Origin of the sequence: Microcoleus sp. MON1_C1 (genome assembly GCF_036701945.1) — a bacterium.
Classification (GTDB): domain Bacteria; phylum Cyanobacteriota; class Cyanobacteriia; order Cyanobacteriales; family Microcoleaceae; genus Microcoleus.
Genome location: NZ_JAUBRO010000032.1, coordinates 1 through 57,671, shown reverse-complemented (window position 1 = coordinate 57,671; position 57,671 = coordinate 1). Strand labels below are relative to the sequence as shown.

Below are 57,671 nucleotides of genomic sequence, written 5' to 3'. Positions count from 1 at the left end.
TTACGGTGAATTATACAGAGCATACAGAACACTATTCCCCGAAGTGAGAAATTGTGAGGCGTTTAATTACTTTCATGTGGGATTTTTCTGATATGAAGCGTAAAACACTACCAGCAATATCTCGTGTAGTGGGATTAAGCAATCAACAAAAACTATGGGATTTTCTCAGCGAATTACTTGAAAATTAGAAGGCTTGAGAGAGCTAGATTAAACCTTATTCTACAAGAACTACCAGCAGAATAATTTTTTATAATTATTGTTGATAAAGTAGGACATTAAAAGAAAGGGAATATAACCGATTCTCTAAAAGGAGGTCAACACTCAAATAGAGTTTTAGTAAGTAGGCGTGAGAAAATAAAACTCTGTTAAAGATATAAGTGACTAGAGAGAATGTTTCTACTGAGTAAACCAAATATATGGGGGCTATATTAAGGGTATTTTTGACTCAAAAACCAGACAAAAATCTCTGATAATTGAGAACGGCGGATGGAACACAAAAACTTAAGTACGCCCGCCCTTTTAGTTAGATTAAATGCACATGGCTGGTACGTTGGAAAAATAGCTGCTCCGGATTAATTGGACTCCACAAACAGGGAAATAGGTTTTACATAAATGGCACCAACTATGAACGAAAAAGGTTTGGTAATTTCGTGACCGGTTTTTAAAATCGAAGTTAAAAGAAAAAGACATAGAGTTTTTATAAAAAGGCCTCAAAAAAACTCCCTACCTACAACCGGATTATATTATAAATTACAAAAAGAGCGTTCTATTCTATTAAGTCGCAAGGGATTAAAAAATACTAAATAAAAGGGTTTATTTGCCAAGGAGCGAGGAATAGTCATAAAGGAAACCTGGAAGCTGTATTACACCAAATTAAACCAGACCTAGATATGTTGGAATGGGCTGGATGGGTGGAAGAAATTGAGTGAAAATATTTGTTTCTATGAGGGTTTTGTGCAGGGAGTGAACCTGGTTACACTTATTACCAACGAGGGGAGTAAAAACTGCTGAAATAAACGAAACGGCGGGATCGTAAATTATTGTAGGAATTTTATAACATTAAATTAGCTGGGTTTGCGGTTTGGTAAGTTGGTTTATTTATCGAAAATTTTATATCAAGCTCATGGAACAATAAGCCCAAAAATCTGCTAAAATTAGACGCTCCAGAATAATCATGCAAAACAACTAATAATACACTGATGTCAAGAATTACAACGAATAATAAAAAATAGGTAAAACCTATTTTTTATTATCCAAATATTGGGTCAAAATGATCCCAAGTGAATTGGAGTTGCCACCCAGGAAAAAAAATGAATTAGCGGCAGAGATATTTGACTCGGAGTTAGAAGTTGCCACGCCGTAATTCATGGATTAGAAGTTAGAGGAGAAAGAGGAAACTACCGTACACAATCTGTTAAATTTCACTTTAATCACGCTACTTAATATTTAGTTACATAAAGATTATTTTTCCGGCCTACCTACTTAAGCTACAGCTTATTAGTCTACCGAACCGCAGGCTGGCTTATTTGCATCTACCTACTTATTTATTCGGTGATTTATTCCCTCGCGAGTGGAGCCATACTTTTTTATTAAGAATAAAATATCACATGAAGTATCCAGAAACCTGGTTTCTTAAGGTCAGTGCCTCCTGGAAGCTCCGAAAGCGGCAACGAGAAACCGGGTTTCTTAGGCAAGGTAAGAGCATCCTAAGTTACAAAAATTATCACATTAAATATCAATGCGGTACTCTCAAATCCGCCGCGAGTTAAGGTAGACTGAATTGTCAGTGCGTGAATTATTCACAGGTTAGCATCTATGCAGCTCAAACATCTGAATCAGCCTTCACAAGAACTCTCTACCTCTTGCGAGCATAACATCAAAGAGACCCAGCCACCAAAGCCCAATTATTTCGCTCACATAGCCCGTTCCTTGGGCAACCTCAGTATTCATGACAAAATCTGCCGTGGGTACGCACTGGCTCTTTGTGTTGCGATTGGGGGAACGACTGTCGGGATGTTGGTGGGCACTCATTACTATCGCAGAATTAACAATCAAGTACACCTCGATCGAGAAACTCAGCTTTTACATAAGTTGCAGGTGGCTTTAGTGCGAACGCAAAACAGCCAAGAGTGGCTGATTTACGGCATCGACAAGCCCCAAATATTTGACAGCAAATACCAACAGCTACAAAAGAATATTTACAGCTTAAAAGAGTTACTATCTGAAGTTAAGAAACCTAAATACCTGAAACAAATAAAAGGGATAAGTAAATTTAGAAATACTTGCGATTCGTTACTGTCTAATTATATTTATCAACTAGAAATAGTTAATAAAAAAATTAGTCAGTTGCCCAATAACCCCGCTCAACAAAGCGTAAAACGTAAGTTGCTGTCGAATGTCGCTCGAAATAAAACAGGGTTGCAACTAGATACGGCTGTCAATGATATAGCAGCAATTATCGATCGCGCCCAAGAGCAAGAAGATGCAGGGCGGGAGGATCTGCTGCGAGCCCAGGCGCTGCGGGTGCAAATAATTTTGGGTAGCATGGCACTGTCGATCGTCGTTGCAGCAGTGCTGGCGGGCTTCACCAGTCGGGCGATCGCCAAACCCCTCGCCGCTGTAACTAAAATTGCTCAGCGAGTGACTGAAGAATCTAATTTTCAGTTGCAAGTACCAGTTACCAGCACCGATGAAGTGGGAGTATTAGCAGCTTCGCTGAATCAACTGATTCAGAAAGTAAATCAGTTGCTACAAGAATTGAAATCGGAACAACAAATCCAGATACTTCAAAATGAAAAAATGGCAACTTTGGGTCGGATGTTAGCCGGTGTTGCTCACGAAGTTAACAACCCAATCAATTTTATCTATGCCAATATCGACCCAGCCCGAAATTATGTTGAAGATATTTTAGATTTGCTCAAAACTTACGAAACAGAAATTGCCAACCCGCCTGCCGCAGTGCTGGCGAAAGGCGAAGAAATAGACATCGATTTCCTCAAAGAAGATTTGATCAAAATATTTGACTCGATGCAAGTAGGCGCTGAAAGAGCCAAAGCTATTATCTTAAGTTTGAAAGATTTTTCTCGCCTCGATGAGGCAGCCCCTCATCCCGTCGATTTGCACGCCTGCATAGACAGCAGTTTGCTGATTCTCAACAGCCGAATAAAACAAGGCATTGAAGTGGTATGCAATTACGGGAACATCCCGAGTATTGAAGGCTATATGGGTTTGCTTTACCAGGTATTTGTGAATCTTCTGAACAATGCACTAGATGCTGTGGAAGAGAAAGCAAAAATTGAGAAAACTAGCTCTGAGGAGGCGAAAAAACAATCGGCTTCGGACTCAAGCAAACAAGAAGCACCGAGTTTTTCGCCGAGAATTGTGATTGCTACAGAATACTTGGACGACGACTCCGTGCTAGTGCGAATTTCTGATAACGGTATGGGAATAGCGCCCGAGAGTCAAGAAAAAATGTTTGAAACATTCTTTACTACTAAACCGAGAGGTGTAGGTACTGGTTTGGGATTGGCAATTGGTCGCGAAATTATCGTCAAGAAACACGGGGGGACGATTAACTTTTGGTCGGAGGTGGGAACGGGGACAGAATTTTCGATCGCCCTGCCGATTAAGCATGAGGATTCAAGGCCAAATCCGCTCTTACCACCTCCAATTGCTCGGGAATCAAATTCCATAGCCAACGAGAAAGTGCCAACCCAGGCCGAAAAAAGAGGAACTGTAAAAACTTAAAAATCATCCGTTTTTATCCCTGTTGGGAAAAAGAATGCAACTGCAAGCAAGCTCCCCAATCTGATGTCATAATTCATTCCATCTCTAAAATCTAAAATCTAAAATCTAAAATTGTATGAGATTGCTTACTGACTGGCTCTCGCTACCCCACTGGGTGAGTGATAATACCAAAATAAAAACTATTTTCCATAATCTTGAAAAACAGGATTTGCTATAATTTAAAGTTGAGCAATCACTGTACGGAGCGAAAATTATGGGACTATTTGACCAAATTTTGAGCGCGATCGACAATCCCAACCAACAAGCAAGCCCCAATCAGTTGGGCAACATTCTCGGTGCGGTAGAGCAGTTGAGCGGCAACCAGGGCATCGATGCGGGTACGACTCAGCTAGCAATGTCGGTTTTGGGCGGACACGTGCGATCGGCATTGCAAAACGTGCGATCGCAGTCAGGAGACGCACAAGCTCAACAACTTGTCAACCAATTTAGCGGTACAAATCCTAATTCCCAAGCGGTACAGAGTTTGTTCGGAGCCGGCCAACTGACGCAAATAATAGCCGATATCGCCCAAAGAACCGGTTTAAATAACGCCACAGTGCAAGCGATGATACCTGTTTTGGTGCCGCTGGTACTGAATTTGCTACAAACCGGCGGCAACGCCCAAAATCCAGCCCAGGGCGGAAATCCCGTTTTGAATACGTTTTTAGATGGAGATGGAGACGGCGATGTAGATATTACTGACGCCATGTCGATGGCTAGCCGCTTTTTGAATCAGCGCCGTTAATTTGGGATTTTTGTAACTGCAGATATCAGCGGATGGACACAGATGAACGCAGATAGGATTTTATCTGCGTTTATCTGCCTTCATCTGCGGTTAAAAAATTTCCAACTTTAACCCAAACCCAAATCAGTCACAGCACCGACACTGCTAGAAGAAACCAACTTAGCGTATTTAGCCAAAACGCCCCTAGTATAGCGAGGTTTAGGAGGCTGCCAAAGAGCCCGCCGCTGCTCCAATTCTGCATCAGAAACATTGAGCTGCAACAAGCGATTTTGAGCATCAATCGTAATTGAATCGCCCTCTTGTACCAAAGCAATTGTCCCGCCAACTTGCGCTTCGGGTGCCACGTGCCCGACAACCATGCCGTAAGTTCCGCCAGAGAAGCGGCCGTCAGTAATTAACCCTACAGAATCCCCCAAACCAGCGCCAATAATTGCCGAAGTTGGTGCTAACATTTCGCGCATTCCCGGCCCGCCTTTGGGCCCTTCGTAGCGGACGACAATCACATCTCCGGCTTGAATTTTGCCCGCTAAAATTGCCTCCAAACAATTTTCTTCAGATTCAAATACCCGCGCCGGGCCAGTTATTTGCGCTTTTTTAACCCCAGTAATTTTAGCAACGGCTCCTTCTGTTGCCAGATTTCCCCTGAGAATTGCTAAATGTCCTTGGGCGTAAATCGGGTTGTTCCAAGGGCGGATGACATCTTGGTCGGTGCGGGGTTCGGCTGGAATATCTGCTAACACTTCCGCAAGAGTTTGACCGGTAATTGTCAGCGCGTCTCCGTGCAGCAAACCCTGTTCTAGCAGGATTTTCATTACTTGGGGAATGCCGCCGGCCTTGTGCAAATCGGTTGCTACGTATTTGCCGCTGGGTTTGAGGTCGCACAGCACCGGCACTTTCGCTCGAATAGTTTCAAAATCGTCGAGGGACAACTCAACGCCGATCGCATTGGAAATGGCTAATAAATGCAGCACAGCATTGGTTGAACCGCCGACTGCCATGATTACCGCGATCGCATTTTCAAAGGCCTTGCGAGTCAAAATTTGGCTCGGTAACAACTGTTTGCGGATCGCTTCCACCACCACTTTTGCAGATTCGGCAGCGCTGTCAGCTTTTTCGGCATCCTCAGCAGCCATTGTCGAAGAATAAGGCAAACTCATGCCCATCGCTTCAAAAGCACTCGACATCGTATTTGCTGTGAACATTCCGCCGCAAGAACCCGCACCCGGACAAGCATTCTGTTCCACTGCATTGAGTTCTGTTTGGTCAATTTTGCCCGCGCTGAATTGACCGACTGCTTCAAAAGCGCTGACAACGGTTAAATCCTTTCCGTTGTGGTGTCCTGGTTTGATCGTGCCGCCGTAAACAAAAATAGCAGGAATGTTCATGCGGGCGATCGCAATCATCGCCCCCGGCATATTCTTATCGCAACCGCCGACAGCCAGCACCCCGTCCATACTTTGGCCGTTGCAAACAGTTTCTATCGAATCCGCAATCACATCTCTCGACACCAGAGAATATTTCATCCCTTGAGTTCCCATCGAGATCCCGTCGCTGATAGTAATCGTACCGAACATCTGCGGCATCGCCCCAGCTTCCTTTGCACCCGCAGTGGCCCGCAAAGCGAGCTCGTTCAATCCCATATTGCAGGGTGTAATCGTGCTGTACCCGTTGGCAATCCCCACAATAGGCTTAGTGAAATCGCCGTCACCAAAACCGACTGCCCGCAGCATTGCTCGGTTGGGCGCGCGCTGCACGCCCCCAGTCACAGCTTGGCTTCTCAAATTTTCAGGCATTTTAAAATTTCCTTTGTCTGTTGACAGTTGACAGTTGACAGTTGACAGTTGACCGTTGTCAGTTGTCAACTGCCAGCTCGCCCAAAAACGAATACAAGTTTCCGATAATCGTCGTGGTGAGCCCATAATTTTAGACCAAAGTTCCGGCTCCCAGATGAATCTGTGGAGCAAATCTAAAATCTAAAATCTCAAATCGACTGACTCAGTGCCGAGCGCCGAGAGTTTTACCCTATTGTTGATTTTCTCAGAAGCTTTGATATTTGTCAGACCTTTTAGGAGGCAGTGGCACAGCAGTGCCCGGAAAGCCGTGCAAAGATTCTACAGATACTACAGCGTGCAGAGTGAATACCGTGGTTATCTGGGATGATGTGGTAACACCCATCACTCTAACGTTTAAAAAAATTGCGAGGCGAATGACATGGAGGCCGATCGAATTCTGAGGCAATATGCGGCCGGAGAAAGAAATTTTCGAGAGATTAACCTCGTCGGGGCCGACTTAAAAGGGGTAAACCTCAGCGAGGCTAACTTTACCAGATCGAATTTCCAAGACGCAAACCTCAAAGGCGCTAACCTGACGGGAGCGAACTTGCGCGAGGTGAAATTGGCAGGGGTGGACTTGACGGAAGCCAACCTCAGCGAAGCAAATCTCATCGGTACCGATTTGAGCCGCGCCAATCTCAGCGGGGCTAACCTGATGGGAGCCAACCTGCGCGGCTCAATGGCCAGAGAAGTCAACATGACCAAGGCTAATTTGACCGAAGCTAATTTGACCGAAGCCAACTTTACCGAAGCGAATTTGTTTGCGGCCAACTTAACCGACGCTAGCATGATTCGCATTAATTTGATGAAGGCAAATTTGAGTTGGTCAACTCTCAAAGCGGTAAACCTGACAAATGCCATTCTTAGCCAGTCGCTTTTAGAAAGAGCTAACCTGAATCAGGCAATTCTCAGCGGGGCGATGCTCAGCGGGGCTAACCTGACTGGTGCAGACTTGCGCCAAGTAACGATGGTGGGAGCTAATCTGAGCGAAGCTAATCTGAGCAATGCTAATTTGAGAGTTGCTAATGTGAGTTGGTCAACGCTAGCAAAAGCTAATTTGAGCGGTGCTAATTTGTACCGTGCCAAGCTGTGCTGGTCTAATTTTAGCGGGGCTGTTTTGTTGGAAGCGGTTTTGATTGACGCTAATCTCAATCGAACTAACTTCCGCGATGCAGATTTGAGGCGGGCAATTATGCCGGACGGCACGACTAATGATTCTTAAAATTTGATTGTTAACTGTTAACTGTTGACTGTTGACTGTTGACTGTTGACTGTTAACTGTTAACTGTTGATTAATAACTAATGACTATCACTGAATTATTGATTCTCGGTGCTGCAGGAATTTTTGCCGGAATTCTAGCTGGATTTTTGGGTATCGGCGGCGGTACGGTGCTCGTACCTTTGTTGGTTGCTCTCAAGTACGCCCCGGTACAAGCGGTTGCTACTAGCGGTTTGTCGATCGTCATTACAGCTATTTCTGGCAGTATCCAGAATTGGCGCATGGGCTACCTCAGCTTGAGCCAAGTCGCAGGCATCGGATTTCCAGCCGTCATTACCGCACAAATCGGTGCTTATTTGGCGGGGATATTTCCGCCTTACTTGCTGTTACTTACTTTTGGGCTGTTGCTGTGGCTCAATATTTATTTGATTGAAGTTCGCAAGAGGCTGACAGCTAAGAAGAAAGCGGAAGCAGAACAAGAGGAACTAAGAGGAGAAGCAGGACAAGGAGACAAGGCTCAATTACCAATTACCAATCACGAATTACCCAATAATTCAAATATTTTATTCAATCCAACTTTTGCTAAAATTGCTACCGGCAGTGCTGCGGGTTTATTAGCGGGTTTGTTCGGCGTAGGCGGCGGCGTAATTATGGTTCCCCTGCAAATTTTGCTGTTAGGAGAAAGCATTAAAACCGCAATTCAAACCAGCTTGGGCGTCATCGTCATCACGGCTATTTCGGCGACGGCGGGACACGCGGCGCGCGGGAATGTTTTGTGGGTTGTGGGGTTAATTCTTGGCTGCGGCGGTTTGTTGGGCGCGCAGGTGAGCACGCGGTTTTTGCCGAGATTGCCCGATCGCATTGTTAGTTTAGCTTTTCGATCGCTCTTGGCAATCTTATCGATTTATGTTTTCTGGCAAGCTTGGCAAAAATTTAGTAACGGGTAATTGGTAATTGGTAAGGTGCGCGGCAGAAGAGCCCCCTACAAAAAAATCCCGGAAGGTACCCGCGCAGCACCCTACGAAAAATGAATAAGTAAGACTAATTTGCTGATAGTTTCTTCACGGCACGAGTCAGACGCTGCAAATAAGGCTTGACAATTTCTTGATTTTGCCTCTGCAACTCGGAAACTTGCTGCTGCAAATGCTGAATCTCGGTTTGCAACATCCCTGTGTCTATTGTGGGTCGATCGAGCAAATCCTGCAATTGCTTCAGAGAACCTTGGATTTGATCCAAGTCTACTTCGTTCGATCGCTCCTGCAACTGAGCCGTAATAGTTTTAACTTCAGTTAACTTTTCGCCCATCAATAAAAATCGGACGTTGACATTTTCCCAATCATGCTCTCTGAGGGCGCTATTTTCCAAAAGGCGGACTTTCTGCTGCAAATCCGACAGTTGCGTGTTGAAATCCTCAGAATCGGCCGGAAGCGCCTGCGCTTGGCGTTCGAGGGAGGCTACGGCAGCTTGTACCTCGGCGATGACGCCGGATTCCAAGCCGAGGAGTTTCTGCTGCAAGTCGGAGACGGCGGTGTAGAGTTCTGCAGGTTCTCCAGGTAGTATCTGAACTTGCTGCGATCGAGGTTCTACTGCGGCCTGTACGTCCGCGATGGCAGAATTTGCCTTTTGTTGCATTTGTTGCTCGAAACGCTGGCGATTGGCGAGATTTAGCGAGAGTGCTGCGGTTAAGGGGGCGGCAGCGTAGAGAATTTGGCCCGACAATACAGCAGTAATCGTGCCAATTGCTGAACCAGCCACAGAGGCGTATTCTGCCAATTCTAGCCAGTCCGGCTGGTTCGGGGCACTTCTCAAAGCTGGGAATGATGCTTTTTCAATCTTCTGCATAGCCTTTTAGTCGTAGTCGGATAGATGGCGATAGGGACATGATAAAAGCGATCGGCAAATAAATCAGGGCTATTTGTCAAAATTTCCGGATTGTGGTATTCTCATTGACCGAAAGCCTCCAGGATACAAGCCCCCGGATTCATCCGTGGAGAAATAAAAAACCTGTATCCGACAAACAACGCCCCGAATTTATCCGTGGGGTCAATGCTTCAATTCTTTAATCTAAAATTTAAAATCTAAAATCTAAAATCGATTGACCTCCTGCCGAATACCTTCTGACTTCAAAACGGTCAGTCTCAGGTAAAATTCAGGATTAAGTCGATCGCTTAAGAGTTAACCATTAACCGCCGTCTGTCAGGAGTCTACAGAAAATGGGTCTCAAGATTATTGAAAGCTACGATAGCAGTTTTGTCCTCGAACCCGATGCTAAAACGGCACTGTTCGGTTTGTTAACCGGTGAAAGCTTTGTCAAACAAGTAGCGCTACAATTGCAATGCTCGCGCATTGAGTTTGCCGAGTTACTTTTTCAGCCAGTCCCTTACAGCAGCGAGACGCCGAAGGGAATGCCTGCTGAATTTGAAAAGTATCATCAATCGAGCGATTTTGCGATCGTCAACGTCCCGCCTAATTTCATGTTCCAAGCCAAAATATTTAAACCCAGCCGCCTCTGTGCCGTTTATCGAGTTTTTAAGAGTTAGGTAAAGGCTGGTTAATCTGTGGTTAAATCTAAAATCTAAAATCTAAAATCTAAAATCGGATGACAGAAGACATTCAATCTCTCGCCAGCTTAGAATTCATTCCATACATAGACTCCGAGGGGAAATTGCCCGATTTTGTTCAGGGAAAAATCGGCGTTTACGCGATTTTTGACAGCGAGAAAGTCCTGCAATTTGTCGGCTATTCTCGGGACATTTACCTCAGCCTCAAACAGCATTTGGTACGCCAAACCCAATATTGCTACTGGCTGAAAGTCCAAACTATTGACAAGCCCAGCCGCACTATCCTAGAAAGCATTAGAGAAAGTTGGATTGCCGAAAACGGTTCCCAACCCCAGGGGAACGGTGCCGATGCTGCCAAGTGGAACGATCCCATCGACACCAAAACTGTGATGACTACCGAAGAAGTTGCAAATTATGAAGGGATCTTTGCCGATGAAATTGCCAAAGATAAATTGTTGAAAAATGTAGCGCGGCGCGTGGAAAATGAAATTTTCTCGCTGTTGAAAGCTCGCGGCGTAACTGAAGAAATCCGGTTTAATCCCAAGCTAAAAACTAGCGGATTGCTGGATTTAAAGTAAATACCGCTCACCCGGCACTCCGCCTGGGAATGAATTCCCTGTCTAATAGCGAAAGTCCTCGCTTCCGAGGACTGAATAATTTATTAGTCCTCGGAAGCGAGGACTTTCGCTTTGAGGCAGGGGTTTCAACCCCTGACGGACTGACGGAATATCGGTTTTACCTTAAGGGAACACCAATAGCCATTGCCGTGTCCATAATTTCCGTGCCGCGACAGCTTAATGCCGTTTCCCTACAGATGCTCGCGTACAATCTATGTGATATATTCTCTGCGTCTGATTAAATTTTAAAAGGTTAAAATTTATTAAGATTTAACACATATCGGAATCTGCAAAATTAACTCTGTTCCTCGGCCCGGAGCAGAAATACAACTGATTTTACCTCGATGTTTTTCCACTACAATATCGTGACTAATGGCCAACCCTAATCCAGTACCGCGACCTACAGGCTTCGTAGTAAAAAATGGGTCAAATATCTGGTGGCGCACTTCCTCACTCATCCCACAACCGTTATCGGCAATGTGAATAACAACGGATTTATAGTTTTGAGCGGCTAATTTGGAGTCTTGATTGTCCAGGGCGGATTCTGACTCAGAACTTACTGAAGTGCTGATGGTAATTTTTCGGGGAGACGGTTGAGTTTCCAGGGCATCAATAGCATTAGTTAGCAGGTTCATGAACACCTGATTTAACTCACTGGCGTAACAGGTGACTCTTGGCAGTTGGCTGTAGTGTTTAATGACCTCTATCTCACCAGCTTTGTTCGCTCCCTTCAACCGGTGCTGCAAAATAACTAAAGTATTGTCAATGCCTTCATGAATATCCACTGGCTTGTACTTTTGTTCCCCAAGGCGGGAGAATTTCCGCAAAGACATCACAATTTCGCTAATCCGAGAAGCACCCTCTGTCATCGACTTCAGCAGTTTTGGATAATCCTCTGCGATGAATTCGGGTTGAATCTCGTCCAGTTCGCCGATAATTTCTGCAACGGGGTGGGGGTAGTAATGTCGGTACAATTCGACGAGGCGAAGCAAATCTCGCGCATAGTCCGCCGCTAGAGCAATATTACCGTAGATAAAGCTGACGGGATTGTTGATTTCGTGAGCAATTCCTGCCGCTAGCTGACCTAAAGAAGCCATTTTTTCCTTCTGTATTAACTGAGCTTGAGTTTTCTTTAGTTCAGTTACGGTTTGTTCGAGTTCCTTGGCATAGGATTGTGTTTGTTGGAACAACTGGCGCTGCACGAGTTGATTTGAAACGCGGGCGAGAACTTCTTGTTCGTGAAACGGTTTTGTGATATAATCTATACCACCAACTTCAAAAGCTGTGACTTTATCAAACACTTCATTTAAAGCACTGATAAAAATAACCGGAATGTCCTTGGTTGTGGGAGAAGCTTTCAATGCTTGGCAGACTTTGTAGCCGTCCATACCGGGCATCATGATGTCGAGCAAAATCAAGTCAGGAGGAGTTAACTCGATCGACCGCAGCGCTAGTTTGCCGTCGGGTGCGGTGCGTGTTTTGTACCCTTGCTGCGAGAGTATTTGAGCTAAAAGTTGCAAATTAGCCGGAATATCATCAACAATTAAAATATTCCCTTTTAAGGCGGGAGTTGGTTCGGAATTCATATTTAGTTCCGTAAAATAACCTTTATAGGTTTGTAGTGAGTACGATCGCCCTCATAAAACCCCCTCGGACGATCGTACTCACTACAAACCTATCTCATATCCTTATTATTTTGGTTCGGGATTGATGAGAGCTAGTATTTGATTGAACTGAAACTCGTTAGCCAATGCGGCTAGAGCGCTTGCTAAAGCGTCATTGCGATCGCGAATTTGCTCAATTTGGATCAGAATTAACTCTAAATCGCACTCAATTGTGGCTTTCTCTAAAGCTGCCAGCCAATCTGCGGGTAAAGCTGCCAGAGTCTCTGGAGTCGGAGCCTCGATTTGAGTTGACTCGGGCACACTCTCCGGTTCACCGTAAATGTAACGCACTCCCAGATGTTTGTGCAGGGTGGCAAAAATTTCTGTATCTCGAAAGGGTTTGTGGATAAAGTCATCGCAATCATCTGATACAGTAACGGTTTGCGCTTCCTCGGCGTTACCGGCACTCACGGCAATAATTGCCGTAGCTTGACCTTTAACGGTGGCTTTAATGCGTTTGGTCGCTTCATGTCCATCCATCACGGGCATCCACATATCCATAAAAATTAAGTGTGGCTCAAAACTCGACCACATTTCAATAGCTTCTATGCCGTTGGTGGCTTCTTGGAGTTCAAAGTTAAAGGCAGCGAGGAGTTTGATCAGCAGTTGGCGGTTATCAGATCGATCGTCCACAATCAAAATACGATAGCGCGGCTGGTTGCGTTCCAGCGCTATCACCCGACGCGGTGGCTCTACGGGTTGAGTCGCCGGGGCATCAACGGCGCTGACGGGAATATCAAACGCGAAGGTGGTGCCGCGTCCTACTTCACTGCGTACAGTAATCAGGCCGCCCATCAGCTTGACAAACTGTTGGCTGATAGCCAGTCCCAAGCCTGTTCCTTGCTGAGATTTGGTTCCTGTTTTGGTTTGCACAAAGGTTTGAAAAAGTTTATCTAACTCATCAGCAGCTATGCCGGCACCCGTGTCTTCTATTTCAAAATGTAATTGGTAATTACTGATTGGTAATTGCTGAGCTTCCCCCTCCCTAACCGCACTTACTCTTACCCTAATTTCTCCTTCTTTCGTAAACTTAATGGCGTTAGAGAGGAGATTGATTAAGACTTGGCGCAACTTAAGTTGATCGGTTTGTACGTATTCGGGAGTTTCGCTAGAGCAGTCAAATATTAACTGCAATTGTTGCTCCCTTGCCTGGAGTTGAAACATCTCTTGCACATCGTTCAACAGGCTCCTTAATTGAAAGTCTGTTGGGTTGATTGTCATGCGTCCCGCCTCTATTTTGGCTAAATCTAATATTTGATTGATTAGAGCGAGCAAGTGTTCTCCGCTGCGGTTGATAATGCGGATATTTTCCTGTTGTTCGCGATTCAGGTTGGTCGAACGCTGCATCAATTGCGAGAATCCCAGAATTGCGTTTAGCGGGGTGCGAAGTTCGTGGCTCATATTCGCCAGGAAAGTGCTTTTGGCAAGGTTGGCAGCTTCTGCAGCCCACGCGGCTTGTTGAAGCTGTACTGCTTGCTGTTGAGTCGCTTCGAGCAATTGAGCTTGTTGTAAGGCCACTCCCAGTTGAGTGCTAATTTGCAGCCCAATATTGATTTCAGCTTCGCGCCAAGTGCGGGGTCCAGAATTTTGATAGCTGGCGAGCAAACCCCAAAGTTGACTGCCGCAAAATATGGGAAAAATAACGTAGGCTGTAGCTTGAAATTGTTTTAACAGTTCTAGGTAACAAGGACTCAACCCAGCGGTGTATATGTCTTCAATTATGCGGTAAGGAACGCCTCTAGCGTACATACCGCCTTGATTTTTTTGTAGATAGGTATCCAGCACTGGTGTATCGCTGGCTTGCATAGTTTTCACGGTACAGCGAGAGTGTTCGACGAGAGTGTTTGGCACATTACAATCGTCGGTTTCTTGGATCAGAGATATCCAGCCGGGAGCCATTGATTCGGCAACAAATTCCCCGCTCCAATCAGGATTAAAGCGATAGATACCGACACGATCGCATTTTAGGGTTTGTCGCAGTTCAGAGGTTGTGGTTTTGAATATTGTGTCAATATCTAAGGATTGACGGATGCGCTCGATCGATCGGGCGATGGCTTGTTCTCCCTGGGCGCTTTCTCGCAAAGCTGACTCGGCTTGTTTGCGATCGCTAATATCCAAAACAGTGCCGAACAAACGGATCAACTGCCCTTTTTCATCATAAATCGGTTTTCCTCGAACTTCTATGTAACTGAGCGAGCCATCTCTTCGCATCAGCCGCAAATCAATTTCAAAGCTTTGTCCCGACATAGCTTGCTCGCGCACCATTGTCAGATAGCGCGATCGATCTTCTGGATGAAAACGCTCGATTAATTGTTCGGTTGGCAGCGGTTTTTGAGTAGGATCGAGCTCGTAAATGCGATAGAGTTCTTCACTCCAAGTGGTTGTTGCTGTGGCGATATCGTGTTCCCAACTGCCAATACGGGCAATTTTTTGGGCTTCCAGCAGCCGAGATTCGGCAAACTGGCGATCGCTAATGTCGCGCGCTACCCAAACCGCAGAGCTATCCGACAGCGGCGAAATTTTAGCAGCAAACCAAACTTCTTGGTTATTAATCTGCAGACTGTAATCAAAACTAATAGTTTGTTTGGTTTCCAATGCCTGTCGAACTTGAGCGAAATAAATCTCCTCGCTTTCCTCATCAAAAAATTGTTCCATGATGGAGTCGATCTGATTCGTGTGATAGTTGTATTGAAAAATTCCCTTAGTGGGTATAATTTGGATGGTTTTTTCTTTGAAATCAAAAATAAATACAATATCTGTAATCGACTCAAATATTTTTACAAATTGCTCAGTCGAAGAGTAAAGTTTTTGCTCGAGCAATTTGCGATCGGCAATTTCATGTTGTAATAGTTCGTTAGCACCAGCTAAGGCGCAGCTACGTTCGGAAACTTCGGCTGCTAAAGTGCGATTGTAGTCAGTTAATATTTTTTCAGAGTGTTTGCGCTGTGCGATGTTATAAAAAGCATTGATGGCATAAATAATGTTTCCGCCTTCGTCAAAAATTGGTGTGGCGCGCACCTCAAAAGGAATAAATTTCCCATCTCGATAAAGTTCTACATCTTCAAGGAATACCGTTTCACCGCGCAGTGCTCGGAATGCGGGCAGTTCTTCAGTGGGATAAAGCTGGTTTTGGCGGTAGATTTGATAAACTTCTACTGCTTCTTCTAAAGTCGCATCGGGAATAGTTTCTACGCCGAGCCAATGCTTGGCAGTTTGGTTGAAGTACACGACTTTACCCGAAGCATCGTGGATAGATACTCCCGCAGGTATGGCTTCGATAAATTGCTTGAGTTGGCTCTCGCTGTGCGCTAAAGCTTCATGTAAAGAGTTTTTGTCTGCAAAAGCCTGTTGCAGTTGCGCTGCCATAAAATTGAAGGAATTGGCGAGATCTCCGACTTCATCCAAGCGTTTAATTTCTAAAGGTCGATCCCATTCTCCTTTTGCAACATTTTTGGCAGCGGTATTCAAGCGCATAATTGGCTTTGTCACCCAACGGGAAGTCAACAATCCGATCGCGATCGCCAGCGGCAGTGTACCGGCCAATAACCACAATGTGTTGCGCGTATTTGCTTGAATCGGAGCCATAAAATCAGACTCTGGCACCACCACCACAATTAACGACTCCAAACCACGGACATCTCGATAGGGAGTAACGCGGACAAACTGCCTATCGCCCTTGCTCGCCAGGGTAAATTTCTCGGTTGTTTGCAACGTGCGGAAGTTGCCAAATCGGTTGGCGAGTTGTCGAGCAATATCTCGCGTTCGGGCATCCTTGCTGTTGGTGGCTAGCAATGGCGTCGGTTGCTTTTTTGCTGGCGTCACCAAGGGTGTTTCTACTGTGGATGTGGCAATCAGATTGCCCGATCGATCCATAATAAAAGTTTGTCCTGAAGCCGAGAATTGCAGCCCAGCCAGAAAGGTATTGATTGCCGACAGTCCATTATTATCGGTGAGGCGATCGCTAATTCGCTCTCCTACTTGTTCGATTAACTGATGCGCTACATCTTCGACTGATTCCTGACCACTTTGGAAAGAAAGATAGCCCACTAGCCCAACTACACTTACCGTTTGCAAAACCAGCGGAACAATCAGAACCGTTCGCAGCGGCAGCTTGCTGAAAAATTTGGCGGCTAGGCGGTTGAAGTGATAAATGGGCATGGGTGTAAACCAATTGCGCTGATAATCATATTTTAACTGCTGTAGCGTGTCTTTCCCGCCAATTGGCGCGCCCTAAAAAATGTGAAATTTTCCGCCTAGTTCAATATAGCCAACTACTAGCGGAGATTGGACGCGGATGCGAAAATTTGCTTCTATTATATAAATTTCGGTTGCACTACTTATGATAGGCAATGTCGGACACGCCAATGCCGTTTCCCTACCCCATAATTATCAATTATCCTCGATGAAATATGTAACAATTGCCGGATTAATTGTAGCGAAACTGCATTGCCCATTGGTTTCAATGTAAGCTGATAATCTACCCGTCAGCCCGTCCGCCAGGGAATGAATTCCACAGGGATTTTAGCTAAAGTCTTCATAGCGATAACTAATGAGTTTAAAATGAGTTTAAAAATTTAATTTTCATATCATTTATGGGTGTTTGGGAAGGATTAAACCGCAGAGGACGCAGAGAACACGGAGGAAGAGAACAGAGAAATGAATAATTCTGATACCAACGGATTTGATATCAGTCTTCGCTAGGAGGACTTTAGCTTTGAGGCAGGGGTTAAAACCCCTGCCGAACTAGAGTTTTACAACGTTAAGTTGACACCAATGCCCTCGAAGGAAACCAAATATCCAATTAATGAGTGTTGGGTTTGGTTCCTCAACCCAACACTCATATCATTTCCGGTTACACCGGAATGATGTTGACGGTTGACGGTTGACGGTTGACTGTTGACAGTGAACAGTGAACAGTCAACAGTCAACAGTGAACTCGAATTTACTATTCCGATGCTAACGGATTTGATATCATTACTAACTAAGCTGTCGCGCATTTAAATTGCATATTCAGGGCGGGCGGGACGCCCACCCCACTCATTGTTGGATTGTTTTTTGACAGACAATTTAAATACCACAACAGCTTACAAACATTTTTTATTAGGGTAATTGACCGGATAGGAGATCGAAGTTTGCAGTAATGCCCGATCGCCCTAATGCAAATTTGTTAACTTGGCTAAAACGGTGGCGAAGTGAGCGGGTTCGATCGGCTTTGTTAAGTGTTCGTTGTAACCAGTGGCGATCGCCTGATCGCGGTCTTCTTCGCTAGCATAAGCTGTCAGCGCCACCGCCGGCAAACGCTTGATTTTGTCTGATTCCGACGATCGCACTTTGCCGATCAGCCAGTAGCCGTCCTCAATGGGCATACCGATATCACTAACTAAAATATCCGGCGGCGACTGCTGTAAAATGTCGATCGCCTCCGCAGCCGTTGCAACCGCAGTCGCAGTCGCCCCCAACTGTTCGAGGGCCCCAATCAAAAACTCGCGGTTGTCGGGTTCGTCATCAACTACCAACACCTTTAAACCTGCCAAAATACCCGGACGAATTTGAGGGAATTTGCTTTCCTCCCTCAACTGCGGCTGCTGACTCCGACGCTGTTTGAGCGGCAGTTTCACCGTAAATGTCGCACCCTTGTCTTTACCGGGACTTTCCGCCGTCACAGTGCCGCCGTGGAGTTCCACCAAGTGCCGGACGATCGCTAATCCCAGTCCCAAACCGTTTTGATGCCTCGTAAGCGAACTGTCTGCTTGTCGGAAGCGATCGAATACGTAGGGCAGAAACTCAGCAGAAATGCCCTTTCCGGTATCGCTGACAGTAATTTGCACGTAATTAGGTGATGAGGAATTGGTAACAGCTACCGCAGATAAGCGCATTTTTACAGTTCCTCCAGAGGGCGTAAACTTGACGGCATTAGTCAGCAAATTCGACATTACCTGCTGCAACCTCTGGGCGTCGCCCCACATCAAGTTGACTGCGGGGTCCAATTCTGACGAAACGGTGACAGACTTGGCCTGGGCTGCAAAACGAACAGAATTCAGAGCAACCTCGATCGTCGGTTTCATGATGAACCAGCCGGGTTTCAGAGCCAGCTTACCTTGAATAATCCGGGAAACATCGAGCAAATCTTCCACTACCTGCACCTGCACCTTCGACTGACGCTCGATCGCTTCCAAACCGCAAGCTAAATCATCTTCCGTATAGGGGAGGGCGCGCAGCCTCTGCGCCCAGCCCATAATCACATTTATAGGCGTGCGGAGTTCGTGGGAAAGAGTGTCTAGAAACTCGTCTTTCCGGCGGCTGATAGCTTCTGCTTCCGCCCGCGCGGCCTGTTCGCGCTCGAGCAACTGAGCGCGTTGGGCCTCGACTTGCTTGCGCTCGCTGATGTCGGCGACGATCGACATACAGTTGATATTGCCGTTGCTGTCGCGGACTGGAGTTGCCCACAAACTGATGTCGATCGAGCTGCCGTCTTTCCTTTGGCGCTGGGTTTCCATGCCGGCGATCGCGTTTCCTTCGCGAATTCCTTTCAAATTAGCCGTGAATTCCTCCCGCTTGTCTGCAGGAACGCTGGGTATAAATTGACCTACCGCCTCTGATTCGGGCCAGCCAAAAATCCTCTCGGCGGCTGGGTTCCACATTTTCACAGTCCCGTCCTCGCAGTCCAAAACGGTAACTGCTAGGGGACAAGCCTGAATCAAGGCTTCTAAAGTTTGATGGATGTGCGATCGCGCTGCTTCTGCTTGTTTGCGAGCGCTGATATCGACGTTCACCCCGATCATCCGCAAAGGCAAACCCCCATCGCCCTGAAACACCCTAGCCCTGCAAGCAATCCAGCCCACGCTTTTGTCCGGGCGGCAGATGCGGAACTCTATGTTTAATTCCTCCCCGGACGCCCCCGCAGCTTTTACCTGCTGTTCGGTAACAGCGCGATCGTCTGGATGCACCATTTGGGCCCAACTTTGATAGCTGTCGATAGCGCCGGCCGGCAGCCCGTACAAAGCCTCTAACTCCGGCGTACAGGCGATATCGCCGGTTTGGACGTTCCATTCAAAAGTTCCGATTTTGCCTGCTTGCTGAGCGATTTGCAGCCGTTCTTGATTGTTTTTGAGTTCTGCTTCCACGCGGGATATCTCGGTCAAGTCGATGAAGAATGCGACGATCGTCTCGGGTTCGCGATCGTCCGGGGACAGAGTGGTTCCGCCCATCAGAATCGGCACGCGGCTGCCATCTTTGCGGATGTACTCTTTCTTGAAAGGAGTTGCGACTCCCTTAGCCCGCAGTTCTTGGGCCGCTAAGGCGTCGAGGTGCAGGTATTCGGGGGGGGTCATCCTGTCCCACCGCATTTTACCCGAGAGCAAGTCTGAGCGGGTGTAGCCGACCATGTTGAGCAGGGATTGGTTGGCGTAGGCGATGCGGCCGGTAAAATCGCCGATCGCGACTCCGAAAATATTTGACTCGAACAGCCGCCGGAATATGGCTTCGCTTTGCTGCATTACCCGTTTTGCTTCTTTGCGATCGGTGATTTCGGCAACCACCGTGCTAACTCCCAGCAGTGTTCCTGATTCATCGTTCACGGGGTAAAAGCTGATTTGCCAATCCCGCAAAACTCCCGGCTGTTGCTTGGTTTCGGCCTTAATTTCCAAGTCGAGCACGGGGGTTTGCGTCGCCAGCACTTGGCGGTAAATCCGCTCTACCATATCGGCCATTTCGGGAATTACTTCCCTAACGGTGCGCCCGAGGTGCTCTGCGATCGATCTGCCGTTGATCGCAGCGAGGCATTCGTTCAGGCGGATGTAGCGCAAATTGGTATCGACAAAGCACAGCCCGACTGGTGTGGTTTTGTAAACTAAGTCGAGTTCTGCTAGTTGGCGGCGAATGCGTATTTCGTTTTCTCGAAGTTGATTTTGGGCTTGTTTGCGATCGGTGATATCGAGTACGAAGAATGCTCCTTTGTCTTTGCATCCTTGGAAGTTTCCGCCGCCGACTAAAACTGGGAAGCGCGTGCCGTCTTTGCGGAGATATTCTTTTTCAAAAGGCGCGCAACTTCCTTCTGCTTCGACTTGCGCGAGGGCGACGCGATCGAGTTCTAGATATTCCGGCGCCGTAAGTTCGAGCCAGCGGATCTGTCTCGAAGCTAAGTCTTCCCTTGTATATCCGATCATTTCCAGTAAGGCGTCGTTAGCGTCCGTAACTTCCCCGCTGGCATCCCAGAAACCAATGCCGATTATGTTAGATTCTACCACGCTGCGGAAGCGCATTTCGCTTTCCCGCAAAGCTAATTCGGTTTGTTTTGCTGCGGTAATATCTGTGATAATTAGGCCTACTCCGATTATTTCTCCCCTTTCATTTTTCACTGGGTAGTAGTTGGCGAGCCAGTAGCCGAAATATCCTGGTTTTCCCGGAGGTTCGCCGCTAATTTCTAGGTTTAAAAGAGGCTGACCGGTTTCTAAAACTTGTTGAATTATTGGTGCCCATTTGGCGGCGCTTTCTGGAAACAATTGGCGGAAGTCTTTACCAATATGCTGTTCGGCGGGCAAACCGTGGAGCTCGGCTAAAACTTGATTGATACGGATGAAGTGCATTTCGCGATCCAGAAAGCAAATCGCTAGGGGAGATGCTTCTAATAGCGAGTCAATTAAGGCGAAGGATTGCGATGTTTGAGATAGTGCTTGCTGCGCTTCTGTGTAAAGTCTGGCGTTGTCTAGGGCGATCGCCACGCGGTATGCTAAATCTTCTAGCATTGCCATGTCTTCTGCACTGTAGCGGCGGCCCAACTTCGAGGTAAAGCAAGTGATGGAACCCATTACCCGCCCGCGGGCTTTCAGCGGTACGCAAGCGTGAGATCCGATATTGAGCGATCGCAATATTTCCAATTCTGCTGCATTGTCGGCTCCTGCTGCTAAAATTTCCTCATCCACTTCGGCAATTAGTTCGGATGTTCCGGTGCGGATTACCAGGGGATAGCCGTTAACAGCATTCTCGGCGATCGAACTGCGGATTCTCAAGTTATTAATAGTATCAATCGTGGAGGGCTCTGCGTGAGCCACAGCCACTAGCCGCACTTTTGAGTCGGTTTCGGTCAAATGAATGCAGCACCCGTCGGCGATCGAATTTATTGCTAATTCTGCTACCTTTTGCAGCGCCGTTTCCCCGTCAAACGCATCAGCCAGCATTTTGCTGACTTCTGCTAAAAATGCCGAGCGCTGCTGTTCAATTTCCGCTTTTTCCCTCGCTGTTTGCTCGATTGTTAACTGCAATCTTTGAGTTTCCGCAAGTTTTATTTCTGTGATATCGCGAGCGACAATTAAGGCTGATTCTGGTACGCCATTTTTGTCCAATTCTGGAACTACGTGGGATTGATAACTTCGGATACCGTTGATTGAGAAAGCCTCAAATTCGATAATTTCTTTTTGACCTGTTTCTAACACTTTGTGCAGGGTTTCATCCCACATCTGGCACTGTTCCGGCGGCATTCCTATTTCTTGACTGGTTTTACCCAGGAAGAATGAAATTGGTTTTCCTTGGCTTCTTTCTACTGCTTGATTGACATAAATATAACGCATATCTTTGTCAGCGCGAATAATGATATCTGGCGTATTTTCTAGCAGCGTTCTCAGTTGCTGTTCGCTGCTTTTCAAAGCTGCTTGCGCTTGTTGTCTTTCGGTCACATCTCTCACCGTGCCCACGTATCCGATGAGTTCGCCGGAGTCCGAGAACATCCGCGAGGAACAAACGTTAATCCAGCGCACAATGCCCTCTGGTGTTTGCAGGCGATACTCGATCGCATATTCTCCACCTTGCCGAGTATAATCCAGCCATCGGCTCAATACGCGATCGCTGTCTTCCGGGTGAATGCACTTCTCCCAACCGTCTCCTAAAAGTTCTGTCACACTTAAGCCGCAAATAGCCTGACAGCGTGGGTTTGCATAGGTGTAGCGCCCCTGGGAATCGGCCATAAAAATGCCGACTGGCGAACACGAACTTAAACAGCGAAATCGTTCTTCTTGAGCTTGCAGCGCTTCTTTAGCTACTGTTAGTTCTGCTGTGCGTTGTTTGACGTGGCTTTCTAGGTTAGTGTAGGATAAAGCTAGGGCTATTTCTGCTTGTTTGCGGTCAGTAATATCGATGCCTGTTCCTATCACATATTCCACCAAACCCTCGCCATCTAAGGTCACAGTATTAGACCAAGAAATTAAGCGCTGCTCCCCATTTTTAGTGCGCCAATAATTTTGATATTCGCTGTGAAAATTTTCGGCTTTGAGCTTGGTAAAAACTGTTTTAACGGGTTCTATTTCTTCGGAAATCAAAAATAAATCCCAAACATATTTATTGATTACTTCTGCTGCCGAGTAGCCTGTAGTTTTTTCGCAAGCTTGGTTAAACCGGACAATCCGTCCTTGGCTGTCGAGAACTACAATCAAGCAAGCTGTGGTGTCAACTATTTGGGAAATAATCTTACGTTCTATTTCTACTTTTTGTTCTGCGGAATTTAAGCCAGCATACCAAGCGATAACCATTGCAGCGGCCAAAAGTAAGATTGCAGGAGCTGCCTGGAAGGAAAACAGTAACAGAGTTGTCAGCAGTAAAGCGGTGCTGGCACTAAATAGAGCAATTTTGTAGGATGTAATGGGTGAGGCCAAGACCTGAAACCAACTCATTTTTGTTGACCTGTAGCGATGGCGCGATCGCACTATTGCTTATGTCGATGAAACAACCTCGTTAAAACTTAGTTAAAACTAAGTATTTATTTTTTCTCTACAAAACCACATTTGTGGGTCGCGTGCCATCTTCCCAGAGACAGATTGGCAGCGGGATTGGTGCTGAATCAACTGCTATCATAGATCCAGGGACAAATTAGATTATCTAATTTTTGGGAGCAATAAGCGAGTGAATGACAAGCTGGCAAAAATTATCGGGTTATTTTTCGCAGCCGCCACCCTCTTTGGATTCGTCGGTTACGCGCTTCAATATCCCAACGCAGGTAGCAGCTCAGCGATATCGATCGGCTTCCCCAATCTTACCACCCTGGCCGTCGGGGCGATCGACAACAAACGATCCCAAATCTATCTCAACGGAACTTGGCAATTTGTCCCCGCAGTTGGCAACCCCCAAAACCCCCCCGTCTCTCCAAATTGGGGTTCCATTTCGGTGCCTGGAGACTGGCAAAAAGAAAACAACGAATCCGTACCCGGAATCATCACTCGCGGCAGCGGCAAAGATTGGGAAAACTTCAACAGTAAACAACTATCAAAAGCTTGGTATCAGAGAAATATAGACATTCCCGGCGACTGGACAAACCGCCGAATTTTTCTCGACTTAGCCAGAGTCAGCACAGATGCAGTCATCTTTGTCAACGGCATTAACTGCGGTCAAATCCCATGGCCCTACGGCACTATTGAAATTACCAAAGTAGCAAAACCAGGTCAAAACACCATATCTATTTTCGTCGTGGCAGTATCCGACGAAAAAGAAAAAGCCGTCATCATGGACTCCACAGAAATTTACACAGAAAAATCCAAGTTGCAATCGCGGGGAATCATCGGCGAAGTGCGGGTTTTCAGCGTTCCCCCAGGCCCGCTAATTAGCGACCTATTCGTCCAAACTTCCACCAGAAAAAAGCAAATTAAATTAGATGTAGAACTCAAAGACGTTGCCCAAAACGGTCAAGTTGAACTAATCGCGCAAATGCTCGACCAAAAAGGCAAAGTAGAACAAAAATTTACCGGAACAGCTCAGGTTCAAGCTAAACCAATTCAAACCGTACAAGTCCAGTGGAATTGGCCAAATCCCCGTCTTTGGGATGTCGGCAAACCAAACCTTTACACCCTGAAATTAGAAGTAAAAGGCAGCGGCGTTAACACGCAATACGACCAACCTTTTGGCTTCCGCGAATTTTGGATAGAAGGGCGCAAATTTTTCTTAAACGGAACCGAATTGCGGCTGCGACCAAACATGCACTCCGATTCTTGGGAAGGCGGGACAGTAGAAGTTTCTGACAGGCTAATTGACAGCTATGTAAAAGCCGGTTTTAACATAACAGAAATGTGGCCTTGGAATCACGACGAACGGGGTAAGTGGAACTTCCGAGAGTTATTTTCCGAAAGAGCAGACCTCAAAGGTTTTCCAATTATAGCTCCCGCTTTAGACATGACTCCTCTGGCTTGGAGCGGCAAGTGGAATAACCCCCAGTGGAAGAACCGCTGGAAAGCCCTAATGGTGGCAGAAATGCGCCGCTACCGCAATCATCCATCAGTATTAATGTGGGCGACAAGTCCTAATTTTTTCGCCAACGCTGACGACCAAAATCCCCGTCGCATCGGCAAAAGAAAAGTAGAAGGAACTATCAGTCAGTCGGAAAACGAGCGTTTGCGGGCCAACACTCCCCTAGGAAATGAGGCTTTAGGTGCGATTAAATCGGCAGACCCAACCAGACCTGTCATGATACACCACGGCGCCAACTTCGGCGATGTTTATGGGGTGAATACTTATTTAAATATGATTCCCTTGCAAGAACGGGAAGAGTGGATTTCGGAGTGGAGCAAAACCGGGGAAATGCCCTACATGGCAGTCGAGTTTGGGACTCCTCTGCACGCAACGATGATGCGGAACCGCAAAGGTTTTGGTCAGGTAATTGTCAGCGAACCTTGGATGACAGAGTTTGCTGCAATTTATTTGGGCAAGCAGGCTTACGAGTTGGAAACTGCCGCTTATAAAGCTAAAATTCGCGAGCAATTTGTCAAGGGTCAGGAGTATCAAAGCTGGCATGGTAAAAAAGAGTTAGATTTTGCACCAGCTTTTCAAAAGTTGCAGCAGTTATTCAGTACAAATACTTGGCGGAGTTGGCGGACTTTTGGAATGTCTGGGGGGATGATTCCTTGGAATGACGGACACGGTTGGGAAATTTCCGAGGCTGGCAGAAAAAAGGTCGATATGGGGGGATTTCAACCTGGTCGCCGCGGAGTTTATTTGAAGCAAGTCTCGAATCATCGTTTGAATTATTTGCAGCCCGAAGCTTACACTGTTCATCCTGGGGGCGAGGCAATTATGAAGAATAATAGCTCGACTTTGGCTTGGATTGCTGGTGCTAGCCCGGTTTTTACTGCGAAAGATCACAATTTGTTGGTGGGCGGAAAACTGGCAAAGCAAGTAGTGTTAATTAACGATACGCGGGCGCCACAAGAATTTTCGTTTAATTGGCGGGTTTTGGAGGGGGGGAAAGAAGTAAAAAAAGGCGAGCAAAAAGGGAGAATTGAGTCGGCAGGCACGCTGTTTTTCCCAATAGACGTAAATTTGCCAAATACCATTTCTAGCAAGGCTGACGGCGAAATTCGCTTGAGTGCACGGGTGGGCGATCGATCGCATTCTGATACATTTGCTTTCCGGGTTTTTCCCAATCAAGCCAAAAGCAAGGATACCCTGACAATCTTCGATCCAGCGGGCAAAACCTCGGCAATGTTAAAACAGTTAGGTCATCCGCTTGTACCGTGGAATGGTTCGCAAGTTTCATCGCTATTAATTATCGGTAGGGAAGCGTTTTCGAGCGGGCAACAATTGCCGGGAAGTGTAGAAAATTTTGTCCGAAACGGTGGCAAAGCAATTGTGTTTCCTCAGCGCAGGGATTGGCTGAAAAATACGGGTTTCCGGGTTGCTGTCCACGTCAGCCGCCGCGCTTATCCAGTTGACAGCAACCATCCCGCAATTAGCGGTTTAGACAGTGAAGATTTGCGGGATTGGGTTGGGGAAAGCACGCTGCTTGAAGCTTATCCAGATACGATCAAAACTGGCCCTAATTTGAGTCCGGCAAATAAACCTTGGTACGGCTGGCGTTGGGGAAATCGCGGCGGTGTCAGTAGCGCTTCAATTGAGAAACCGCACCGCAGCGGTTGGCGCCCCATTTTGGAATCTGAGTTTGATTTAGCTTATTCGCCGCTGATGGAATTGGATTACGGAAAAGGGCGGCTGATTTTAAACGAGTTGGATTTGGAAGACCATTATTCTGTAGATGCTGCGGCGGCGCAGTTAGTGCAACAAATTGTGAGTTACGGGATGAATTCTCCGGTGGTTGGAAAGCCGGATAAAGTGGTTTTAATAGGGGGAGATGGAGATGCCCAAAAGTTGGACAGTTTGGGGGTAATTTATCAGCGCGCTAGTTCGCTTTCTAATGATGTTGGTATGGTCATTGTGGGGAGAGAAGCGAATCTGAAAGATGCAGATTTGCGCGGTTATTTGAATGCTGGCGGGAAGGCGTTTTTCTTGCCGCGTCAAGTGCCTGTTGCGGGTTTGGGCGTGGGTTTGCAGCAAGCGCAGGATTTTGGGGGTTCGCTGGCGGTTCCGAGTTGGGATGAGGTGAAGGGGGTTAGCGCCTCAGATTTGCGATCGCGCTCTTTTTATGATACTTGGTTGATTAAGTCTGGGGGAGAAATCGGCGCTGACGGTTTGTTAAGTCGGGTAAAAGTTGGCAAGGGTGTGGCGATTTTCTCTCAGATTGAACCGGACAGTTTGAATGCTGATACTAAGACTTATTTGCGTTTTACTCGCTGGCGGCAAACCAGGGCAAATGCTCAGATTTTGGCTAATTTAGGGGCGAGTTTTAAAGCGGATGGTTCTGTGTTTAACGGTTCGAGTCGGGAGTTTTATCACTGGGATTACAAGACGGATTTTGAGAATGGGGACGATCCTTATCGGTATTATAGATGGTAGACTTACCACTCTATTTTTACGGGATAGTTCGCTAGTATGGAATCGCCACTCACCAGCACAGCGTCTTCTACAATCGCTTGAGAAATTAACAGGCGATCGAACGGATCTTTGTGATGGTTGGGTAGGCTATCCAAGGTAAAAAGATGAGTTAAATTAATAGGTAAGACTTGTATATTATTAGTCTGTTGCTGACTTTCTATAAGTTCTGGTAAAGGCAGATTGAGACTCAGCTTCCCCAGTTGGAGCTTGATTTGCATTTCCCAAATGCTGCCCAGGCTTAAAAGCAAAATATTTTCTGGGTTTTGGCACAATGCCAAAGCCTTTGGTGAAAGCTTTTGGGGAGAACTATCCCACCAAATGAATGTATGAGTATCCAGCAGTAATTTCATAGATTCCCTGTCCAAAATTCGTCTGGTAACGGTTCATCAAAATCATTACTTGTCCAGATTGCTCCTGCGTGCAATCCCGCTGTACGCTGCTTAGTGGGGGATGCAATGGGCGCTAAACGGACAAGGGGAATGCCGCCTTCTGTGAGAACAACCTCTATGCCTTTAAGTGCTAGAGATAATAACTCTTTTAAATTTGTCTGTGCTTCTTGCACGTCAACTGTTTTTGTCACCATTGCAGTTATCCAAGCTAGGGATTAAAAGTGCGATCGAACAGAGATTAGCAATTTCAAGCTTAAATTGCTGATTTTATTATACTGTTAAATATCAAAGGTCAAAGTGTCGCCTGAAGCGCGGGTCTAGTTTGTCGGTTTTCTTTTGGTTGCAGGTGCCGCAGAGGGTTTGCAAGTTGCTGATGTCGTTGCTGCCGCCGCGGGCTAGGGGGATGATATGATCGATCGTCAGTTGGGTTTCTAGTTTGGTTTGACCGCAGCTTTGGCATTGGTATTTATTGCGGGTGAATACATATTTTCTGACTTCTGGGGGAATGGGAATTCTTGGGGTTTTAGACATGATGATTTTTAACCGCAGATGAACGCGAATTAACGCAGATGTTTGATGGATTAGCTGGGTGAGTTTTCTTGAGGGAGAAGTTGGCGACGCAAATCATCGAGGGGGGATTCTGGTTTGCTAGTTTCTGATTCGTTGTTTTCTGGTGTTTCTTCTACTTCAGGTTCGTCGGGGCAAAACTCTATAGTGACATTGAGTTTGAGTTTAATCTTTCCTTTCTTCCAGCCATTAGCACCCACTCTGAGAATTTCACAATCTATACCTTCACCAAACCAGTTCTCATATAAACGACGTGTTTGATCGGTAGTTAAAGGTACATCAATATTTAGGGCTTGCTGGCTTAAGAACTGATTGAGTGTTTGTCCTAACCCATTTTCAGGCAAAACTCTATTTACTGTTTCCTTGAGTTTTTCTACTTTAAGCATTGCGTTACCGAAAGATAAAGCATCCTCATTACCGCAGTTGTGAAAATCAAATTTATCTTCCATATTGATCTAACCTCATAGGTTTTTTAGCCATGAATTTTAACTGCAGATGAACGCGAATGAACGCGGATGTTTGATGGCTCAGTCGGCAAATATTTCGTCAAAAATGTCATTTTCCGCACTCAGCCAATCTTGATAAGCTTGGGATACAAGCATCGGTTGAACAGATTCTTTCCCACTTTTCAAGAATAGGGCTATGTTCAGAAGTGTTGCTAACTTATCCTCTGGAAGTTGTTCGATGATTGTTAAAAGTTTTTGGCGAATATTCATAGGATTAAAGTCGCTCTTTGTTAGCTATTATAGCACAATAAACAGAATCAAGAGAGCGGCGAATTCTATTCGCCAAAATAGCACTCATTCACCATCCACCGCAACGCTATCATTTTGCCCGATTACCGGCAACAAATGCTCGTGCAACTTCATCGCCTGCAAACAACTATTAATCCCAGAAACCGCCCGATCGTACTCTTGAATCTTCTGCTCATTCTCAGCTTGCCGCCGCAGATTCCCAGCAATCTTTTCCTCCGCCTCCTGTGCCAAAGTTTGTTCCAAATAATCGCGGGCTTGACTGTATTTCTGCAAAATATCATCAGCTTGCTTTTGGGCCAGCGGCAACAAATGCTCTTTCAGCGTTTGGTTGACAGTTTGGCGGAAAGTTTGCCGAATAGTTCTAGATACTTTCGGCTCAAAATCCAGCCGCAATAATTGCCGAATTGCCGGTTGGGCGTCAACCATGTTTTCGCAGTCGTAACCTTGAGAAGTTTGCTGCAATGTTTCCCGGAATTGATAAATCGAAAATGTACCTTCGTCGTAAAAACGGGGACTTTCTCGCACGTAGCGATCGCACTCAACGCCCGCCGCATTTACCAAAGCCTCAGAAACCCGCTTTGATAACTCCTCTAACTGCTGTTCAATTCCCCCGTCATTCCCCAACAACCGATAAAGTAATCGATAGTATTCAGACTTGCGAACGCTATCTTTCAAATACTGGAAATAATTATCAACCAGTGACTTAGTAGCCTCTACTAAAATATCTTCCAACTGATTCGCTAAATAGTAAAGTGCCTCAACTAAAACAGCAATTAAAGGTGCTGTGGCATTGCGGGGATGATTCCGCAAAGTGCGTCCGTAAGCCGCCTCAACAGAAAATCCGTCTAACAATTCATCCAAGCGCCGGATCATCCGAGATTGCAATTGCCGAAAGTCTGTATCGAAAATATCGCATTTATTCATAATCATTTCATTGACTTCTTCGGCGATATGTTCCCTAAAATCCTGTCCGACTTGCTGCAATTCTTGATTTAGCCGCAAAAGTTCTTGTGCTTTCATTGCTTCAATTTCGCGGGGCTGGCTGTCCAAATTCCGCTGAATTGTTTGGTAATGTTTCCGCAGTTGAATGCACAAGTCTTCTAAGTCGTCAGCTAAATTTTTGAACAGTTGCGGGCGTTTTTCTTCGGTGAGATAACGGGTGATGGCTGTGCGAAAATCTTCGATCCCGCTATCTTGAATTAATTGACCAATTAATGGTTGTCCTTGCTCTGCCAGAATCCGCACGTAGTTTTCATTGGGTGTTTCGTAGCTGTTAACTGAAATGCGAAATTTGCTCGGAGATAGCTTGCCGGAGTTCGCACAGTAGCGATTAAATTCACTAACAAATTGCGGAGTTTCTTCACTATTACCGAGCAATTCTGAATCTAATTTATCATCTCCAGAAACTCGCCCTTGACTGCTGGCAAAGATGGTATTTAAACCAAAGCGATCGCGCCCTGTTGTCCCTCGAATCAAACTTCCGTAAAATCCCAACAATCCGCTAGTTTTGTAAACTCTCGCAGTATCGCGAAAGTCGGAATTAATCAGATTTTCTAAGCGCTGTCGCAGTTGCGTGTTGTACCAAGTTTCGTCGATGCGGTTGAAAATGTAAAACAGTCGATCGCGAATTCCCGGATTTCCCCGTGTTTTTTCCATCAACTCGGTTTCCTCCGTCGTCATTTCCCCAGACGAAGCCGCTTTCAACACGCAGACAACCGCCGAAGTATCCGGGCTTTCAATCTTATCATAAGTCAATTCTGCATCCCGCTGCACGGGCGCATCAATCCCCGGCGTATCGATAATAATATTGCCATCTTGTAGCAAGGGATGATAACAGTAATATTCAACTCGCTTGAGTACAGCACTGTTGCTACCGCGACGGGCATAACTAGCAGCTTCCTTGAGATTGGAAAAGTTAAACTGTTCCATCGAGTAGGTAGCGTTTTCGAGAGTTTGGATGCGATCGCGATTTGCCTCAAAACCTTCTAAAAGCAGCATCAAAGCCTTAGCTTTTTTGGCTAGCTCGGATTTATTTTCGCCGCCTTCCGTTTCAATAATTATGTTACAGCCCTGAGACAACAGCGACACTACATCTGTTTGATTAATATTAAGTTCAGTAGTTAAACCTAACTGATGGCAAAGCACAGAAGCTTGCTGGCGAATCTCAAACTCGCTCAAAAAAGTTAGAACAACGCGCTCTTTTTCCGGCTCAGCAAAGGCGATATAACATTCCGTACCTGTCGCGTGTCCTTCTGCACTGTAGAGCAATTCTCGCTCCAGCAAAGCATTAATTAACATAGATTTTCCCGCACTGAAAGCGCCAGCAAACACAATTTCAAACTCAGGAGAAATTGCCTTTTTCAGAGAAGCTTGTACCGCCGTGATATCTTGTTGTCGCAAAGACGATTCCTGACGCAGCAGTTGCACTAAAGAATCAACTTGCTCTTGCAGACTGGTGCATTGAGGGGGCATTTGAGTCATGGCGGCAGACTGCTCCTGATTGGGGGAAAATTACCTTATTGTTAATTCTCTGCTAGTTCAGGAATAATCACAACAGTAATTTTACTTATGCGATTCAGGATTGCTGAAAGTGCGATCGGCTATTCTGGCGACAAATCCTATCGTTTACGGTTGTTTCGGAATTATTAAACCGCAGAGGCCGCAGAGGGCGCTGAGTTAGAGAAGAGAGAGATGAATAATTGGTATACCCACGGACTTGATATCATCTATTTACAGCCAAGTGGCTAAATCTGATATGTCAGTAAAATTTAGCCCAGCATCTCCTAATTTTTCGTACACGATTAGTAGTAAGGCGCGCATTATTGCGCCCCTACAAAATTAAGCGGGCGCATTGCGTACTCTACATTAAACCGATAAATCCTGACGCGGTTTAAAAGACTCAACCTGCCGCAACTTTTCGTATAATTCCCGTTCCTCCTCACTAATTTCTTTGGGAATTAACACCTGAATTTCTACCAATTGATCGCCCCGATCGCCATTTCCCGTCGGATAGCCCTTGTTAGCCAGCCGCAACCGCTTTCCAGACGTTACTCCCGGTGGCAATTTCATCTTTACCAAGCCATCCAGCGTCGGTACTTCAATATCTCCGCCTAACACCGCTTCGCTGGGAGTCAGAGGCAATTCGCAGCAAATATCTGACATTTCCAATCGAAAAAATTGATGGGGAGAAACCGTGATTTTCAAATATAAATCTCCGCCACCAATACCTTGATTTCGCAAGCGAATCCGCTGGCCTGATACCATAGCAGGAGGCAGATTCACCTCGATCGCTCGCCCATCTTCCAGACGAATTCGCTCGGTACCGCCCGAATAAGCCCTTTCTAAAGGCAGAGTTAGCCTGGCCTCAATGTCTCTTCTCGTTTCGCGATCGACTGTTTCCCTAATTTCCCGTCGCATTTCGCGATCGGCTATATCCCTTCTGATTTCGCGATCGACTATCTCCCGTCGCATTTCTCGATCGACTGTTTCTCGTCGCATTTCGCGATCGACTGTTTCTCGTCGCATTTCGCGATCGTCGAAATCCCGTCGCATTTCGCGATCGTCGAAATCCCTTCTAGGTGGGCGAGAATTAGCAACATAACTCGTTTTCTTAGAAGCCGTACTCCACGGTTCAGAGGAGGCTACTCCCGGTGCATCATTCGCTGTCGCCATCCTCACTTCCCGGCGTCTTCCGAGCACTTGGTCGAGAAATTTATTAAAATCCGAGTAATCACTAAAATCGACCTCTTCGGCCGGTTTTTTGCGGGTTGTTTTACTGTTTCCCCAAGTTTTGAAATTGGGAAGTCGTACCCCTTGCTTTCCTTGAAATCCCTTTTGTTTCCAGAATTTACTAAACTGATCGTATTGAGCGCGCTTGTCGAGATCGGAAAGAATATCATAAGCTTCATTAATATCCTTAAACCTATCTTCAGCAGATTTATCACCTGGATTTACATCAGGGTGCAACTGTCTGGCTAGCCGTCGATAGGCTTTTTTTATCTCATCAGCCGTGGCATCTTTGGGTACTCCCAAAATTAGATAGTAATTGCGAAAATTCTGCATAGTTGGAGAAGGAAGAAGGAAGAAGGAAGAAGGAAGAAGGAAGAGGGAAGAAGGAAGAAGGAAGAAGGAAGAGGGATGAGGGATGAAGGAAGAAGGATAAGGGATGAAGGAGGAGGGATGAGGGATGAAGGATGATGTTTTATCCTTCTAGTTTGTTGATTGTACTGACAATTAATCGGGTGAGTTCATCTGCTTCTTTGATAACTGGTGAGATTTTTTCTGGTGCGGCTAACCCTACTCTTTCAGAAATCACTAGATGAGTATCCAGTTCTCTGAGCGAACCGAGAGCTATTCGCAAATATCGAATATACTCTTGTCTAGTAACACGCCCATATCCCTCCGCAATGTTAGCTGGTACTGATACAGATGCACGGCGAATTGGACTGGTAATACCATAAATTTCCGAGGAATGAAAAAAATTAGTTAATTCATAGCAAAGTTGACAAAGATAAATACCCCGCTGCCAGATGTATTGTTCTCTATGGGTCATACAACATAATTTTCTCCTTACTTATCATAGTAATCTTTATCTAATTCAAAGAAGTCTAGTGTAGGAGAGAAGAAAGAAAGGATCTGAGAAGAATTAGGAAAAGAGCTGTCACAAATTCTCTGCTGAAAATCCGTTATTTTCCTTCTTCCTTCTTCCCTCTTCCTTCTTCCTTCTTCCTTCAATTACAGCCAATCGTCGTCATCATCCCAATCGTCGCTTTGATTTTGATAAGGGCGAGTGGGGCGATTAGCACTGCTTCTACGATCGCCCATACGATCGCCCATACGATCGCCCATACGATCGCCCATACGATCGCCCATGCGATCGCCCATGCGATCGTTCATACGATCGCCGGTGCGATCATAGGGGCGATCGGGAATTGGATCGACAGTCGATCGCCTGTACGGCTTAGCATTGGTATAATAGCTGCTGTCATCGCTGCGCCGCTTGGTACCGTCGCCCGTAAAAGTCCGCTTCACAGACTCAAAGAAATCGTCATCATCGTCATCCATCGCAAACGCGGAAACTTCCCGGCTCAAATCGTAAAGAGCATCCTGCAAATCCGAACCAACTTGGTCAACTCCGCGCTCATCATTGCGTTCCAAACTGTCTCGCAATTCGCGAATTAAAGTTTCAATTCGCTGGCGGCTTCTTTGAGCAAACTGCATTCCGCGATCGAGCGCAACTTCCCGCAACTGCCGCTCGGCTTGATAAGCTAAAGCTTCAGCGCGATTGCGTTTTTCCACCTTTTCCCGCTGCAACTTATCAGCTTGAGCAAACTGTTCTGCATCGCGAATCATTTGATTCACTTCCTGCTGAGTCAGCGTCGAAGCACCTTGCACAGTAATGCTTTGTTCCCTGCCGGTAGTTTTGTCCAAAGCAGTCACCAACAGCATCCCGTTAGCGTCAATATCAAAAGCTACTTGCACCTGCGGAATCCCTCGCGGTGCCGGCGGAATTCCAGTTAGTTTAAACCGTCCCAAAGACTTATTATCTCTGCCTAATTCCCGTTCCCCTTGGATCACGTGAATTTCTACCACAGTTTGGTTGTTTTCAGCAGTCGAAAAAATGTCCGATCGCCTGACGGGAATAGTAGTATTGCGAGGAATCAATTTTTTCATCACCCCGCCGATAGTTTCCAAACCCAGCGACAGCGGCGTCACATCCAACAGCAGCACATCGCGGACATCCCCACCCAAAATACCCGCTTGAATTGCCGCACCCACCGCCACAACTTCATCGGGATTCACATTTTGATTGGGTTCTCGATCGATCAAACTGCGAACCACTTCCTGCACCAAAGGAATCCGAGTCGAACCGCCGACCAACACAACTTCATCAATGCGAGAAGGACTCAAACTTGCATCAGCCAAAGCTTGTTTGACTGGCCGCCGCAGCCGCTGCACCAAATCTGTGCACAGCCCCTCAAATTGACCGCGAGTCAGCCGCGTTTCTAGATGCAAAGGCCCATCTTCATTCGCATCGATAAACGGCAAATTAATCTCCGTGACACCGACTCCCGACAGCTCAATCTTGGCTTTTTCTGCCGCTTCGATCAAGCGCTGCAAAGCTTGGCGGTTGCGACGCAAATCAATTCCTTCTTTTTCTAAGAATTGTTCTGCCAACCAGTCAACAATTTTAGAGTCAAAATCATTGCCACCTAATTGAGTGTCGCCGCTAGTTGCTTTAACTTCAAATACTCCGTCTCCCACGTCTAAAATCGACACATCAAAAGTACCGCCGCCCAAATCAAACACTAAAATAGTTTGACTTTCTCGCCTCTCCAAACCGTAAGCCAAAGAAGCCGCCGTCGGCTCATTTAAAATGCGCTTGACATCAAGTCCGGCAATTCGTCCCGCATCTCGCGTCGCCTGTCGCTGCGAGTCGTTGAAATAAGCGGGAACAGTAATTACAGCCCCCGTTACCTCTTGTCCCAGATAGCGGCTGGCTTCATCAGCCAGTTTCCGCAAAACCATCGCCGAAATTTCCTCTGGGGCAAAATCTTTTTTCAGGCGGGGACACTTGATTTTGATGTTCCCGTTTTCGTCGCGGCGAGTTGTGTACGGGACGCGCTTTGATTCTGGAGTCAGTTCGGTATATTTGCGTCCGATGTACCGCTTGACGGCGTAAAAGGTGTTTTGCGGGTTGAGAACAGTCTGGCGTCTGGCCATCTGTCCCACCAGGCGTTCTCCTTCCTTTGTGAAAGCGACTACCGAGGGAGTTGTCCGCATCCCTTCTGCATTGGCAATCACAACCGGTTTGCCGCCTTCCATGACGGCTACTACTGAGTTTGTTGTTCCGAGGTCAATGCCAACTACTTTACCCATGCGTCAGTTGTCTCCTGTGGCGTTGTGTGTAGCCTTTTCAATATAAGCGTTAAGTATGATTGCATTTATTGTACCGCGTCGAGAAGCGGGGGCTGCGGGGGGATTGCCTCACTTTGGTCAAGCGGCTGCGGTTGGCTGGCTGCGATCGCTCCCCTGGTGGATGTGCGAGATCCTGCGAGGAGTAGGAGTGTCAACTTGGGAAAGCCGTGTATGTCCATCTTTTGAGAGCCAAAAAAAGTTGAGAATTGATTAACTACTGCCTTTTGCTAAACTAAAAACAGCTAGCAGGATTGTTGAGCAAACAGGAACATAAAAATATGACTGTCAACTCTGTTCAAAATTCAGAAGCCTGTCAAGAACACTGGATCGTTGACGTGCAGCATACCAACTGCTGCATTGTGGGAGGTGGGCCGGCTGGTGCTGTTTTAGCATTACTTTTAGCGCGGCAAAACATTCCAGTCATGCTGCTAGAAGTTCACAAAGATTTCGATCGAGAATTTCGCGGGGATACGCTGCATCCCTCAGTAATGGAAATTATGGAGCAATTGGGTTTAGCAGCACAATTGCTGGAATTGCCTCATACAAAAATGCGCCAACTCACCATCCAAGCTGCTGGAAATACCGCCACACTCGTAGATTTAGCCTGTCTTAAAACCAAGTATCCTTACATCACTATCCTTCCCCAAGTCAAGTTTCTCGAATTCATCATTGCCGAAGCGCAGCGCTACCCCAGTTTTCAGCTAGTAATGGGAGCTAACGTACAAGAAACGATCGTAGAAAATGGGGTTGTGTGCGGAATTCGATACCGGGGACGCGGGGGATGGCATGAAGTGCGATCGACCCTCACTGTCGCTGCAGACGGTCGCTTTTCCCGCCTTCGCCAATTAGCAGGTTTTGAACCGATTAAAACTTCCCCGCCGATGGATGTCCTTTGGTTTCGTTTGCCGCGCAGTCCCCATGATGTCCAAGAGTTCGGCGTGGGAGGGCGAGCTGTTGGAGGTCATTTATTAGCCATAATTGACCGCTTGGATTATTGGCAACTCGGTTATATTATTCTCAAAGGCAGCTATCAGAAATTGCGCGACTCAGGAATAGAAGCTTTGCAAAAATCTGTTGCTGAATTAGCACCAGAATTTGCAGATAGGGTCGAGCAACTGAAAGATTGGTCGCAAATTTCTTTTCTGTCCGTTGAATCGAGTCGCCTTCCCCGCTGGTATCGTCCCGGTTTGGTCTTAATTGGGGATGCCGCTCACGTCATGTCGCCCGTAGGCGGTGTGGGAATTAACTATGCTATTCAAGATGCTGTCGTGGCGGCTAATGTACTCAGCGCGTCCCTGAAAAATAATCACTTGCATCTGTGGGATTTGGCAGAGGTGCAGCGACAGCGGGAGTTGCCTACACGCATCATTCAAGCATTTCAGTCGTTTGTACAGGAGCGAATTATTAAGGGGGCATTAGATACAAATCGACCGTTTACACCGCCACTTTTGTTGCAGTTACCAATTTTGCGAAATATTCCAGCGCGATTAATTGGTTTTGGATTAAACCGGGTTCAGGTGCGAAATCAATGAGATACACCTATACTTAAGTTATACCTATCATCAACATAGAGGTAGCCTGAAGGGCCGGATTAGAAGTATTGCAGTCACTTGGGCAATGGTGCAGAAGAACGGGACAGAACGCCTTTGTTGCGATCGGGTGAACAGGAAACTAAGCCGGGTAAATTCTGGATTTATGAAAATGTCATCCGTCCGGCATTTTACGGGATTTATGAAGTAACTAAGGCTAGCGTTGAAGTCTATCACCCGATCGAAGATAGGTATCAATTAGTTGCTGCAAATGAGCGCGGTCATTATCCCATTGAACCGTTAGGAGTGGAATTGGGAATTTGGCAAGGAAGGTATCAAAATGTTGAGTTACCTTGGCTGCGTTGGTGGGAGAGTGCAGGAAATTTGCTGTTATCGGGAGTAGAAAGAGCTCAACAAGAGCGGGAAAGAGCCGATCGCGAACAAGAAAGAGCTCAACAAGCCGAAGACCAATTAGAGCAATTGCGGGCTCAGTTGCGATCGGCCGGAATAGAACCGGAATTGTGAATTGCCTGCAAGGGCGATCGCCCCCATCCCCAGCGATCGCACGTAAAAACTTTACAAGGGCGATCGGGAACATCGATCGCTCCTATTGAAGCTAAAATCGAACAACAACCCAAAATAAATCTATGGGACTCTTTGACAAGATTCGCGGCGAATTTGTCGATATCATCGAATGGTTGGACAATACCAGCGATACCATTGCCTATCGATTCGAGCGCCACCAAAACGAAATTACACAAGGTGCTAAACTAACTGTACGGCCAGGACAAATAGCAGTCTTTGTCAGCGAAGGCCAAGTTGCCGATATCTTCGATCCGGGAATGCACGAACTGTACACCCGCAACTTACCCGTTCTGGGCACCTTAAAAGGTTGGCCCTACGGTTTCAACTCTCCCTTTAAAGCAGAAGTCTACTTTTTTAACACCAAAATATTTACCAACCTGAGATGGGGAACCTCTAACCCTGTAATTATCCGCGATCCCGAACTCGGCCCAGTGCGAATGCGGGCTTTTGGCACATACAACATTAAAGTTTCTCATCCAGAACAACTCTTAAAGCAACTAATCAGCACTGACGGACTATTTCAAGTAGATGAAATCACCGATCAACTCCGCAATACAATAGTCAGTGCCTTTGCCAATTGGGTTGGCAGTTCCCGCGTTCCCCTGCTGGACTTTGCAGCCAACTACACCCACATGGGCGAACAGGTGCGAGTTGCCATACAGCCAAGTATCCAGCAGTTTGGCTTAGAGTTAACTCAGCTATTAATTGAAAATATCTCGATGCCGCCTGAAGTTGAAGAAGCACTCGACAAACGAGCCTCAATCGGACTTCTGGGAAATATGCAGCAATATACCCAATATCAAGCTGCTAACGCTATAGAAGCATCTGCAAATAACCCTAGCGGCGGCAATCAAGCATTAGAATTTGGCATGGGAATGGCACTAGGTCAGCAAATGACAAATATGATGCAGCCGCCAGCATCGCAGACTCCGCCGCCACCTCCCCCGCCAATACAAACTCAGTGGTATATTGCCCAAAACGGTCAACAATCAGGCCCTTTTGAATTACATCAACTTCTGCAAAATGGTTTGACACATCAGGTAATGGTGTGGCGTGCGGGTTTTGACGGCTGGAAGTTAGCATCGCAAGTGCCGGAATTAGCATCTTTGTTGGCGACAGTACCGCCGCCTCCCCCGCCAGCCGCCGCCTAAATTTTTGTTTGCATATTTAGTTAATTGGTAATTGGTAATTGGTATGGTTTCCCGATTACCGATTAGCAATTACATCACCAATTAACCATTATGAATACTTCTGAACCTGCTGTTAAACGTTTTCCCTGTCCTAGCTGCGGGGCTTATTTAGAGTTCAACCCCCAAGCAGGAAAGCTCAAGTGTGCTTACTGCGGCTGGGAAGATGCAATTCCCCAAACTGCTGAAGAGGTAAAGGAGAACTCTTACGAACAATATCTCCAAGTCGATCGCACGACGCTGACAACTTTGTCAACAACAGCCCTGGAAGTAAAATGCAATGATTGCGGAGCAAGTGTTACTTTTGAACCGCCGAAAGTAGCGGGCCAATGCCCATTTTGTGCTTCTCCAATTGTGACGCAACCGGCAAAAGCGAACCCTAGCTTGCATCCAGAGGGAATTGTTCCTTTTGAAGTTACTGATAAACAGGCCAGAGAAAGCATTCAGAAGTGGCTAAGCAACCGCTGGTTTGCTCCTTCTGCTTTGAAATCCCTAGCGCAACAGGAGAAAATTCAAGGGGTTTATTTGCCGTTTTGGACTTACGACACTTATACGGTTAGTTACTATCAAGGTTCTCGCGGAGAACACTACTACGTAACTGAAACTTATACGGAAACAAACTCGCAGGGCGAAACAGAAACTAAAACTCGCGAAGTGCAACATACCAGGTGGTGGCCTGCTTCTGGCAAAGTCGATCGCTTTTTTGACGATATTCTGATTCCCGCTACCACTTCAGTCGAGCGCCCCCGCCTGGATGCGTTAGAACCTTGGCATCTCAAGGAGTCGCTGCGCCCTTACAATTCATCTTATTTAGCTGGGTTTGAAGCGCAGCGATCGCAAGTTTCTCTCACTCAAGGATTTGAATCTGCTAAAAATGTCATGGCTCCTACTATTCGCTCGGATGTTTGTAGGAATATTGGTGGCGACGAGCAGCGGGTTCACAGCATTTCTACTGATTACAATGCTATCACTTTTAAGCATATTTTGCTACCTGTGTGGCTGTGCGCCTATCGTTATCAAAACCAACGATATCAAGTAATGGTTAATGCTCGCACCGCTGAAGTTCAAGGCGAACGTCCCTACAGTGTTTGGAAGATTACTGCTGCTGTTGTTAGCGGTGTCGTGCTTGCGGGTGTTATGTACCTCTTGTTTACTGGTAATTGGAAATATATCCGTGTTCCCGGTTTGCCTCAACCCCAACCCCAACCAACTTCTTTACCTGTACCCAGCCAAAAATTACCGCCAGCGCCTGTTCCTTCTAGCGCACCTGTACCGAACAAAAAATTACCGCCAGCGCCTGTTCCCTCTAGCGCACCTGTACCGAACAAAAAATTACCGCCAGCGCCTCTTCCCTCTTCACTCTAGTAATTCTGCATGGAGCAGTCACCGTAGGCGGCGGAGGCATCGTCGTCGGTGTAGTAGTCGCGATCGATGTCAGTAAAATTAACTCAATTATTATTTTATCCGAATCAATAAGTTTAATGTAAATCTACCTTAAGGAGTACACAACAGAGTTTTTAAGTATCTTTTTTTAAACACCTATATTAAAGAGAGCTTGTTCTGTTTAATTTAGGTGTTGCTTTAAGTAAAGATTATGAGTACAGTAGATTTAATTGTACTGATGATTTTAATAAAAACCCATACTATTTTCCGAAATAATATATAAACTACGAAATATAGACATTTAAAAACACATTCATGAACTGCAATTGATAGCATATAAAAATTCGCAAAAAGCGAAAGCTTGTAAATATATTGTGTCAACCACTCAAAGATTATTTAATTAGTACAACAAACGAACTTTTACTAACATAATTTGAGAATCAATTGTATGAATCAAAATCAAATTAAATGGTTGGCCGCCGCTCTAATGCTAATAGACCACATCGGATTGATGCTAGAAGCAGAACCCATGCGTATCATCGGTCGCCTCAGTTTTCCGTTGTTTAGTTGGGTATTTGCTCAAAACTGGAAACGACCGGGGGACAAAAATCCTCTAATTACTCGACTGATATTATTTGGGGTACTTTCTCAAATACCTCATATGTTACTTTTTGGCAATTTACAGTTAAACATCATGTTTAGCTTTGCCGTAGCAGCACTAACTTTGAGCTACATCCGACGCTTCGATCGCAAAATTGCAGTTTTAAGCACAGGTCTAGTAAGTGCTCAAATTTTAGGAGTGACTTACGGCTGGTATGCAGTGGCTTGCCCGCTATTGATGATTAGGTGGAAAGGAGGAGGATCTCGCCTTTGGTGGTTCGGCTGGACTATAGCAAATATCGGATATGCAATTAGTTGCAAAAGCTGGATTCAAATTTTCGCTATATTCACACCGCTAGTTCTGGCATACTACGATACCTCTAAAGACCAAAAACCCACGGCTCTCGAAAAAAGATTTTTCTATTATTTTTACCCACTACACCTTGGGGGGCTAGCGGCACTGCGAACAATGGTCTAAATAAGACTGGGGATTCTAATTAGTTCATTGTGGATTTTTTATTTAAACGAAGTACAACCGCGTCTCTGAGCGATCGCCCCCAGAAGAGCGCGATCGCTTTCTAAACTGTATTGCCAACATTCAACTGACCGAGGCGCTTCAAAATACTCAGCACACTGTACAAATCATTCCCCGGATTGAAAAGGTAAAACTTCCGAGAAAAAGCGTACTGTGCTGTTTCTCCCTTAACTAATTTAACAAATAGAAAATCTGCCCCATTCATTAACAATCCGTAAGTAGGTCGATCGGCACTGAGATTAGCTAACATATAAGCTAGTAACTGCGGTATGCCTACTTCCAAAGAAAATGCCGCTTGCTTGGACTCGATAACTACTACCCAAAACTCCTGAAACAAAGCCAAAACATCCAACTGTCCCCTCACAATCACTCCCTCGTCTTCGTCAACAATTTCTACAGATTTTTCTGAAGTAACGTGAAAAGGAGCCAGATAAAAATCCGCTAAATCCAAAAACGGAGACAGAACTACCATTTTGACTGTATTTTCTAGAAGTGGGGGACGTTTGAGCAAATTCCTGTAACTTGCTTTCACTCTGTCTAATCGTTGTTTTTCATAATCACTGATTTCTGGCAAATCATCTTGCCACTCGCGAAAGAATTGGTCATCCTCAAGCCACTCAATTTTGAAGTTGGTTTCCCAATCGTTCAACGCGACATTTCTAGCTTGAATTGTTTGTACCATAAATTTAAGCAATTCATCAAAATTCGCTCTTAATTTATGATAGCAAGAATTCCTCAATTTCCCTTAATACTGAAGTATTGCGTCTTTTAAAACAGGACATCGCTGAATGCTGAATAACGATATTGCCCGCAGTTCGCTTAGTCCGGCAGGGGTTTAAACCCCTGCCTCAAAGCAAAAGTCCTCTGAAAGAGGACTAATGTATTCTTCAGTCCTCTTTCAGAGGACTTGCGCTATGAGACAGGGACTTTCAGTCCCTGGCGGACTTCCGGGCTAAGCCCACACCTCCAAGCACTGCCGTGTCCCTACAGATTCCCAAAAAAATGTAACGAGTTGTAAAGTATAATTAAACCGAAGCGAACACAGAGGCCAAGTAGTATCAAATGCGAGTTGCGATCGCCGGAGCAGGCTTAGCAGGACTTTCCTGCGCTAAATATCTTACCGACGCGGGCCACACCCCCATCCTCCTAGAAAGTCGGGACGTACTCGGCGGCAAAGTAGCCGCCTGGAAAGATGCAGACGGTGACTGGTACGAAACCGGCCTCCACATCTTCTTCGGTGCATACCCGAATATGCTCCAACTCTTCAAAGAACTTGACATCGAAGACCGGTTGCAATGGAAAGAGCACTCGATGATTTTCAATCAGCCGGAAACCCCCGGAACCTATTCCCGCTTTGACTTTCCCGACCTTCCGGCTCCCTTCAACGGCGTCGCAGCCATCTTGAGCAACAACGATATGCTCACCTGGCCCGAAAAAATCCGCTTCGGTATAGGTTTGATTCCGGCGATGCTTCAGGGTCAAAACTATGTCGAAGAAATGGACAAATACTCGTTTTCCGACTGGCTCAAAAAGCAAAACATCCCCCCCAGAGTCGAAAAAGAAGTATTCATCGCCATGTCCAAGGCGCTCAATTTCATCGACCCCCACGAAATCTCTGCAACCATACTGCTGACAGCCCTCAACCGCTTCTTGCAAGAGAAAAACGGCTCGAAAATGGCCTTTTTAGACGGTTCCCCCACAGAGAGGTTGTGTCAGCCGATGGTAGACTACATAACTGAGCGCGGCGGCGAAGTACGGCTGAATGCACCCATCAAAGAGTTTTTGCTCAACGATGACAACACGGTGCGCGGCTTCCACATTCGGGGAGTAAAAGGGGCAGAGTCAGAAATTCTGACGGCCGATATTTACGTTTCCGCGATGCCGGTTGACCCGCTCAAGTTGATGATGCCGAAACCTTGGGGCGAAATGGATTATTTCAAACAGCTCGAAGGCTTGGAGGGAGTACCCGTCATTAATGTACACTTGTGGTTCGATCGCAAGCTAACTGAAATCGACCATTTGCTGTTCTCGCGATCGCCCCTGCTGAGCGTCTACGCCGACATGAGCAACACCTGCCGCGAATATGCCAACCCAGACAAATCCATGCTGGAACTGGTTTTAGCACCGGCCAAAGACTGGATAGGCAAATCAGACGAAGATATCGTCGCAGCCACAATGGTCGAGTTAGAAAAACTCTTTCCCGATCAAATCCCAGAACCAGCCAAACTGCTCAAATATCACGTAGTCAAAACCCCACGTTCCGTCTACAAAGCTACTCCCGGACGCCAGCAGTGCCGTCCCACACAAACAACTCCCATTAGCAATTTCTATCTAACGGGGGATTATACGATGCAGCGTTATCTTGCGAGTATGGAAGGTGCCGTGCTTTCTGGTAAGCTGACAGCGCAGGCTATTTCAACGGCCAATAACCAATGAAAAATTAAGAATTTTTCATAAAGACGTAAAAAATCTCCCGTTTTCTAAACGGGGGAAAATCAGTTCTAATCTTTAAATTTCTTATTCTCGGATGCTGCAACTGTCAAAACTCCAGTGCATGAGAACTCTGGCTTCTGTGGATGACTCTTACGAACTGTGCCGCCAAGTCACCGCGAGTTATGCCAAAAATTTTTATTTAGGCACTCAACTCATGCCCGAAGCCAAGCGTCGGGCGATTTGGGCGATTTACGTCTGGTGCCGCCGCACCGACGAACTCGTAGACGGGCCTGGTTCTGATGCAACGACCCCTGAAACCCTCAATCTGTGGGAAAAACGCCTAGAATCTGTGTTTGCCGGCCATCCTCACGACGACTACGACGTAGCTTTGGTGGATACGCTGTCTCGTTTCCCGATCGACATTCAGCCGTTTCGAGAGATGATTGCGGGCCAGCAAATGGACTTGTACCGCAGCCGCTACGAAACTTTTGAAGAGCTCAATCTTTACTGTTATCGAGTAGCGGGTACTGTAGGGCTGATGTCGATGTCTGTCATGGGTGTAGGCGAATCGAGCTCCGCTGCTAACTGGAATTGGCATTGGGGGAATAGAATTCCCAAAGAAGAAGCGATAGCCCTGGGTATTGCCAAGCAGTTGACTAATATTCTGCGCGATGTCGGAGAAGACGCCCGCCGCGGCCGCATTTACATACCCTTAGAAGACTTAGCCTTGTTTAACTACACCGAAGAAGATTTATTCAACGGTGTAATTGACAACCGCTGGCGGGAATTGATGCGGTTTCAAATTCAGCGAGCTCGCAAATTATACGCCAGCGCCGAACCGGGAATTAAAGTGCTCAGTCCCGATATCCGCTGGACAGTTTGGGCTGCTACTATGCTGTACAGCAGAATCTTAAATGCGATCGAACGCAATCAGTACGATGTTTTCCAGAAGCGGGCTTATGTTAGCAATTCTCAGAAACTGCTGTGTCTCCCCGCCGCTTGGATGAAGTCAAAAGTGCTTTAGCCGCAGGCAATTTTGCTGGCGATTCGGCAACGGGTAAGGGGTATTTGTCAAGTTACAAATTATATGATGTCCAGCAAATTGCATATGAGGTTTGTGGGGATGCGCTAGTGCCGTGTCCCTAACTTTGTTAGGTTAACTTAAGTCAATTTATAAGTCAAATTAGTGGAGTAGCGGGCGGAATTTTCAATTGGGCGATCGAACTTTCCAACAATTGCTTTTCCTGCTGGAGTTTTGCTTCTAAATTTTGAATTTGTTCTCGGCGGGCTTCAACTTCAATCAAGCGGCGAGACAATTCTTGACTCTGCAAAGTGAGAGATTGCCTCCAATCTTCTGCTTTCTGGGCTTCTTGCTGCAAAAAATCGGGAGTAAAGCCTGTTGTTAAATATTTCTCAACTAATTGTAGTACCCAGTTTGTAGCTGCTTGAATATTTACAACCTGGTTATTTTCGCCAATATCTGCTAATACTAGCATCCCTTCATTTAAAACATTAGGTGCAGAGTTAATTGGATTTTGAGCAAAATCTGGCGGTAGGGTCAAGACAGTTTCTTCAAAAAGCATAGCCCAAGTATCCTCAGCATTTTGGCAAGCCAGCAATTGCAGACTTATCTCGCCTAAAATTTCCTGATTTTGTACTTGGGCTAAATATAACATGAGGGTAATAAGTGATTGCTTATTAGTTATTCATAACTGGTAATGGGTAAAAACAGCTATCCGTGTATCCGTGCATTCCGCGTCCTGCTATTGGTAATTGATAATGGTAGGATTTGCGATCTCGTCGGGGCGGGTTTTACAAACAATTTATGCTTGAAACTAACTATCTCGTAAACCCGCCCCGGCCACAGTCAACAGTCAACAGTCAACAGTCAACTCTTAAAACAACTTTAGCCGATCGCGCAAAATCTCAGCTTGTTTTTCGGCTTCCGCCAAAGCATCCCTCGCCCCCTGAACCACATCAGGAGTAGCCTTATCCACAAACTTCTGATTAGTCAAGCGCGCCGCAGTATGCTTAATTTCAGCTTCCACCTTGCTCAACTTCTTCTCTAATTTAGCACGCAAAGCGGCCAAATCCACCACCCCAGCCAGAGGAATCAATACTTGCACAGTACCGACAACCCCAGCAATTGACCCCCCTTGACCCCCATTACCAAGGGGGGATTCTGCATCCAAACTCGCAGTTACGGTCAGATTTTCGACTTTTGCCAAATCCTGAATGTAAACGCTTCCATCTGAGATTATTTGGCGTTCTTTCTCGCTTTCGCTTTGCAAAATCGCCGTCACCTTCACACTGGGTTTGATATCAGCATCGGCCCGCAAATTGCGAATAGTGCGAATAGTACCAAACAATAACTCAAATTGCTGTTCTAACTCTGGATCAATTAGCGAGATATCGGCTTCAGGATAAGCTTGCAAAGCCAAACATCGATCGTCACCTGTTTGAGTCAGAGTGTGCCAAATCTCCTCAGTAATGTGCGGCATAAAAGGATGCAGCAGTTTCAGAATCCCTTCCAACACAAAAGCAAAAGTTTGCTGTGCCACTTTCTTAGAATTTGGTTCAGCATCCTGCTGCAAGCGAGACTTGACTAACTCAATATACCAGTCACAGAAATCGCCCCAGATAAACTCATAAAGTCCCTTCGCCGCTTCCCCCAAACCGTAATTTTCCAAACAATTGCGGCTTTCTTGCACAACTTGATAATAGCGAGACAGAATCCAGCGATCGCACAATTCCAAACCACCTCCCCCAGAAGGACTTCCCAACTGTTCCGGAGTCTGTCCCTCCAAATTCATCATCACAAACCTGGCCGCATTCCACAACTTATTCGTGAAGTTCCGCGAAGCTTCCACTGATTTCGATTCATCAGTTTTGCGATCGTACTCCATGCGAATATTTTGACCGGCCCCAACCACTTCCTTAACCAAAGTGTAGCGCAAAGCATCAGTACCGTACTTGCCAATCAACAGCAGCGGATCGATACCGTTGTTTTTACTCTTAGACATTTTCTGACCGTTTTCATCCAACACCAAACCGTGAATGTAAACAGTATCAAAAGGCATCTTTCCAGTAAAATGTCCTGCCATCATCGTCATTCTAGCCACCCAGAAAAAGATGATATCAAAACCCGTAACCAAAGTAGTTGTCGGATAGTAAAACTCCAAATCTTTAGTTTCATCCGGCCATCCCAGAGTTGAGAAAGGCCACAAACCGGACGAAAACCAAGTATCCAATACGTCTGGATCTCTTGCTAGCTGCACGTCATTACCAAATTTAGCCTTAGCTTTTTCCTTAGCTTCAGCTTCAGTTTTCGCAACTATAAAAGGTGTTGTATCAGTAATTTCTCCTTGGGTTTCGCTAACAGCATACCAAGCCGGGATTTGGTGTCCCCACCACAATTGTCTGGAGATACACCAATCCTTCAGCTTCACCAACCAATCGCGATAAACCTTTGTCCATCTGTCAGGAACAAAGACTGGTGAGTTACTTTGATCTAATGCTTCTAAAGCGCGTTGAGAAAGAGGGTCTATCTTGACAAACCATTGCGTAGATATCAACGGTTCGACCGGGACTTTGCCGCGTTCGCTGTAGGGAACAGTATGCTTATAATCTTCTATTTTAACTAAAACCCCGTCAGTTTTTAACCGCTTCACCACATTTTTGCGGGCAAAAAATCGGTCTTGTCCTTGGAACTCTCCGGCATTTTCATTTAAACTGCCGTCCTTATTCATGATGTTAATAAACGGCAAATTATGACGCTTACCCATCTCGAAGTCATTCGGATCGTGGGCGGGTGTCACCTTGACACAACCAGTTCCGAAAGTCGGATCGACAAACTCATCAGCAATGATTGGGATTTCGCGATTCACGATCGGCAAAGTCACAGTTTTACCGATAAGATGCTTGTAGCGATCGTCCTGTGGATTCACAGCCACCCCAGTATCGCCCAGCATCGTTTCCGGCCGAGTCGTCGCCACCTCCAAATAACCAGAACCGTCCGTCAAAGGATAGCGGAAATGCCACAAATGGCCTTCAACTTCCTGCTGGTCTACCTCCAAATCCGACACAGCAGACTGACTCGCCGGACACCAATTCACCAAGTAATTGCCGCGATAAATCAGCCCCTCATCGTACAGACGGACAAACGCTTCTAAAACCGCAGCGGATAAGCCTTCATCCATCGTAAAGCGTTCGCGCGACCAATCAACAGACACGCCCAAACTGCGTAATTGATTAGTAATAGTATTGCCCGATTCAGCTTTCCACTCCCAGGCCCGTTCCAAGAATTTTTCTCTACCTAAATCGTGGCGAGTTTTGCCTTCTGCTTTGAGTTGCTTTTCGAGAATAGTTTGAACTGCGATGCTAGCATGATCCGTTCCCGGCAACCACAGCGTATTGCGTCCAGTCATGCGGTGATAGCGGACGAGGACATCAATCAGCGTCTCTTCAAAAGCGTGTCCCATGTGGAGACTGCCGGTCACGTTGGGCGGCGGAATGACGACGCAGTAAGGTTTGCCGCCGGCTTCTGGGTCAGCTTTGAAGGTTTGGTTGTCTTCCCAGTATTTTTGCCATTTGGCTTCGGTGGCTTGGGGGTCGTATTGGGGTGGTAGGTTTGCGGTCATGGTGGCTTGAGAGTTTGATCTTATTTATGATTGTGCCACAGGAGAGGGAGGAGAAGAGTTTTGAACCGCAGAGGGCGCAGAGGACACAGAGGGAAGAATGCTGGGAGGGTTTTGGGTTATGATTGCGATCTAGGTTTGAGAAGAGGAGAGAGGAGAGTTGGGAGAGGAGCTTAATGAGTTGACTTATGCTGTGATTGGGGCAGCAATGGAGGTTCATAAGGAGTTGGGGCCGGGGTTTTTGGAAGCGGTATATGAGAATTCGTTGCGTGAAGAACTCTCGCGCCGGGGAATTCCTTTTCAACCTCAACCTACAGTAAATGTAACTTATAAAGGTGTTGTGGTTGGGGAAGGCAGATACGATATGCTGGTTGCCAACACCCTCGTTGTTGAATTAAAGTCAGTCCAAACTATACTTCCTATCCATGAGGCTCAAGTTATTTCATATCTGAAAATGACTGGTCATCCTCTCGGTCTTCTCATCAACTTTAACGTCCGCTTTTTAAAAGAAGGAATCCGCCGCCTCATCCTCTCCTAAATAAACCTCTCATCCCTCTCCTCTCTGCGCCCTCTGCGCCCTCTGCGGTTAAATCCTCTTAATATCTTTAATTATTTCACCTCTTTATAATCAACTCCATAACTCGTATCTCTCCCCGCCAAATACGTAGTTTTCCCGGTTAAAGTCTCCAGAGTTTTTTTCGTTTCAGCCGAAGTAATCGAATTCAGAGGTACGCCGAACTTGCTAGCCAAGGCAGCCGCCACGCCCACACCTTGTCCTTGATAAATATTCACCGTCGCAATTCGCCCGACGGATACCGCCATACCCACATAACCGGACGATCGCCCGACAATGGCTAAATTCTTGACTTTGCTAGCCAAAGCACTTTCTATCCCGAAATTATAGACTGGCAGCGGCGGAATTCTCGCAGATAAATTCTTGACTCCGCCCCGCATATCAAAATCGTAGGAAAAACTGCCGATCGACTTTTCGGGTACTGTTCCTCCTTTGATAATCTCCTTCCCCGTCAGCGGATCTATCACATCGCGAACGTTCAAAGTTTGCCTGATATAAATCTCGTCTGGAAGAAATACTCTCACATCTTTACCAGACTTCTTTTGTAGCCAGTGTTGGAGATGTGACATTTCTTTAATCATTTCAGGAGTCGGTTTTCTGCCGTTAGCTTCCATCTTCATGATTTGGTGAACTTGATATTTAAACAGAAACCCGTTCCAGGACAGCACATTTTTGTTATAAACGCAGACATTGCCCTTATCAAAAAAGAATCCTTTATTTTGGCTAAAGGGCAGATTTCGGTCTATGTGATACGCTGCACCTATAGCTACGCTTCTGATGTCGTAGCCGTCTGTATATGGCTGATAAATGGTACTCCAGAAATTCCTCAGCCAGAATTTTGTACTAGCCGGATCTTTAGATTTCATAATGCTTTCTTTGATCTTTTTTACCAAAGGCCGATTGTAGAGAATTTCATCTTCTATGCTGCGGAATTCGGACATCGTTATACCTGTAATTCTCGGAACTACAGAGACTGCTAAAGTTTCATTTTTGGATTTTATATTTTGAGATTCATATCCTGTATAATAAGATAATCCGGCTTTTCTAGCCAATTCAGCATCTTGAGTTACGTCAATAAAAGAGTTGGCTTTAATTTTTAGAGTGCTGCCTTTTACTTCGGCATATTCAATTTTTTTATCTACGACGTGGGGAGTAAGAGTTGAGTTGGAAATAACTCTGACTTTTGCTGCTGAAAGCATTTGCCTGAGAGCTCGATCTGCCTTTTTTGGATCTAAGCAAGATTCGCGCGCATCCGCTTTATCTAAGAATTCCTTAAAACATTGGGCGTAGGGTTGGCGATACCAACCGGGAATTTTATCTAAATCGATGTAAGCTAAACCGCCGCGGGTGAGTAAGCCGCCCAAAGGATCTCTTCCGTAGTTCGATCGCACGATCGCAACTTTGCCCTTTGCGCCTAAAGTTTTCTTAGCCCATATCGCCGCACATATACCCGGTACTTCATCACCATATACTACTACATCGAACTTTTGCTCGGGTGATTTTTTGGGAGGTAACGGAGGCGGGCTGCTGGATTTTTGCTGCTGATTTCCAGCGTCTAAGGTAGCACTTGCTGGGTCTCTATTTGCGATATAATTTTCTATTTCTCTGAAAACCGGATAATTAAGTAAAAGTTTTAGGGCGGCAAAGATGATTGCAATTGAAGCTAATTTCTTAAAAGTAGAGAGCATTCAGTTGACTCGTTTGTAAATTTGCATTACCTGAAAGCACAGTTCAGGGTTGACGGAATTGAATATAGCACGTTTAGATAATTTCGACACAAGTTTAAATTTTCCGGCAACTATTGTTAGAGGTTTTGCCAGTGTTACTGGTTTGGCAGGGCAATTGATGAGGGTAAGGATGGTGGGTGCGATCGCATCTCAGATATCTGGTGTCGGGAAGGGCGATCGGCTACAATAATTTAAGAACAACAATTGAGTCACCTTAAACATACAGAAAAAATGGAAAAAATTTTTGTACATCCTGAATGTCCTTTTTCTGAAAACACATTTAACCTATTGACCGAACTTCATGAAAACCCCAGCTCAGATTTTTACCGGGAACACAAAGAAGATTTCTTAACATATGTAGAAAAGCCAGTCAAGTATATTTTAAGCCAGGTAGAAGAGCAGTTGCCTGATTTTATTAAAAAATATATAGAGATCAAGCAGGAGAGCTTTGGCAGCATTCAAACACAACATTTGGAATCAGGAGTAGTCTACTGGGGTTTTAACAGTATGATTACTCCCGAAGCTCCTCAGTTAATGTTAAGAGTTGAAAACCACACATTAACTTTTGGTTGGGAGGCAAAAAATACTGTGTTTAAGTTCATGCTATCTAATTACAAGAAAAAATATAGAAATGACGTTAATTCAATCGAGATTCTTAAATGTTATAAGCTTCCCTCTAAAGATGACTTTTATTTACACTATAGAAATACACCAAACTCCGAGGGTTCCTATGATTTTGGTTCTTCTATTTGGCACCCTAATAGTAAGGATGGTGAGTTGATAAAAAAATCTGAAAAATGTATTTATGAGCTCTTAGAAAGTCTCCTGAAACATTTTCCTGTCGATGCACACAACTTTGAAAACTTTTTAGTAAAATCTCTAGAGTTGGAAAAAAAAATAATTTGTTTTACTCATGTTTTTATCGGTATTTCACTTTCATCGAACGAAATATTAGCACATTCTGTTAAACAAATAATTCACAACATAGCACAAACGTTTAAAAAAATATTTCCCTTATTTTTGATTGGTAATAAGGATTTACCTTTTCTTATTAGTGAATATCTTTCAGTCTATGAAAAGGAATTTAATCCAGTGTATCAACTAGCAGACATCTCAAAAATTACTGGTTTTCAAACAACCCAACTAACCCAATGGATAGACGCCATTAACCGCAAAGGCCAAACCATCATCCAAGGCCCACCTGGAACCGGCAAAACCTTCATAGCCGAAAAACTAGCCAAACACTTAATCGGCGGCGGTGACGGTTTCTCAGACATTATCCAATTTCACCCCGCCTACACCTACGAAGACTTTATCGAAGGCCTGCGCCCAATAACTCAAAACGGACAATTAACCTACTCAATAGTTCCCGGTAGATTCCTAGAATTATGCGAAAAAGCCGAAGCCCGTGAAGACACTTGCGTTCTCATTATTGATGAAATTAATCGCGCAAATCTATCTCAAGTATTTGGCGAGTTAATGTATCTCCTAGATGACCGACAAGACACAAAGCGCTTTATTACACTAGCCAGCGGTAAACTATTTAGAATCCCTACAAATGTCCGCATTATCGGCACAATGAACACCGCCGATCGCTCTATTTCCTTAGTTGATAACGCACTCCGCCGCCGCTTCGCATTCATCCCCCTATCTCCTAACTATAAAGTCTTGCGTCACTATCACAAAACATGGAAAACAGGTTTTCCGCTTGCTAGATTAAATCGCTTAATTGGTATTTTAAAAAAAATAAATTTGGTAATTAACAACAAACACTATGAACTAGGTATGTCCTTCTTTCTGACAAAAAAATTAGCTAAAGATCTCCAAGACATTTGGCAAATGGAAATTGAGCCATACCTAGAAGAATACTTCTTTAATGACCAGGCAAAAATGAATAAGTTTCTCTGGGATAAAATCAAGAAAGAATTGGGCTATTGATAATCTAACGCTACACTTATTACCGAAAACACGGCTTTACAGCATCTATGAAACGAGAATCACCCCCCATCGAACTCAGAGAATATGAATTACGAATTTTAGATCGAGACTTAATCCCCGAATCAGTAGGAAAAAAAATACACCATAATTATGACAAGGAAATCGAGATAGAATTTCCCAACCCTAAAACAAAAGATAAATGGCACTTAAAATCTAAAGGCAGAGTTGGCAACATTCCCATCACTCCAGAATTTTGCATTATCATCCACCCAAAAGTCCCAATTGCCAACTTATTCGGAATGATTGACTATGCCTACAACCTTAAGATAAAATTTCCCCAAGGATCGATTCAGTGCCAATTTTTAGAACAAAGTTACGAGACATTAGCTAACATTCTTGCCCAAAAAATTCTAGAACGCTGTCGCAAAGGATTATATCGCGATTACTTATCCAAAACAGAAAGACTCACCTACATTCGCGGGCGCGTGGATTTGCGGTCAGCCCTGCAAAAACCTTGGGATGTTAAACTAAAATGCCACTACAACGAACAAACAGGCGACATCGAAGACAATCAAATACTCGCTTGGACACTCTTCATCATTGGCCGCAGCGGTTTGTGCCGTGAACCTGTTTCATCCACTGTGCGAAAAGCCTTTCACGCACTCCAAGGATTTGTTACATTAAAACCTTTTAAATCAGAAGCTTGTATTGATAGAAATTATCACCGTTTGAATGAAGATTATCAACTTTTACACGCTTTATGTCGATTTTTTTTAGATAACACAGGGCCTAGTCACGCAACAGGCGATCGCGAAATGCTCCCTTTTCTGATAGACATGGCTAAGTTATATGAACAATTTGTCGCTGAATGGCTCAAAGCAAATACACCAAAACGCTTTAAGGTCGAACACCCATACCGAGTTAAACATGACAAAAATTATTGGGATGAGATTGACTTAATTATACGCGATATTGAAACAAATGAAATCCTGTACGTCCTCGATACAAAATACAAAGCTCCCGATAAAGTAGACAATACGGATCGTAATCAAGTAGTTACCTACGCAACGCTACTAAACTGTAAAAATGCAATTCTCATCTACCCTCAAACTCTCAAAGTGACCATAGACCAACAAATTGGCGATATCCGAGTTCGCAGTCTAACTTTTTCCCTAAATAGCGACCTCCATGAAGCCGGAAAAACCTTCTTAACCTCTCTACTTCCAAGCACCGTCTCCTATTGGTGAAAACTTAAGAAAACGTACAAAATTTTAAGGCATACAAAAAAAATGTAAATAGCTGAAACATTTACAGGCAAAGCAGTTTAGCTCGCTTGAAGGAGTAAGGGATCATCTCTGTTTTGCTTTTTTACTGCGATCGCCCCCGCTCGCTAATGAGATGATTCCCAAAACAGTCTTGATGTACAACAGCTTAATTAATAAGCCGTATAATAATTAAAACAAGAAAAAAAGTAATTATCCAGAAACAACTTCCGTTCCCCAAAAGCGCATTGATTCGCGCCACCATATTCAGATAGACCTGGCAACTGTGATAGATTGGTTCGACGCAGTATTACTGCACTGCGGCAGTTTCGACACTGCACAACCAGCAGTCCACAAAAAGCTGTGAGCTGGATGAATGCGGGAGAAGGAGTTGCCGACAGGCTGCCATTTCTTAAGCTCGCTTGCCCTACTTAAATCACAAAGATGATGAACTCTCAAGATTTTTTGACGAGTGGTGATGGGTACTTACCCAACAAGGAAACTCATGCGCTAAAAACTACCCACGATGTCTGTTTTGATGTTCCATTATATACTCACGATATTTCCTCTGTCGAGGACTCTCAAGTCGATCTAACTCGATCTGACTATGTGAGTATCCATCAATGGTTTGAAGCACAGGTTAAGCAGACTCCTGATGCGATCGCCCTGTCATTTCAAGGGCAAGAATTAACCTATGATGCCTTAAATCAACGCGCAAACCAGCTCGCCCATTACCTTCAAGCACTAGGAGTGCAACCGGATGAACTGATTGCTATCTCTATGAATCGCTGCATGGAAATGGTGATTTGCTTTTTGGGGGTGATCAAGGCTGGGGCGGCCTATGTGCCGATCGACCCAACCTATCCCCACGAACGTCGAGCGTACAAGTTACAAGACGCGGCTGTGCGATTCATTTTGATTCAACAGCATCTGGTTGAATTTTTGCCAGAACACAATGCTCGCGTGATTTGTCCAGATACAGACTGGCACGAGATGGCGCCATACAGCACTGAAAATTTGTCTCTGCTGACAACGCCCGAGCATTTGGCTTACGTTATTTACACCTCTGGTTCGACGGGATATCCCAAGGGTGTAATAATTGCTCACCGGGGCATGGTTCACCACAGCAAGGCGATCGCACAGGCATTTAATCTTGGATTGGGCGATCGGGTACTTCAATTCTCTAGCATGAGCTTTGACACCATCATTGGGGAAGTTTTTCCATCCTTGGTAAGTGGTGCAACAATCGTGCTGCGAACGGAAGACTGTATTAGCTCTACCCGCCAATTCCTCGAATTTATTGAGCAAGAACGCATTACTATTCTGCACTTGCCAACTGCTTTTTGGCATGGCCTCGTCAGCGGACTCTCATTGCTACGCGTTCCCATGTCGCCAGATGTGAGATTGGTGATTGTGGGCGGAGAAAAAGCCTCTCGGGCTCTGTATGGTGAATGGCGACAATTGGTTGGGCAATATCCTCGTTGGCTCAATGCCTATGGGCCAACTGAAACTACGGTGACGGCCACCATTTTTGACCCGATCGCTGAAGATTACGATCTCAGTAGTGAAGCAGACATTCCGATCGGTCGTCCTCTTCCCAACAGCCAAATTTACATTCTCGATGAAAACCTAAATCTTGTGCCAGATGGCGATATTGGAGAACTGTATATTGGCGGCCCAGGGCTTGCGAGGGGATATCTCAATTTGGCAGAACGCACTGCAAGTAATTTTGTTGCTAATCCATTTAGCGATCGACCTGAAGACAAACTTTACAGAACAGGGGATACTGCCCGCTATTTACCCAATGGAACGTTGGAGTTTATTGGTCGCATCGATTTTCAAGTAAAAATTCGAGGTTTTCGGATTGAGTTACTAGAGATTGAAACCTATTTGGAACAGTACCCATCTGTGCAACAAGGTATAGTTTTGGCACGGGAAGATGTACCCGGTGAAAAGCGCTTAGTGGCATATATCATTCCGAAGCACGGACAACCAATTCAGGTGTCTGCATTGCGTAGTTTTCTACAAACAAAGCTACCGGCATACATGATTCCGGCAGCGGTTGTAGTGATGGAGAGCTTCCCCATGACCCCCAATGGTAAAGTCGATCGTAGTGCATTTCCAGAACCGCAGGTTGTTGATATGGTTCAGTACAGTGAAGTTGTGTTGCCTGCTGATGTACTAGAAACTCAACTTCTCCATATTTGGGAGCAGGTACTCAATATTAAGCCGATCGGTACTACGGATAATTTAATGGATTTAGGCGGTACATCCCTGCTAGCAGCTCGCTTAGCTGACAAAATTGACGAAAAGTTCCAGCAGAGTTTGCCACTATCGATTATCTTCCAAGCCCCAACCATCAAACAATTAGCCGACATTCTACGTCAAGGGAATATCCCCAGCCAAAGCCTTTCCTTAGTTGAGATTCAACCGAAGGGTTCTGTGCCACCACTATTTCTGTTTGAAGGAGTGTCTATTTATTATCCGTTAATTCCATATTTGGGGCTAGATCGGCCGATATATGCCCTAATTACTCTTGTTAAAGATCGCATGAATGGACCACTCAATAAGGTTGAGGCGATCGCAGACTATTACATCAATGAACTCGTGAAGGTGCAACCAGAAGGCCCCTATTATTTGGGTGGTTTGTCATTTGGAGGTATTGTTGCTTTTGAGGTAGCTCAAAAATTGGCAGCTAAAGGACAAGAAACAGCGTTATTGGTGATGTTTGATTCCATGTTGCCCTCTGCCTACAAGCCCCTACCCATTCAGCAGCGGCTGCGCTTCCATACCCAAAAAATTGCTAAGGAGGGTATAGGTTACATCGTCCGTAGTGTCGTCGATAAAATAATGACACTTACAGACCCCATGACAATGCCGGCCCGCAAGACGATCGGGCGATACTTTAAGCCGAAAGAACCTACAGAGTCAATGTCTTACACCACAGACTATTTGATGACAGAGAAGATAATTCAGCAAGCAGAACGAGCTTACGTGCCAAAACCCTATGCTGGCAAAGTAGTTATGTTTAGAGCACTGGATTCTGAAGAGGGCGTAAGTGTCAGTCTCGATCCGGATCTAGGCTGGAAACCTTTTCTCAAAGACAATCTGACCATTTACGATATACCTGGAGACCATCTAGGTATTTTACAGGAACCCAATGTCGGGGCGATCGGCAACCGAATGAAGCTATTGCTGGAAGAGGTAATGGTGCAGCAGTAAAGTTTTTGGCATTCTTAATCGATATTCAGACAGGGTTGCATCGAATTATTGCGGTTATTAGAAAGATGAGGTACAACTTAGATTGCAGAATTTTAGATTAGGGGAGTGGAGGAGTGGAGGATTGGGGGATTCGAGGATTGGGGAATTGTTAATGAATTGGTGAATACCTCATCTTTCCGAGAACCGCTATATAGCAATTCCATTTGAGATGTAAATATGGATTTCTCTGGTAAAATAGGAAAGTTTGATAATAAATGAAAGGGA

37 protein-coding genes and 1 pseudogene are annotated in these 57,671 nt (G+C 45.6%); 20 read left to right on the top strand and 18 right to left on the bottom strand.

Annotation, left to right across the window (positions count from 1 at the left end; translation table 11 throughout):
- Positions 1-1,815 precede the first annotated feature (1,815 nt).
- Positions 1,816-3,747 carry an ATP-binding protein gene (locus QUA62_RS18715; protein WP_333405871.1) on the top strand — a complete coding sequence of 644 codons (1,932 nt, stop codon included), beginning with the start codon at positions 1,816-1,818 and terminating at the stop codon, positions 3,745-3,747.
- Positions 3,748-4,000: 253 nt separating this feature from the next.
- A complete protein-coding gene (locus QUA62_RS18710; protein ID WP_333405869.1) occupies positions 4,001-4,531 on the top strand; it encodes a hypothetical protein in 531 nt (176 codons plus the stop codon).
- A 107-nt stretch (positions 4,532-4,638) separates the two neighbouring features.
- On the opposite strand, the gene ilvD is transcribed toward QUA62_RS18710, so the two are convergent.
- Positions 4,639-6,324 carry a dihydroxy-acid dehydratase gene (ilvD, locus tag QUA62_RS18705; RefSeq protein WP_333283443.1) on the bottom strand — a complete coding sequence of 562 codons (1,686 nt, stop codon included), beginning with the start codon at positions 6,322-6,324 and terminating at the stop codon, positions 4,639-4,641.
- Between the two features lie 418 nt (positions 6,325-6,742).
- Here ilvD and QUA62_RS18700 point away from each other — a divergent pair, with 418 nt between their 5' ends.
- Positions 6,743-7,585: a pentapeptide repeat-containing protein gene (locus QUA62_RS18700; RefSeq protein ID WP_333214487.1), complete on the top strand. Its 843-nt coding sequence runs from the start codon at positions 6,743-6,745 to the stop codon at positions 7,583-7,585.
- Between the two features lie 80 nt (positions 7,586-7,665).
- Positions 7,666-8,529 (top strand): sulfite exporter TauE/SafE family protein, encoded by an 864-nt coding sequence (locus QUA62_RS18695; RefSeq protein WP_333405867.1) that lies wholly within the window; start codon positions 7,666-7,668, stop codon positions 8,527-8,529.
- Between the two features lie 94 nt (positions 8,530-8,623).
- Here QUA62_RS18695 and QUA62_RS18690 read toward each other — a convergent pair whose 3' ends face one another.
- Positions 8,624-9,424, bottom strand: coding sequence for a hypothetical protein (locus QUA62_RS18690; RefSeq protein WP_333405865.1), 801 nt, complete (start codon positions 9,422-9,424; stop codon positions 8,624-8,626).
- 371 nt (positions 9,425-9,795) lie between these two features.
- Here QUA62_RS18690 and QUA62_RS18685 point away from each other — a divergent pair, with 371 nt between their 5' ends.
- Positions 9,796-10,122 carry a hypothetical protein gene (locus QUA62_RS18685; protein ID WP_333283449.1) on the top strand — a complete coding sequence of 109 codons (327 nt, stop codon included), beginning with the start codon at positions 9,796-9,798 and terminating at the stop codon, positions 10,120-10,122.
- Between the two features lie 59 nt (positions 10,123-10,181).
- Positions 10,182-10,721 (top strand): GIY-YIG nuclease family protein, encoded by a 540-nt coding sequence (locus QUA62_RS18680; protein ID WP_190661320.1) that lies wholly within the window; start codon positions 10,182-10,184, stop codon positions 10,719-10,721.
- Between the two features lie 302 nt (positions 10,722-11,023).
- On the opposite strand, the gene QUA62_RS18675 is transcribed toward QUA62_RS18680, so the two are convergent.
- From QUA62_RS18675 to QUA62_RS18665, 3 genes are all read right to left on the bottom strand, one after another.
- Positions 11,024-12,346, bottom strand: coding sequence for a response regulator (locus tag QUA62_RS18675; protein ID WP_333405863.1), 1,323 nt, complete (start codon positions 12,344-12,346; stop codon positions 11,024-11,026).
- A gap of 105 nt (positions 12,347-12,451) precedes the next feature.
- Complete coding sequence (locus QUA62_RS18670) at positions 12,452-16,582, bottom strand: ATP-binding protein (protein WP_333405861.1); 4,131 nt, start codon at positions 16,580-16,582, stop codon at positions 12,452-12,454.
- A 995-nt stretch (positions 16,583-17,577) separates the two neighbouring features.
- Positions 17,578-23,085 (bottom strand): PAS domain S-box protein, encoded by a 5,508-nt coding sequence (locus tag QUA62_RS18665; protein ID WP_333405860.1) that lies wholly within the window; start codon positions 23,083-23,085, stop codon positions 17,578-17,580.
- 229 nt (positions 23,086-23,314) lie between these two features.
- On the opposite strand from QUA62_RS18665, the gene QUA62_RS18660 reads away from it, so the two are divergent.
- Positions 23,315-27,127 carry a sugar-binding domain-containing protein gene (locus QUA62_RS18660; RefSeq protein WP_333405859.1) on the top strand — a complete coding sequence of 1,271 codons (3,813 nt, stop codon included), beginning with the start codon at positions 23,315-23,317 and terminating at the stop codon, positions 27,125-27,127.
- A 2-nt stretch (positions 27,128-27,129) separates the two neighbouring features.
- Here the strand turns inward: QUA62_RS18660 and QUA62_RS18655 are convergent, their stop codons facing one another.
- The 9 genes from QUA62_RS18655 to dnaK form a co-directional block, all read right to left on the bottom strand.
- Positions 27,130-27,516, bottom strand: coding sequence for a type II toxin-antitoxin system VapC family toxin (locus tag QUA62_RS18655; RefSeq protein ID WP_333405858.1), 387 nt, complete (start codon positions 27,514-27,516; stop codon positions 27,130-27,132).
- Complete coding sequence (locus QUA62_RS18650; RefSeq protein ID WP_333366796.1) at positions 27,513-27,749, bottom strand: toxin-antitoxin (TA) system antitoxin; 237 nt, start codon at positions 27,747-27,749, stop codon at positions 27,513-27,515. The genes QUA62_RS18655 and QUA62_RS18650 overlap by 4 nt, the downstream gene beginning before the upstream one ends.
- 91 nt (positions 27,750-27,840) lie before the next feature.
- Positions 27,841-28,086 (bottom strand): HNH endonuclease, encoded by a 246-nt coding sequence (locus QUA62_RS18645; RefSeq protein WP_015179287.1) that lies wholly within the window; start codon positions 28,084-28,086, stop codon positions 27,841-27,843.
- A gap of 50 nt (positions 28,087-28,136) precedes the next feature.
- The gene (locus QUA62_RS18640; RefSeq protein WP_333405856.1) at positions 28,137-28,571 is read right to left on the bottom strand and encodes a KGK domain-containing protein; all 435 of its coding nucleotides are present in this window, start codon (positions 28,569-28,571) and stop codon (positions 28,137-28,139) included.
- A 78-nt stretch (positions 28,572-28,649) separates the two neighbouring features.
- Positions 28,650-28,838: a hypothetical protein gene (locus QUA62_RS18635; protein WP_333405854.1), complete on the bottom strand. Its 189-nt coding sequence runs from the start codon at positions 28,836-28,838 to the stop codon at positions 28,650-28,652.
- 84 nt (positions 28,839-28,922) lie between these two features.
- Positions 28,923-31,358 carry a dynamin-like GTPase family protein gene (locus QUA62_RS18630; RefSeq protein WP_333405853.1) on the bottom strand — a complete coding sequence of 812 codons (2,436 nt, stop codon included), beginning with the start codon at positions 31,356-31,358 and terminating at the stop codon, positions 28,923-28,925.
- Between the two features lie 384 nt (positions 31,359-31,742).
- Entirely contained in the window at positions 31,743-32,939 is a 1,197-nt protein-coding gene (locus QUA62_RS18625; protein ID WP_333405851.1) for a J domain-containing protein, read from the bottom strand.
- A 139-nt stretch (positions 32,940-33,078) separates the two neighbouring features.
- Positions 33,079-33,429, bottom strand: a complete 351-nt coding sequence (locus QUA62_RS18620; protein ID WP_333405849.1) for a four helix bundle protein — start codon at positions 33,427-33,429, stop codon at positions 33,079-33,081.
- A 182-nt stretch (positions 33,430-33,611) separates the two neighbouring features.
- Positions 33,612-35,756, bottom strand: coding sequence for a molecular chaperone DnaK (gene dnaK / locus QUA62_RS18615; RefSeq protein WP_333405847.1), 2,145 nt, complete (start codon positions 35,754-35,756; stop codon positions 33,612-33,614).
- A 55-nt stretch (positions 35,757-35,811) separates the two neighbouring features.
- Between dnaK and QUA62_RS18610 the strand changes: the two genes are divergently transcribed.
- The 6 genes and pseudogenes from QUA62_RS18610 (at position 35,812) to QUA62_RS18585 (ending at position 41,557) form a co-directional block, all read left to right on the top strand.
- On the top strand, positions 35,812-36,009 hold the full coding sequence (locus QUA62_RS18610) for a hypothetical protein (RefSeq protein WP_333283470.1): 198 nt from the start codon (positions 35,812-35,814) through the stop codon (positions 36,007-36,009).
- 64 nt (positions 36,010-36,073) lie between these two features.
- The gene (locus QUA62_RS18605) at positions 36,074-37,327 is read left to right on the top strand and encodes an FAD-dependent oxidoreductase (RefSeq protein ID WP_333283471.1); all 1,254 of its coding nucleotides are present in this window, start codon (positions 36,074-36,076) and stop codon (positions 37,325-37,327) included.
- An 81-nt stretch (positions 37,328-37,408) separates the two neighbouring features.
- Positions 37,409-37,849: pseudogene (locus QUA62_RS18600) on the top strand (Uma2 family endonuclease); the annotation flags it as partial.
- A gap of 122 nt (positions 37,850-37,971) precedes the next feature.
- The gene (locus QUA62_RS18595; protein WP_333405845.1) at positions 37,972-39,060 is read left to right on the top strand and encodes an SPFH domain-containing protein; all 1,089 of its coding nucleotides are present in this window, start codon (positions 37,972-37,974) and stop codon (positions 39,058-39,060) included.
- A 90-nt stretch (positions 39,061-39,150) separates the two neighbouring features.
- A complete protein-coding gene (locus QUA62_RS18590) occupies positions 39,151-40,461 on the top strand; it encodes a hypothetical protein (RefSeq protein WP_333405843.1) in 1,311 nt (436 codons plus the stop codon).
- Positions 40,462-40,927: 466 nt separating this feature from the next.
- Positions 40,928-41,557, top strand: coding sequence for a TraX family protein (locus QUA62_RS18585; RefSeq protein WP_006632783.1), 630 nt, complete (start codon positions 40,928-40,930; stop codon positions 41,555-41,557).
- A gap of 100 nt (positions 41,558-41,657) precedes the next feature.
- On the opposite strand, the gene QUA62_RS18580 is transcribed toward QUA62_RS18585, so the two are convergent.
- Positions 41,658-42,296 carry a restriction endonuclease subunit R gene (locus tag QUA62_RS18580; protein WP_333405842.1) on the bottom strand — a complete coding sequence of 213 codons (639 nt, stop codon included), beginning with the start codon at positions 42,294-42,296 and terminating at the stop codon, positions 41,658-41,660.
- 380 nt (positions 42,297-42,676) lie between these two features.
- On the opposite strand from QUA62_RS18580, the gene pds reads away from it, so the two are divergent.
- Together pds and crtB are read left to right on the top strand one after the other, a co-directional pair.
- Complete coding sequence (gene pds, locus QUA62_RS18575) at positions 42,677-44,050, top strand: 15-cis-phytoene desaturase (RefSeq protein WP_190662607.1); 1,374 nt, start codon at positions 42,677-42,679, stop codon at positions 44,048-44,050.
- 91 nt (positions 44,051-44,141) lie between these two features.
- Complete coding sequence (gene crtB, locus QUA62_RS18570; protein ID WP_333060155.1) at positions 44,142-45,071, top strand: 15-cis-phytoene synthase CrtB; 930 nt, start codon at positions 44,142-44,144, stop codon at positions 45,069-45,071.
- Positions 45,072-45,225: 154 nt separating this feature from the next.
- Here the strand turns inward: crtB and QUA62_RS18565 are convergent, their stop codons facing one another.
- Positions 45,226-45,723: a hypothetical protein gene (locus tag QUA62_RS18565; RefSeq protein WP_333214535.1), complete on the bottom strand. Its 498-nt coding sequence runs from the start codon at positions 45,721-45,723 to the stop codon at positions 45,226-45,228.
- A 219-nt stretch (positions 45,724-45,942) separates the two neighbouring features.
- On the bottom strand, positions 45,943-48,687 hold the full coding sequence (locus QUA62_RS18560; RefSeq protein ID WP_333405840.1) for a valine--tRNA ligase: 2,745 nt from the start codon (positions 48,685-48,687) through the stop codon (positions 45,943-45,945).
- A gap of 157 nt (positions 48,688-48,844) precedes the next feature.
- Between QUA62_RS18560 and QUA62_RS18555 the strand changes: the two genes are divergently transcribed.
- A complete protein-coding gene (locus tag QUA62_RS18555) occupies positions 48,845-49,222 on the top strand; it encodes a GxxExxY protein (RefSeq protein ID WP_333405838.1) in 378 nt (125 codons plus the stop codon).
- Positions 49,223-49,293: 71 nt separating this feature from the next.
- Here the strand turns inward: QUA62_RS18555 and QUA62_RS18550 are convergent, their stop codons facing one another.
- Complete coding sequence (locus QUA62_RS18550) at positions 49,294-50,946, bottom strand: FAD-dependent oxidoreductase (RefSeq protein WP_333405836.1); 1,653 nt, start codon at positions 50,944-50,946, stop codon at positions 49,294-49,296.
- A 58-nt stretch (positions 50,947-51,004) separates the two neighbouring features.
- Between QUA62_RS18550 and QUA62_RS18545 the strand changes: the two genes are divergently transcribed.
- The 4 genes from QUA62_RS18545 (at position 51,005) to QUA62_RS18530 (ending at position 57,407) form a co-directional block, all read left to right on the top strand.
- Complete coding sequence (locus QUA62_RS18545) at positions 51,005-51,175, top strand: hypothetical protein (RefSeq protein WP_333405834.1); 171 nt, start codon at positions 51,005-51,007, stop codon at positions 51,173-51,175.
- 41 nt (positions 51,176-51,216) lie between these two features.
- Complete coding sequence (locus tag QUA62_RS18540; RefSeq protein ID WP_333405832.1) at positions 51,217-52,923, top strand: AAA family ATPase; 1,707 nt, start codon at positions 51,217-51,219, stop codon at positions 52,921-52,923.
- 47 nt (positions 52,924-52,970) lie between these two features.
- The gene (locus QUA62_RS18535; protein ID WP_333405830.1) at positions 52,971-54,170 is read left to right on the top strand and encodes a 5-methylcytosine restriction system specificity protein McrC; all 1,200 of its coding nucleotides are present in this window, start codon (positions 52,971-52,973) and stop codon (positions 54,168-54,170) included.
- Positions 54,171-54,629: 459 nt separating this feature from the next.
- Positions 54,630-57,407 (top strand): amino acid adenylation domain-containing protein, encoded by a 2,778-nt coding sequence (locus tag QUA62_RS18530; RefSeq protein ID WP_333405828.1) that lies wholly within the window; start codon positions 54,630-54,632, stop codon positions 57,405-57,407.
- Positions 57,408-57,671 lie beyond the last annotated feature (264 nt).

Coding starts and splice junctions, on each gene's coding strand:
- QUA62_RS18715 (WP_333405871.1), top strand. CDS start 1,816: ATGCAGCTCAAACATCTGAATCAGCCTTCACAAGAACTCTCTACCTCT.
- QUA62_RS18710 (WP_333405869.1), top strand. CDS start 4,001: ATGGGACTATTTGACCAAATTTTGAGCGCGATCGACAATCCCAACCAA.
- ilvD (WP_333283443.1), bottom strand. CDS start 6,324: ATGCCTGAAAATTTGAGAAGCCAAGCTGTGACTGGGGGCGTGCAGCGC.
- QUA62_RS18700 (WP_333214487.1), top strand. CDS start 6,743: ATGGAGGCCGATCGAATTCTGAGGCAATATGCGGCCGGAGAAAGAAAT.
- QUA62_RS18695 (WP_333405867.1), top strand. CDS start 7,666: ATGACTATCACTGAATTATTGATTCTCGGTGCTGCAGGAATTTTTGCC.
- QUA62_RS18690 (WP_333405865.1), bottom strand. CDS start 9,424: ATGCAGAAGATTGAAAAAGCATCATTCCCAGCTTTGAGAAGTGCCCCG.
- QUA62_RS18685 (WP_333283449.1), top strand. CDS start 9,796: ATGGGTCTCAAGATTATTGAAAGCTACGATAGCAGTTTTGTCCTCGAA.
- QUA62_RS18680 (WP_190661320.1), top strand. CDS start 10,182: ATGACAGAAGACATTCAATCTCTCGCCAGCTTAGAATTCATTCCATAC.
- QUA62_RS18675 (WP_333405863.1), bottom strand. CDS start 12,346: ATGAATTCCGAACCAACTCCCGCCTTAAAAGGGAATATTTTAATTGTT.
- QUA62_RS18670 (WP_333405861.1), bottom strand. CDS start 16,582: ATGCCCATTTATCACTTCAACCGCCTAGCCGCCAAATTTTTCAGCAAG.
- QUA62_RS18665 (WP_333405860.1), bottom strand. CDS start 23,085: ATGAGTTGGTTTCAGGTCTTGGCCTCACCCATTACATCCTACAAAATT.
- QUA62_RS18655 (WP_333405858.1), bottom strand. CDS start 27,516: ATGAAATTACTGCTGGATACTCATACATTCATTTGGTGGGATAGTTCT.
- QUA62_RS18650 (WP_333366796.1), bottom strand. CDS start 27,749: ATGGTGACAAAAACAGTTGACGTGCAAGAAGCACAGACAAATTTAAAA.
- QUA62_RS18645 (WP_015179287.1), bottom strand. CDS start 28,086: ATGTCTAAAACCCCAAGAATTCCCATTCCCCCAGAAGTCAGAAAATAT.
- QUA62_RS18640 (WP_333405856.1), bottom strand. CDS start 28,571: ATGGAAGATAAATTTGATTTTCACAACTGCGGTAATGAGGATGCTTTA.
- QUA62_RS18635 (WP_333405854.1), bottom strand. CDS start 28,838: ATGAATATTCGCCAAAAACTTTTAACAATCATCGAACAACTTCCAGAG.
- QUA62_RS18630 (WP_333405853.1), bottom strand. CDS start 31,358: ATGACTCAAATGCCCCCTCAATGCACCAGTCTGCAAGAGCAAGTTGAT.
- QUA62_RS18625 (WP_333405851.1), bottom strand. CDS start 32,939: ATGCAGAATTTTCGCAATTACTATCTAATTTTGGGAGTACCCAAAGAT.
- QUA62_RS18620 (WP_333405849.1), bottom strand. CDS start 33,429: ATGACCCATAGAGAACAATACATCTGGCAGCGGGGTATTTATCTTTGT.
- dnaK (WP_333405847.1), bottom strand. CDS start 35,756: ATGGGTAAAGTAGTTGGCATTGACCTCGGAACAACAAACTCAGTAGTA.
- QUA62_RS18610 (WP_333283470.1), top strand. CDS start 35,812: ATGATTGCATTTATTGTACCGCGTCGAGAAGCGGGGGCTGCGGGGGGA.
- QUA62_RS18605 (WP_333283471.1), top strand. CDS start 36,074: ATGACTGTCAACTCTGTTCAAAATTCAGAAGCCTGTCAAGAACACTGG.
- QUA62_RS18595 (WP_333405845.1), top strand. CDS start 37,972: ATGGGACTCTTTGACAAGATTCGCGGCGAATTTGTCGATATCATCGAA.
- QUA62_RS18590 (WP_333405843.1), top strand. CDS start 39,151: ATGAATACTTCTGAACCTGCTGTTAAACGTTTTCCCTGTCCTAGCTGC.
- QUA62_RS18585 (WP_006632783.1), top strand. CDS start 40,928: ATGAATCAAAATCAAATTAAATGGTTGGCCGCCGCTCTAATGCTAATA.
- QUA62_RS18580 (WP_333405842.1), bottom strand. CDS start 42,296: ATGGTACAAACAATTCAAGCTAGAAATGTCGCGTTGAACGATTGGGAA.
- pds (WP_190662607.1), top strand. CDS start 42,677: ATGCGAGTTGCGATCGCCGGAGCAGGCTTAGCAGGACTTTCCTGCGCT.
- crtB (WP_333060155.1), top strand. CDS start 44,142: ATGCTGCAACTGTCAAAACTCCAGTGCATGAGAACTCTGGCTTCTGTG.
- QUA62_RS18565 (WP_333214535.1), bottom strand. CDS start 45,723: ATGTTATATTTAGCCCAAGTACAAAATCAGGAAATTTTAGGCGAGATA.
- QUA62_RS18560 (WP_333405840.1), bottom strand. CDS start 48,687: ATGACCGCAAACCTACCACCCCAATACGACCCCCAAGCCACCGAAGCC.
- QUA62_RS18550 (WP_333405836.1), bottom strand. CDS start 50,946: ATGCTCTCTACTTTTAAGAAATTAGCTTCAATTGCAATCATCTTTGCC.
- QUA62_RS18540 (WP_333405832.1), top strand. CDS start 51,217: ATGGAAAAAATTTTTGTACATCCTGAATGTCCTTTTTCTGAAAACACA.
- QUA62_RS18535 (WP_333405830.1), top strand. CDS start 52,971: ATGAAACGAGAATCACCCCCCATCGAACTCAGAGAATATGAATTACGA.
- QUA62_RS18530 (WP_333405828.1), top strand. CDS start 54,630: ATGATGAACTCTCAAGATTTTTTGACGAGTGGTGATGGGTACTTACCC.